Below are 55,692 nucleotides of genomic sequence, written 5' to 3' on the forward strand. Positions count from 1 at the left end.
TTCTGGGGGGGAGGTCCGGGGGGCAGTTGCTACTTCGGATCAGGTCGCACCCGAGGGATGCACTCTGCGCCTTCGGAGCCTTGTGGATCGGACTTAGAGCTCTGGCCGAGGGCGAGCGAACCGATAAGCCCTCACACCACAGGCGCTTAGATGACCGCCGATCTCTGCAAGAAACTTCGGTCACGAGAGGTTCTTCATCGTTCTTGGGCAGTAGTAAAGCAGAGCGGCCTAGCTTCGCTCAGCGAAGAAACTGTTAAGGCCATTAAGAGTTACGACGAAAACTGGGTCGGCAATCTCGAACGGATCAGCAAGCAACTTCGCGCCGAAACATTTCGCTTCGATGGCGAAAAGGGGATCACCATCCCTAAGGGTAAGGGCAAGCTCCCTCGTCCCTTGGTCATCGCTCCAATTGAGAACCGAATAGTGCGGCGAGGCATCCTTGAGGTGCTCCAAGGCTTCGGCACAGATAAATCGGCTCCGACCAAAAAATGGTTGGGGATCCCCGCCATCAAACACGTCATGGCTACGAGGACCAGTGTCGGAGGAATCAAGGAGCGAAGCGTAGCTCACGGCCTATCCCTGATCGACGAGGCGGTACAAGATGGCAAGACTTGGTTCATTCGGTCGGACATCAGGAACTTTTTCACTCGCATCCCCCTCGCGCAAGTGAACAGGTTCATCGCGGAAGCCATTGCGGACGAGCATTTTGTTGAGCTCGTTGGATCGGCCTTGAGATCAAGCCTGACTAATACAGCTGAGCTGCAAGCGCGCGGCAACTACAAGTTATTCCCTCAGGATGACATCGGCGTTGCGCAGGGTTCAGCGCTCTCCGCGCTTGCCGCGAACATCGCGCTTCAAGAGTTCGACATGCGCATGAATGATCGTGGAATCGTGTGCGTTCGTTACATCGACGACTTTATCATGCTGGGCCGGACACGCAGCAGTGTCTTGGCCGCCTATAGTTCAGGCCGCACGCTGCTGGCAGATATGGGCATGAGCGTCTACGACCAGACCGACAACGACGCTCGTCGTGCTGGCAAGTTCGACGAAGGCAACATCTACCACGACGGAACCGATGTGTTGGGGTACCGCGTCTCGGGGAGATCACGACAACCCTCCTCAGCAGCGCAGAGAGCATTCAAGGCGAAATGTGATCAACTGTTCTGCGATGCGAAGAAGCAAATGAGATTGGCCGCAACTGGTAAACCGTGGTCAGGACAAGGTTACCATCAACACCTTGTGCTGCTGAATAAAATCATCCGAGGTTGGTCGCAAGCTTTTCGGCACACCACAGCAACTCACGTATTCAGTTCCTTAGATGCACACATTGACCATCGTATTGAGGAGCTTCGCAGGTTCGCGTCCGACTTGATACGAAACGCTCCTGACGAAGTGCGGCGACGTGTCATGGGCATACAGCTTCTGAGCGACACACCTCCGCACCCCTTGCCAGAAGTACCTGGTGCGGGAGTTGCGACACAATCACATGCTGACAACTCAACAGCAAAACAACGCTTATTGCAGCCGATCAGACCTCAGCTTGGCACATAGCAGGACATCCGCTGCAAATCCGCAGGGCCGTATCACCCCCTCAACTCCCAAAAATCACCTTTCTGAATCTGGTCAGCGCCACGGCAAAATACACCTCGCCGATCGCCAGCATGGCGAGCAGCGGCTGCCAGACCAGCGTGATGTCGGCGCCGCGAAATAGCACCGCCTGCGAGAACGCCACGAAATGCGGCGTCGGGCTGATGGTCTGCACCAGATATTGCAGCCACACCGGCATGCTCTCCATCGGCGTGCTGGAGCCTGACAACAGTTACGTCTGCGTAGCACACCGCGCTCGCCGGCGGAGCTGTCATCAACCGTTGCGGTTCACCGAGCGTACCAGCGCCGGTGCGTTCGCCTGCAAATATGACAACGACCACCGCTCATAATCCGCCATTTGTTCGCTGAGCGCGACATTCCTGATCGTCATTGACGGAAATGAAACCCTAGCTCAGTCCGCCGGTGCTATCCCCAGGCCCGGTTTTAGGATTCGTTATATCAGTTCACGCCCTATGGCGTTATCAGGCCAAACCACAAGTTGTGTGAATGAGTTCGACCAGGAAGCGCCGAACGACGTGGTTCAACTCCACGCAGGATCAGCCGGCCACGCGCCGCGCTGACAGACGCGCTGGCGTCCCCTGTTGGATGGGGATGCGCTGATGCCTGGAGCGTTCTTAGAACTCGACTTCATGACCCTGCTGATCGTGCTGACGATGGCGCGCGTGCTGCAGTCGGCAGGCATGCTGTTTGTGTGGAGACTGCACCAGCACTATCAGCCGGCGCGCGACTGGGCGATCGGCTCGGCATTGCTCGCGCTTGGCACGCTCGGCGTCGCCACTCGCAGCCTGATGACGAACGAGGTCGCGACTGCGGTCACCTGGGCCTGCGCGATCGCCGCGCTGTTCGGCACACTGACCTTCAACTCCGGAATTCTGCGCGCCAGCGCCATTCAGCATCCGATCTGGTATGGCCGCCTCACGGCGACCGTGGTCTGCCTGCTGTTCGGCTGGTTCAGCTATGTCGATCCATCAACGGTGAACCGTATCGCCGTCTTGGTGACGACGTTGATGCTGTTCGACTGCTACACCGCGATCAGGCTGTTGCAGAACAAGCGCGGCGCCCTGACCGGGTTGCTGCGGCTGATCGCTGTGATCCTGACGATCGATGCGTTCAGCCTGCCGCTGCGGATCCTGGGTATCCACGTGGCCTCGCCGCTCGCACCGAACGTCACGCTCGGCACCCATGTCGATTCCGTGTTCGCCTTCATCGCGATCGCCGTGGTGTTGATGATCACCTTGGCGCTGAAAGCACTCACCAGCCAGGTCGATCTCACCGAACGCAAGCTGCTGCAAGCCAAGCTGCAACGGTCCGAGGGCTATGTCCGGGCGATCCTGAACTCCGCCAACGACGTTGCGATCATCGCCGCCGAAAAGGACATGCTGATCACGGTGTTCAACCCCGGCGCCGAGCGGATGCTCGGCTACAAGGCCGAGGAAGTGGTCGGCAAGCTCACGCCCACGGTATTCGCCGATCAGGAAGAAGCGATCGCGCGCGCCGCCGAGCTGTCGGCCGAACTCGGCCGGCGAATCAAAGGACGTGGTATCATCATCGATCCGGAACTGCTCGGGCAGAACCGGCGTTGGACCTGGGTTCGCAAAGACGGCAGCCGGCTGCCGGTATCGATGACCGTGTCGGCGATGCGCGGCGAGAAAAATGAGATCATCGGCTATCTCGGCGTCGCCCATGATATCAGCAAGCAGCTCGCTTATGAGACCGCGCTGCAAAACGAAATCGCCAAATCGGAAGCCGTCAGCCACACGCTGGAGACCGCGCTCAGCAACATGCGCCAGGGACTGGCGATGTTCAATCGGGAGCAGCGCGTCATCGTCCTGAACGACAACTTCATGGCGCCGTTCGGCCTCAGCAAGGCCGACGCCCCACCCGGAACGACCTTTCGCGAGATCGTGCAGATGCGGATCGCCAAGGGCGTGTTTTCGATCGACGGACCGGACGCCTATCTCAGGTCACGGATCGAAGTCGCAGAATCGATGCAGAGCGCAGATCGCGACGATGTGGTCGAGCTCAATAATGGCCGCTTCATCCGCTCGATCAGCCGGCTGTTCGGCAATGGCGATGTCGTCATCACCTCGGAAGACATCACCGAGATCAAGCGCAACCAGGCGAGAATCTCCTATCTCGCCCAGCATGACGCGCTGACCGGCCTGTCGAACCGCGCCCATTTCAATGAGCAGATCGAACAGGCCTCGGCGGCACTGACCGGCTCGCTGCGGCCATTCACCGTGCTGATGATCGACCTCGATCGCTTCAAGGCGATCAACGACACGTTGGGCCACGCCGCGGGCGACCAGTTGCTGAAAGAGGTCGCCGAACGGATCGAAGCCTCCACCCGTCCGGCCGATCTGGTGGCGCGGCTTGGCGGCGACGAGTTCGCCATCATCCAAACCGGCGAAGTTGGCGCTCCATCCGCCGACGAGCAGCGCCGGGCGGCGCGCGCTCTGGCGGAGCGGATCCTTGCCTTGGTCGCCGAGCCGATCGACCTGTTCGGCAAGACCGTGCAGGTCGGCGCCAGTATCGGCATCGCGCTCGCGCCGAACGATGGCGACGACCCGGACGAGCTGCTGCGCAAGGCCGATTATGCGCTCTATGCCGCCAAGCAGGCCGGGCGCTGCGGCTACCGGCTGTTCGGCCCGGAAATGATCGCCTCGATCTCCAAGCGCGACAGCCTGGAAGCGGCGCTGCGCGCAGCGCTGAGCCATGACGAGCTGATCTTGCATTATCAACCGATCGTCGACATTCGCAGCGGCGTCGTGGTCTGTGTCGAAGCGCTGGTGCGCTGGAAACATCCGACACAGGGGCTGCTGTTGCCCCATCAGTTCCTGCCGGTCGCCGAGGAAACCGGCTTGATCGTGCCGCTGGGCGGCTGGGTGATCCGTCGGGCGTGCCGCGATGCGTCGCGCTGGCCGGACGGGCTGCCGGTCGCCGTCAACCTGTCGGCTGCGCAACTGACCAGTCCGGAACTGATCAGCACCATCACCTCGGCGCTGGAAGCCTCGGGGCTGAGCGCCGACCGGCTGGAAATCGAAGTGACCGAGTCGGCTCTGCTTGCTGATCGTGACGCGGCGCTGGCGGCCTTGCACAATATCCGCGATCTCGGCGCCTCGGTGTCGCTCGACGATTTCGGCACCGGCTATTCGTCACTGACCCATCTCAAGGCGTTCAAATTCAGCCGGATCAAGATCGATCGCGCCTTCATCGAGGATCTGACGCGCGAAGCCGACAGCATGGCAATCGTCAGCGCGCTCGCCGGGCTGGCGCGCGGCCTCAACATGATCTCGATCGCCGAAGGGGTGGAGACCGACAGCCAGCTGGCCGTGCTGCGCGCCGCCGGCGTCGCCTTCGGCCAAGGCGATCTGTTCGGACGGCCCTGCCCTACGGCCGAGCTGCGCCTCACCCGCCAGATGGCCGCGGTCCGATCAGCCTAGCCGGTCGCTTGCTGGCCGATCCAGTTGAGATAGCGTTCGGCGCCGTCCTCGACCGGCAGGCTGATGATCTCGGGGGTATCATAGGAGTGGTGCCGCAGGATCAGATCGCGCAACGCGGCAAAGCGCGCCGGCACGGTCTTGAACAGCAGCAGCAGCTCTGAATCGCTGGTAATCTTGCCCTCCCACCAGTAAAAGCTGGCAATGGGCTGCAGTTGCACGCAGGCCGCCAGCCGCGCTTCCAGCGCCGCGCGGGCGAGGCGTTCCGCTTCCTCGCGGTTGGGCGCGGTGACCATCACCACACAAGCCTTCGGTTCGCTCATCGCTGCCGCCTTGTCCTGATTGATCCTCGACCAGCAAAGAGACTCTGCCATGCCGATCTACGGCTACACTTGCAACAGTTGCGGCCATGAATTCCAGACGCTGGTGCAGACCGGCGAGACCGCCGAATGCCCGCTGTGCGCCACCACCGACCTGACCCAGCAGCTGTCGCTGATTGCCAAGCCGGCCAAGGGCGGCGGCCCCGATCTGGCGCCGTGCGGCAACCCCGCCGGCTGCTGCAATAATTGTCCGGCGGGTTTTGACTAAGACGCCGCGGGAGCGGCAGCGCCGGTGCGTTGCTGCTCGGCTTGCGCCTGCGCGACCAGCGCCGTAGCGCGCGCCATGATCCGGTCGCGCTGCGCGAGCTGAAGCAGCCAGCGCTCCGGAATGCCGCTGAGCCCATACAGCGCCCCGGCGAGCTGCCCCGCGATCGCTGCGGTGCTGTCGGCATCGAGCCCGAGATTGGCGGCTTTCAGCACCGCGCTTTCAAAATCGGCGGTGCTGCCGACCGCCCATAGCGCTGCTTCCAGGGAATGCAGCACATAGCCGGTGCTGCCGATCTCAGCGCGCGGCTTGCCACGCCAGCGGCCGGCGGCGATCGCAGCGACCTCTTCTGATAGCCCCTCGATCACGCGCGGCCGCAGCACTTGGGAACGCGGCGCTCCGGCGATCGCCTCAGCGACGATCTCCGCAAACAGCACGCAGGCGTCGACCGCTTCGCGTGCGCCATGGGTGGTGCGGCTCTGCAGCGCCGCAATCTCGCGCAGCCGCCGCCGGTCATGACCAAAGCGGATCGGCACCGGCGCCAGCCGCATCAACGAGCCATTGCCGGCGCTGCGCGGATCGGTCGGGCCGGCGATCGGCGCGCCATCGCGCGCAAAGCGATCAAGCGCGGCGCGCACCGTGTTGCCGATATCGAAGCAGGCGCGGCCATTGACGACATTGTCGCCATGATCGCGCCAGCGCACAAAGCGCTGCATCAGGTCACCGGGATCGAGCGTGCCGTCGCTAGCGATCAGGCTGTCGGCCAGACACAGCGCCATGCTGGTGTCGTCGGTCCATTCGCCGGCCTCAAGGCCGTGCCGGCCGCCGCCGATCATGTCCTGCAGCGGCGGATAAGTGTCGCGCGCCAGAAATTCCAGCGGCATGCCGAGCGCATCACCGACCGCGAGCCCGAGCAAGGCGCCATAAGCGCGATCGCGCACCGCCTCGGCAGCGGGCCGCCGCTCAGGCACTGCGCCATGCGTCAGCACATATTTCTTCTGGTTCGGCGTTTCGATCGCGCCCGGCCGCGCTTTGCGCACCTGCTTCACCGCGCTGATCGGCTCAGCGCCAAGTTCAATGAGCAAGCGCGCGGCGATGGTGCCGGCGCGGCCAAGCCCACCGCGGCAATGCACCACCACGTCGAAACCGCTGCGCAGCACAGCGCGCAAGCTCTCGCCGGCGTTGTGCCAGGCGTCCTCAAACGCCTGATCCGGCGTCGAGACATCGACAATCGGCAGGTGGTACCACAGCATCTGCCGCTGCCTGACCGCGTCGCCGAGCCGCTCGACCCGCAGCATCGCCAGCTCGCGCGGCTCGACCAGCGTCACCACCGCGGCCGCGCCCCATGCGCTGATCGCGTCAAGATCAAGATCGAGGTCGCGGCGCCAGGCGCCGGAGGCTGCATGCGGATCGTATTTGCCGGGACAGAAAGTGATGCCGATCCGGCCATGGCCGGCGCCGATCATCAGTTCCGCGATCTGCAGCGGATGCGAGGCCGAGGTTCTCATCATAGCCTCATCATGAGTTCAGTTCGGCGGCGCGGCGGATAAGATCATCGCGGCGCGCAATCAAAATGGCGATCAAGGATTCCGCCTCCGTGCCCTCGCCTTCGATGCCAAGCACCGCAGCGCGGATCGCGGCATCGCTGATCGCGGCAACCAGTTGCACCGAGGCCAGCAATTGCGCCGCGCTCATGCTGCCAAAGATACGCGCGGCAACCGCATTACGCGCCGGATCGCGCAGGCTGCCAAACTCGAGCACGCTGTTGCCGAAACCGCTCTTGTCCGCGCCCTGCGCGCGGTAGCGCAGCGCGCCGCCGAGATCGATGCGGATCACGCCGCCGCGGCCATCGACCACGATGTTATCGAGATCGGCGCCGAGCACGTCGCGATTGGCAAGCCAGGCGTCGGCGGCAAAATGCTCACAGAGCGCGGCGCTATGGCGCGCGGCGCTGTCGCCGGACAAATCGGCGAGCGTCAGCCCTTTGATGATCCGGCTGGCAACCGCAAGCCGGTCGCCCTGCGCCACCAGCCTGACCTCGGGCACCGCCGCGCCGGCTAGTCGATAGAGATGATTGGCCAGCACTTCATTGCGGGCATGGCCGTCACGCGCCGGGATTTTCAGATACCAGCGAACGCCGTCGCGGTCCTGATAGAGGCCGCCGGCATTGGAGCCGGCCTGGCCGCCGACTTTCGTCCAGCCCAAACTGTCCGTCGCGCCGATCTCAGATTGCACCATGGCCACCGATCATCGCCGAGGAACGACCAACGCCCTGCCGCGCGCGGCAGAGCCATCGTCATCCCCTAAGCGACGCCGGGCGCGGGTGCAACAGCCGTGCGCTCAGGCCCGGCCATAGCAGTGGAAGCCGCCATAGATGCCGGAACGGTCGCGCTCAAAGCCGATCGCGCTGCGCTCGGCATCGCGGCGCCAAACTTCGCGCAGCGGCGACAGTTCCGGCCCTTCCAGCGGCGAGTCGGCGCCCGCGGTGCGGAAAATCACCCGGACATCGGCGCTGCCGGTGCGATCGATCGCGCTCCACAGCGCGCGGATTTCGTCGGCCGCCATCCAGTCCTGGGAATCGAGCAGCACCACCGCATCGATCTGGCCAGCCGGCAGGCTTTCCAGGAAGCGGCGCAGATTGGCATGGACCGGGATCACCAGCCCGGCGCCGTCGCGCATGCGCGGATAGAGGCTGCGTTGCAGATAGGGCGGCAGGCACTGATCGCCGGGGCCTGCATAGCTGCGGCGCAGCGCCTGCCAGGCGAAGTAATTGCTGTCGTTCGGATAGCCATTGATCAGCCGCAGCAGCCGCTGATGCAGCACTTCGTTGAGCGGCTGATCGCCGCCCAGCAATTCACGCTGCTGCGGCGGAATACCGAGGCTGAACAGCAGCGCCGGCGTGCGCGTCAGAACTTTGGCGAGCCGCGAATGAAACAGCCGATCGAGCCGCGCCAGCGCTTCCTGGCGCTGCGGCGAGTGCGCGGGCGCGGTCAGCAGCACGTTAAGGTCGACGCGCGCGGCCTTGGCCAAAAGATGCGCAAAGCCGATGAAACGGCCGAGCATGCCGTGGCGATAAAAACCGTCGGTGAAATAGCCAAAACGCGGCCGGCCGAGCAGATTGCGGCTGTCCCAGAATTGCCGCGCATCGGCATCGAGCAATGGCCGTAGCCGGTCGCGGTACAGCGCCGCGTTGGTCTCGCTGTCGCCCTCACCGAACATGCGCCAGAAATCGGCGTAGTCCGGCAGCACGCGCAGCGCGGTCAGTTTCAGCTTGAGCAGCGCCAGATGCGCGTCATTGAGATCGACCGCAAAAATCTGCGCCGGCTGTGCCTGCAGATAGGACAGCGCGTTGCAGCCACCGGATGAGATCGTGACGATGGTGGCGCCGACTGGCAATTGCAGCGCGGCCAGATCGGCCTCGGGGTCTTCCCAGATCTGCGTGTAAACGAGCCGCTGGAACCACAGAGCGAACAATTTGTCCCACGCGGTCGATTCAGTACGGCTTCGGCTGTTACGGACCGCGTCCGCAATTAGTTGCGTGCTCATGCTCGCCCTCGATTCGCAATCGGCAGACGATAGCAAGCTCGCAATGCAGTTTTGCGACAGTGCCGCGCACTAACGCTGTCACATCGTTGTCGCGCAAACATCGGAAATTAGCACGATCCTAGAGGGAGCGCTCCGATGTCGATCATACAGTCCGAAGTCAGCAGCACCGCTTCCTGGTCCGCCGACGCCACCCAGCGCATGAACCGCATGTATCGCTGGCAGCGCCACATCTACGATGTGACCCGGCGCTACTATCTGCTCGGCCGCGATCACATGATCGCCGGACTAAGCCCGGCACCGCGGGCGCGCATTTTGGAGATCGGCTGCGGCACCGGCCGCAATCTGATCCAGGCGGCCAAAAGCTATCCGGAAGCGCGGTTCTTCGGCCTCGACGTCTCCACCGAAATGCTGACCTCGGCGATCGAAGCGATCGAACGCGAGGGCTGGGGCGATCGCATCAAGGTGGCGCATGGCGATGCCACCGGCTTTGATCCCAAGCATTCCTTCGGCGTGCGCTCGTTCGATCATGTGATGATCTCGTATTGCCTGTCGATGATCCCTGATTGGCACCGGGTGCTGGAAGTCGCGGTCCATCAGCTCGCGCCGGGCGGCAGCCTGCATGTCGTCGATTTCGGTGGCCAGCAGCGGCTCCCCGCTCTGGCGCGGCGCTGGCTGCGGCGCTGGCTGGCGCTGTTTGGCGTGCAGCCGTGTGACGAGTTGGAGCGCTCGATGCGGCACTTTGCCGAGCTGAACGGCGCGCAGCTGCGCTTTGAGCGACCGTTCCGCGACTATGCGCAATATGCGGTGCTGACGCTGCCGCCGGGTCCGCGCCAGGGCTAGGACGCGAACCGGTATCCAATTCGCTCGAAACGCGATCAGCGCGATGATCAACGGATGATGCCGATCCGGCGCAGCACCACATAAGCGACGCAGGACGCGCTGGCGATCAGCAGCGCGGCCCACCAGAATCCGGCCTCGGAATCGGCAAAGGGCAGCGCGCGGGTGTTCATGCCGAACACGCCGGTCACCAGCGTCGGCGGCATCAACAGCGCGGTCAGCACCGACAGCACCCGCAGACTGTTATTGCCCTGTTCCTCCATTTTCAGCTGCAACTCCTCCTGCAGCAATCTTGCGCGTTCGCGCATTTCCACGATCACGCGGTCGAGCTCATCGAGCCGCTGCGCCAGTTTCGGCGCGGCGATCTGCAGTCCCGGAGTGAGGCCGCTGAGATCCTGCTGCTCAAGCCGGTGAAAGACGAGCTGCAACCCCGACAATTGCCGATGCAGCCGCACGCAGGTGCGCCGCAACTGCCCAAGCCCCTTGCGCAGATCGGCGTGGTCATCGGACAGCAGCTCTTCCTCGATCGCGTCGAGCTGATCCCCCATCCGTTCCGCCATCGCTTCCATGGTGCTGGCGACATGGTCGATGATGGTCTCGAACAGCACCGCGGCTGAGCTGATGCGCCGCCCGGCCTCGAGAGCACGGCGCGCGGCATCGACCCCGCACAGCGCGCCATAACGGCCACTGATCACCAGCCGCTCTTGCAGCACGAAGCGCAGATGGCCGGCATCCTCGGTCGCGCCATCGATGTCGCGCAGCAGATCGGCAATCACGCCATAGACGCAATCATCAGCGACGTGGAGCTGCTGATAGGTGTCCTTGGACAGCAGCAGCGTGCGCGCCGATGCTGGGATTGCCAGCTCAGCGGCCAGCCATTGCAGCGCCCTGGCATCGGCGAGATTGAGATGCAGCCAGATCAGCTCCGGCCCCGGAGGCGGCGCCGCTTCATTGACCGCGAGCGGATGCGGTAAGCCCTCGGCATCGATCCGAAACGCCCATAGCAGCCCCGGCACGGCCGCTGCCACCGGCCCACCGCCATCGTTCGGCACAACCAGCCGCGGCGCGGAATATGAGCTGTCGAGTGCCATCATCAGGCTCCTGGCTTGCAGCCTCTCACCACCACATGAGGCGGCAGCTTGCCCAATTGGATGACAGCTTGATTGCAGGGATATGTCAGGGCGCGCGGTTGGCGCTCTGCCCGCTTGCGACCTTGGTCGCGGTCAGCGCCCGCGCAGCAGCTCACGCAGCCGGCGCCACAGCGTCGGGCGCGGCGTTGGGGCGAGATCGGCACTGGCCGCATCGTCAAGCCCGGGCAGCTCGGCGGCGATACTCCCGCCCAGCACCGCTTGCAGCGCCTGCGGGCCGACCTCAGCCAAAAACGCCCGCTCATGCTCGCGCGACAGCCGCTCCAGCGCCGCGTCCAGCGACAGCCAGTCGACCGCGGTGACGTCTTTCATCAGCTTTCGGGTCGGCACCGCCTCGGCGATCATGCGCCAGAAATGCACCACCTTGATCGCCGAGCCGGAATGATAGGCCAGCGTGCCGAGAAATTCGTGCACCGCGACGGCATGGCCGGTTTCTTCCAGCACCTCGCGGATCGCGGCGTCGCGCGCGGTTTCGCCGGCGTCGAGCTTGCCTTTCGGCAGCACCCATTCGCTGCGCTTGCGCAGCCGCACCACCGCGATTTTCGGCGTTTCGCCCGGCTGCAGCACGATGCCGCCCGCGGCCAGCACAGACTTGCCCGTCCGTCGTCGGCCTGATGTCATCCGTCGATTGTCATGTGACCGCGGTCACCCCCGCTGATCCAGAGTGAGCTTGCAGACTCAGCTCAAAGCTAAGGAGTTATTGTAGCGGGCAGGCGGGCGGACGTCACGGTGCCGGCGGCGGTTTCGGAACCGCCGCGTCGCAAGGCCGGGATGGCGGAGATGGCGGCGCGCTAGTCGCGCAGCTTGCTCAGCCAGCGCCGCAGGGTCGGCACCAGCACCAGCCCGACCAGCAGGCCGAAGGTCACGAGGTTTACCGCGTCTTTCATCGATCGCTCCCGTCAAACGATCTGCGGCCGCAGTGGCGTGTTGAGTCTGGCCACGGCACCCGACCGGCGGCCAGCGCCAGTTGCTAGCAAGGCACGATGACGCCAGGGCGACAGCCCGGCGTAATCGGCCGTTAATGTCGGCGCCGTAGCTTCGGCACCAACGCTATGTGATTGAGAAAGTTGCAAAGCTGGCACCGCGCGCCAGCCCCCGACGATCGCGGCCGCTGCCAGCGGCTGTCCCCTCCCCCCCGCAAGTTGTTGTGCGGCTGCTTCCCTGGCGCCGCGTCGCCGCTAATATCACCATCGATCCGCTGCAGATGAAAGGCCTGAGATGACCGAGCCTCGACACATCCTGGTCACCGGCGGCGCCGGCTATATCGGTAGCCATATGACGCTGGCGCTGCTCGATGCCGGCGAGCGGCCGGTGGTGATCGATGACCTGTCCACCGGGTTTCGCAGCGCGGTGCCGGACGGCGTGCCGTTCTTTGAAGGCAATAGCGGCGATCCGGCGCTGCTCGGCGCGGTGTTCGATCGCTATCCGATCGAAGCGATCATTCATTTTGCGGCCAGCATCGTGGTGCCGGATTCGGTCAGCCAGCCGCTCGACTACTACGCCAACAACACCGTCAACGCCCGTGCGCTGATCGAATGCGCGGTGCGCCGCGGCGTGCCGCATGTCGTGTTTTCCTCAACCGCGGCGGTCTATGGCGAGCCGGCGACGGTGCCCGTTGATGAAGACCAGCCGACCGCGCCGATCAATCCCTATGGCCGCTCCAAGCTGATGGTCGAGTGGATGCTGCAGGATACCGCGCAGGCCTACCCGTTCAGCTATGCCGCGTTGCGTTATTTCAATGTCTGCGGCGCCGATCCGCACGGCCGCACCGGACAATCGACCCGCAACGCCACCCATCTGATCAAAGTCGCGGTGCAGGCTGCCACCTCGCAGCGCGACGGCATGGACGTGTTCGGCACCGACTACCCGACCCGCGACGGCACCTGCATCCGCGACTATGTCCATGTCAGCGATCTGGCGCAGGCCCATCTCGACGCGCTGCGCCACCTGCGCGCCGGCCGGCCGAGCATCATCTGCAATGTCGGCGATGCCCGCGGCCATTCGGTGCGCGAGGTGATCGACGTGGTGAAACGGGTGTCGGGCGTCGATTTCGAAGTGCGGCTGCGTGAGCGCCGCCCCGGCGATCCGGCCAGCCTGGTCGCCTCCAATGCGCGCGCCCGGCAAATGCTGGGCTGGACGCCGCGTTACGGCGATCTCGACACCATCGTGCGTCATGCGCTGGCCTGGGAACAGACGCTGCTGCAGCGGCGCCAAAACGGCTGATGCCGACAAATTTCGCTATTCTGTATCGCATCTGTTTACCATGCGCCGGGGTCGGCTTGGCTCGCTAAACCCTCGCTCACTATCTGTATGGCACATGCCGATGGAGACATTTGGCTGCTGTATCAGGCGAGAGAAACATGGCGGACATACCGCACGCGATTGATCCGACCGATGTCGGTGCCGAGGCTGGCGACCGGCGTTCGGGCGACCGGCGCAAGGCGCCGTATCAGCCCGGCGACACCAGCTTCGGTCCCGAACGGCGCATGCAGGGTGACCGCCGCCGCAATCAGATCCAGCAATGGCCGCGCGTGGTGCTGGGCGGCCTGCCGATCGCGGTGGTGGATCGCGAACAATCCGCCAAGGCAATGGTCGATGAAGCGCTGCGCCGCCGCGGCCTGTGGCGTTATCCCGCTTATCTGACCTCGGCCAATGGCGAAGTGACTTATCGCTGCGCCACCAATGAAGCCGAGCGCGAACTGTTCATGCAGGCCGACGCGATTCACGCCGACGGCATGCCGCATGTGTTCGCATCGCGGGTGCGCTGCGAGGAAGCGCTGCCCGAGCGGGTCGCCACCACCGATCTGTTCTATGACGTCGCGGCCGAGGCCGAAACACGCGGCGCCACCATGTATATGCTCGGCGCCACCGAACAGGCAAACGCCGCCGCGGCCGCCAAGGTAATGGAACGTTTTCCGAAGCTGCAGCTGGTCGGTCGCCGGCACGGCTTCTTCGATTCCCCCGACGACGAAATCGCGGCCTGCAACGAGATCGCGGCGCTGTCGCCCGACATCCTGTGGGTGTCGATGGGCGTGCCCTATGAGCAGCAATTCGTGATCCGCAACCGCCAGCGCCTGACGTCGGTCGGCGTGATCAAGACCTCGGGCGGACTATTCGACTGGCTGACCGAGACCAAGCCGCGCGCGCCGCAATGGATGCAGAATCTCGGCCTGGAATGGCTGTGGCGGATCTGGCTCGAACCGCGACGGCTCGGCTGGCGTTATCTCAAGACCAATCCCTACGCGCTGTTTCTGCTGCTGACCCGCTCGCGCTGAGCTGGCTTACATCAACGCTGTAGCAGCGCGTCGAGCACCGCAGGATCAAGGCGGCCGGCGCGATCGGTCAGGCCAAAGCCTTGATCGAACTCCCAATGGGTCCAGCCCCAGCAATGCGCCTGCGCGGCCGCGACCACGCCGCGCAGCCAGCGTGCCCGGCTGTCGGCTGGCGCGGCTTCCTTGAACACGCCGAACTCATTGATGATCAGCGGCACCCGATAACGCTGCTGCCACTGCACGGCGGGCTCAAGCTGCGCCGCGATCAGATCACCCGAGGCGCTTTGCGCCAATGCCACGTCGATTTCATGCAGCGACTCGTGCTGTCCGTTGGCGCCAAGCTGCGCGCGCAGGCTCTGTACCTTCGGATCGTCCGGTCGCACCGGAAACGGCAGGCCGCGGATCGCGGCGCGCGGATCGGCCGGGTCCCAATGGCCTTGATGGGTGAACGCCATCGGATCGTAAAAGTGGATCGCATAGACCACATTGCGGTCCGGCAGCGGCTTGAACGACGGCAGTGAATCGGCGCGCTGCCAATTGGTCGGGCCGACGATCAGCGTGGTGCGCGGCAGGAGGCCGCGTACGAATTGCGCGAGTTGCTCGGCTTCGCGCTGCCAGCGCACCGGATCGATGTCGGGTTCGTTGAGCAGTTCGGCAAACACCAGATCGGGCGTGAAATTGTCGATCACTGTCGCGAGGCTGCGCCAGGCCTGCTGCATCGCCTGCATCGCCGACTCGGGATCACTGCGATGCAATGCCGAAAACTCACTGCTCGGATGCAGATCGATCGATACCGAGAAGCCGAGCGCCACCAATTGCATTACGGCGCGATCGACCATGGCGAGTTGCTGCTCGATGGTCGCTTCGGATGCAAAGCGTCGCATCACGCGCTCGGCCGGGACCGGCAACCGAACATGAGTGATGCCAGCAGCGCGTAGCGTTTTCAGCGTCTCGAAATTGGGCGCCGGCGCATCGGGGCGGTCCATCCAGCCGGCGAGATTAATGCCGCGCGCCAGCGCTTCCAGACGAGCGGCCGGAACGGCGCTGTCGGTCGTGACGCAAGCAGCCTGCACTGGCACCACCGATACGGCCAATAGAGCAGCAGCGAGCCATTGTCGCATTTGGATACGCTCCCTCGTCCCGACGCCGACACTTGCAGCGCTCGGCCGGCGTCAGCGGCAGGGGCGAGAGCTTAGCACGCCAGCTTAGCCAGCGGCGTCGCCGCTGGCTGTGCCGGGCGCGGCTTGGCGTCATTGACCAAGACGCCGACCGGCACGGCGCTGAACTTGGCCAGCGCCGCCTTGGCACTCGCCAGCGTCAACGGATTGCAGCCCTCGCGCACCACCAGCAGCGTGTGGTCGGCGCGGGTGGCAATGGTGGCAGCATCGGCCTGTTCGAGCAGCGACGGCGCATCGATCACGATCAGATCGAACTCGGCGCGGACATCGTCCTGCGGGTCCGCTGCGTCGCTGCCGCTATCGCTCAGCAATTGATCGAGCGCGCGGCTGGTGGCGTGCAGCACGCGCCCGCCCTGCGCGTCCTGCTGCTCTGTGGTCAGCGGCGCAGCGCTCGCGGACGCCGGCACCACCTTGATCAGCACGCTGAGCAGGCCGCGCGTGATCGCCGCGGCATTGAGCGCGCGCGCCGCGACGCCCTTGCCGACATCGGCTTCCGCCGACGTCAGCAGCACCACTTCGCCGAGCTGTTGCGGCCGCGCCGCCACGGCCTCGACCACATCGCGCAGCTGCGCCTGCAGCCGTGGCCCGGCCGCCAGCCATTCGGCCGGCTCGCTCACCGGCGGCGCTGTGGGTTCTGATTGCGCCTGTTCGGTATCCGGCGTCGGCGTAGCGTCGCTCGCAAGTGCGGTTGCGCGCCGCGACTCGTTCGCCTGTACCGGTTGTTCGGTCGCAGTCACACTCGCTGAAGACTCATCGTCGGTCGCGGGCTGCGATCGCAGCGCGGTGAGCGCGTCCAGCAGCACCACGATCGCGGTCGCGGCCAGCACCGAGCCGATCATCAGCGCGGCGAGGATCAGCAGCAGCGACGGCCGGGTCGGCCGGATCGGCGGCGTCGCGGCCGACACCACCTTGGTCTGCGACACCTGCAACAGGCGCTGCTCATTGGTGGTCTTGTAGCGCGACAAAAACTGTTCGTAGATGTTGCGGTTGGCATCGGCGACGCGCTGCAATTCCTGCAGCTTCACCGCCGCTTCGCCATCGGCGAGCATGCGCGCTTCCAGCGCCTGCAGCTCCTGCTCCAAAGCCGCCTGCTGGGCTTGCAACGTCTGATAGTCCGAGCGCGCGCTATCGATGATGCGCTTGCGCTCGGTCTCGATCTGCCGATTGAGCTCGGCGAGCTGGCTGTTGGCGACCACCAGTTCGGGATGACGCTCGCCCAGCACCGCGCGCTTTTGCGCGATCTGATCGTTAAGCTGAGTGCGCTGGGTGCGCAAAATGGTCAGCAGTTCCGCGCGAGAGCCGGGCGCCGCATCGACATTGCTCTTGAGATCGCGCTGCGCCTGCTCATAGCGGGTCTTGGCTTCCTCGGTGCGCAGCCGCGCTGCCGATACCTGCTGGCTGAGTTCGGTGACGCGCAGTTGGCGCGTGGTGCTCTCACGGCCGGCATTGATGATGCGATGCTCGGACTTGAACGCCGCCACGGCATCTTCCGAGACGCGCAGCCGGTCGCTCAGCGACTTCAGCCGGTCGTTCAGCCAATCGGCGGCCTGATCGGCGGCGGCGGTGCGCACCGCGGTCTGGCTGGCGACGAACGCCTGCGCGACCGCATTGGCATAACGCGCGGCCTTCTGCGGATCGTTGGCCACGAAGGTCATCGAGATCACATAGGTCAGCCCACGCCGGGAAATATCGAGCCGGCTGCGGAACTTTTCCAGGATGCGCGCCGGATCGGTCTCGCGGCCGGCGATGTCCGGGTCGTCGGCGATCTTCAGCTCATCGACCAGCGGCCGCAGAAAGCCGTCGGATTTGGCGATCTCGATCACGCTTTGCAGCGCGGCGGCATCCTGGCCGATGCCGGGCAGCACGTCCTGTTCGGCGGTGACACGCTGTTCGCGCGGATCGACCAGCACCAACGCGGTCGCGGCGTAGCGCACCGGGATCATCGAAAAAATGGCGAGCCCCGCCATCAACAGGATCAGCGCCAGCGCCGCCACTTTGCGGGTGTTACGCCGCCAGAACGCGGCGACATTGTCGAGGGTCAACATGCCGCGCATCAAGGGCGGCCGATCGTTGCCGAAAGGCGCCAGGGCGCCACCTGGAGCCTCCCAGGAGGACTCAGCCTGCGTCGTACGGCCGGCTGCATCCGTGGCTGCCTGGCTCGTTGACATGTGCACGCTCCAACTGAACTGATCCGACGCTGCAAAGCTGAAACAACGTAAATATCTAGAGTTAATCTCACGTTACTGCACAACCTGCCGCTGTTAACGGCCGGTTAAGGATCGCGTCACGCACTGTTAGTTCGCTACCAGTGCTCGCTCAATTAACGTCATCTTCCAGAAGTCGATGTTATTCGCACGATGGTCGCGGATAATGTGATCAGTCGTTGGTCGCCGAGCCCCGACCATCGCCTGCCATTTCGGCGCGAATGAGTTTTGCAACGGAACTGCCAGAGAGAGCACGACACCGATGTCTGCCCCATCTCCCAGCGCTGTCCAATCATCGCGCAGCAACGGACTGCCGCTGCTGTCGCCGCAAGCGACTGCGAAGATCGACGCGCGCACGCGCCGGCCGCGGGTGCTGCTGATCCAGACCCAGGCGGAAAATGCCGGCGCGCAGGAAATCTCCCGCCTGGTCGCCGGCGGGCTGACCAGCCGCGGCTATGACGTGCACAATCTGTATTTCTTCCGGCAGTCGGCTTCGTTCGCACCGCCGCCCAACACCCATTACTGCGTTGCGCAGCGCCCTTCGAGCATTCTGGCGCTCGCCCGGTTCCTGTGGAAGCTGCGGCAACAGATCAAGGAATTGCAGCCGGACGCGATCCTCACCTTCCAGCACTATGGCAATGCGATCGGCGGCGTGATGGCGCGGCTGGCGTGCCGGGCGCCGGTGATCGCCAACCAGGTGTCGGCCCGCGCCGCGATGGCGCCATGGCTGCAGCTGGTCGATCGCATCATGGGCCAGATCGGGCTGTTCAGCTGCATCACCGTGAATTCGCACGACATGCTGCATGACTACGCGCGCTATGGCGGGCTGTATCAAAAGCGGCTGCGCCATGTCGCCCATGGTTTTGATCAAAAGGTCAGCGAATTGTCGCGCGCTGAGGCGCGCCGTGCGCTCGGCCTGCCCGAGACCGGCGTGGTGCTCGGCTCGGCCGCGCGGCTGCATCCGATGAAGCAGCTCGATGCCGCGATCCGCGTGCTGCCAGGCCGGCCGCAATGGCGTTTGGCGCTGGCCGGCCAGGGACCGGACGAACCGCGACTGCGGCAACTCGCCGCTGAGCTTGGCGTCGGCGACCGCGTGCATTTCGTCGGTGAGATTGCGCCAACGCAGGTCGGTGATTTCCTCGCGGCGCTCGACGTATTCGTGTTCCCATCGCTCGCGGAGACTTTTGGTCTCGCGGCAGTGGAAGCGGCCAATGCCGGCGTGCCGGTGGTCGCCAACGATTTGCCGGTGCTGCACGAGGTGCTGGCACTCAATGGCGAACCGGCGGCGGTGCTGGTGCAAGCGGCCGATACCGCGGCTTTGTCCGCCGCCATCGATCGCGTGCTCACCGATCATGACCTGCGGCAACGGCTGCAGCACAACGCCGCTGGCCTGCGGGCGCGTTACAGCGTCGACGCCATGGTCGATGACTACGTGAAGATCATAGAAGAGACGCTGTGACCCAATTTGCTGAAAGCCGGGCCGATGATCGTTGAGCTTCGCTTCGACGCCAAGCGGCCCAGGGATTGGATGCTGCGCGCGATCCGGCAGATTACCGCCGTCCATGACGACGTGAGCGTGCGCTGGGTCGATGACGGCACGCGCCCACCGACCGGGCTGGAGACGCTGCTCGACCTCGAACGACTGCTGCTGCGCGGCGGACGGCGCTGCGACGCCGACGTCGTCGATCGTGCTGCGATCCGCTCCGGACACGAGGGCGCCGCGCCCGATGTGGTGATCGATTTCACCGAAGCGCCGCGGCGCCCGGCTGATCGGCCGCGGCTCTATCTGCGTCCTCTCTATAATGGCCATCCCGGCGAAAACGCCGCGCTCGACGCGATCCTGCGCAGCGATCTACCGATGATCGAAATCCGCGACGAGATCAGCGGCGCGATCCTCGATGGCGGCAAGCCGTCGGCCGAGGCCGCCGATGGACTGGGCGGCGGCATCACCACCGTGATGTCGCGAAGCATCACGCTGCTGGGCGCGGTGATGACCCGCGGGCCGCGGCCAATGCTGGCCAGTCTGGATGCAGGCGCGACCAAGATGCGCTGCTGGCCGGCCGCCTATCTGATGTGCACGCTCACGCAGGCGATCGCGCTGCGCATCTATCGGCTGTGCTGCTACTCGCCGCATTGGCGGATCGGCTGGCGCCATGTCGATGACGACGGCGTGTGGGCGCGCGGCGACCTGTCCGGCCCGGCCTGGCGCGTGGTGCCGAGCCCGGCGACCAATTTTTACGCCGATCCGTTCCCGGTGACCTGGCAGGACCGAACTTTCGTGTTCTTCGAGGACCTCGATCACCGGGTCGGCAAGGGCATCATCTCCGCGATCGAATTCGGCGCCAACGGACCAATCGGTCCCGCCATCCCGGTGATCGAAGAACCCTGGCACCTGTCCTATCCGTTCCTGATGTCGTTCGACGGCGCGCTGTGGATGATCCCGGAGAGCACCGCCAATCACGACGTCGGTCTGTACAAATGCGTCGAGTTCCCGCATCGCTGGGAACGGCAGGCGACGCTGCTGTCGGGCCTGGAACTGGCCGACGCCACCATCGTGCAGCGCGACGGCTATTATTATCTGTTCGGCGCGACCCGCGACGGCGCCGGCGGCTATTCCGATACGCTGTCGATCTATTACGCCGATCATCCGCTCAGTCCCTGGCGCGCGCATCGCAGCAACCCGGTGTTGCTGGACCGCGTGGCCGCGCGCCCGGCCGGCAATTTCATCGAGCGGAATGGCCGCTTGCTGCGCCCGGCGCAGGATTGCAGCAACGGCTATGGCTGCGCGCTGACGCTGATCGAGATCGACGAGTTGACGCCCGAGACTTTTAAGCAGTCCGTTCGCCAGGTGATCGGCACCAGTGCCGAATGGCCGGGCCGCAAGCTGCACACGCTCAATCGCGCGGGTCGGCTTGAAGTGATCGACGGCACAGCAATCCAGCCGCGCATCAAGAGGTGGCTGCAATCGAAACCATCACGCGCTACACCGCTGGCAAGCGCCGACGCAGGCTACCGTGCCCGCTCTTTACCTTCTCGCAAACTATCAGCTGTCGCTGGTTCCGATCGGCCAAAATTGAGGTAAATTCGCTCAATATTTCGGCAGGTGCTTATTCGGTTCGCTCGACGGACAGCAGCGCAAGGTTTTCATCATCGTGAATTTCAGCCCTATGATCAGCATGCTTGGTGGGCTTCGCGACAATGTCGCTCTGCGAGGAATGGCGTTTTCATTCTCGCTGCGCATTGGCACGACCTTGCTCAGCTTTGTGCTGATCTGGCTGGCGGCACGCACGCTGGACGAGCACCACTTCGGCACCTATTCGATGCTGTTCAGCGCCGCCGGCCTGTGCAGCGTGGTCGCCACGCTCGGCCAGCAGATCTTCTTGATGCGCGCCTGGAGCGAATACACCTCGGCGGATCGACCGGATCTGCTGAAAGGCGCGATGCTGTTCAGCTTGCTGGCCTGCATCGGCGGCGGTGGTCTGGTCGGGCTGTCGTTCTACGCCTGGTTCGCGCAGTCGCATGAGACGTTTCTGACCAGCGCGGTGATGGCTTATTTCGTGGCGATGGCGGTGCTGCTCACCACCTCGCATCTGTCACGGACCGCGATCGGCAATGTGGTCGGTGACGGTCTCAGCGCGCTGCTGGTGATCCTGCCGCCGGTTGGCTATCTGTCGGTCTGCGTGTTGTTGCACCGGGTCGCCGATACCGGGCTGATCTTTCTGACCATGGCGATCGGCGCCACGGTGGCGCTGCTGGCGCAGCTGACGCTGACGATCAAGAAAACGCTGAGGCTGTTCCCCAACTTCCTAAGCATCAAGCCGACCTTCAACATCGCCGATTGGCGCGATCGCTCGCTGAAACTGTGGGTCTCAAACTCGCTGGAGGCCGCCAATCAATATGCCGACGTGGTGATCATCGGCTTTCTGATGTCACCGACCATCGCTGGCGCTTATTTCGTCACCACCCGCATCGCCAATGCCTTCGCGGTGGCGAGCACGGCGCTGTACCTGTTCTCCACCCGGCACATCTCCAACCTGTATTACGCCGGCCGCCGCCAGCAGCTCGACGCGCTGCTCGACACCGCGGCGTTCGTGACGCTCGGCATCATCGCCGCCGGGCTGTTGCTGATCCTTGGTGCCGGCCACTGGATCCTCGGCCTGTTCAGCCCGGAATATGAGCCCTATTACGGTGCGCTGGCACTGCTGACGCTCGGCACTGCCGCGGTCACCGCGGCCGGCTCGTCCGGCTCGATCCTGATGCTGACCGGCCATGAGGGCCGTTATCTGAAGATCATCGGCTGGGCGATTGCGATGCGCACCGCCGGCTTCTTCGTGCTGATTCCGCTGTTCAACATCACTGGCGCGGTGGTGGCGACTACCATTTCCTTCGTCTGGATGGCGCTGATGCTGCGCCGCTCCGCCAAGCATGTGGCCGGTCTCGACGGCTCGGTGTTGCGGCTGTTTGGCTGGCTGCAACGGCGCAACGTGCCGGTATCCGCCGAATAATGCTGCGTCCGCCGCGCGGCTCAGCGCAAAAACACTGGCGAGCCAGCAGGTTGAGATTGATTTGTCGCAAAGCGAGTCCCGTCCTGGTCTGACAAAAGTCGTAGACCTTTCGGCCGGTATCCAGTGGACATAGCGAATGTTTCGAGTGAGCAGGACGTCCGGTAGTCCCGCGATTCTTGCGATCGTGTACAATGACGGCGGAGTGGCGAGCCCATTCATCGCCGACCTCGGCTATCGCCTGCGCGATTCCGGCGCTGCCGTCGCTGGCATTGTTCCCTATCGTTCCGCGACCGCGCTTGAGGGCAAATGCTCGATTGAGGTCGAGGAACTGGCGTCGCGCTTCGTGCTGCAGCTCGCCGAGGAATCCGGAACCCATCCGTTCGGTTGCCGGATCGACCCCGAGGCGATCTCGGAGGCAGCGGCGCTGATTTCTGCCTCGCTGCACAAGACGCCGAGCGTGGTGATCTTCAACAAATACGGCAAGCTGGAAGTCGCGGGCGGCGGCCTGCGCGAAACCATCGCGGAAGCGATCGCGCTCGGCGTGCCGACCATTGTTGGCGTGCCGCGCCGTCATATCGCCAGCTGGCGTGAATTCACGCAAGGCGTGGCCGAGGAAGCCCAGGTCGGCTCGCCGCGGCTCTATCAGTGGCTGGCGGCGCACAAGATCATGATCGCGTGCGACGAAGAAGCTGACGACGATTACCGCAGCGCTGCGATCAGGGCCGCGGGCTGAGCGGCGCCTGCGCCGCCCAGCCTCTGCAGCGCTATTTCCCGATCATCACGTCCGACGACTTGATCACCGCCGAAACGGTGTCCCCGACCTTGAGGGCCAGGTCATCGACAGCTTCGTTGGTGATCGCCGACATGATGGTCAGCCCGGAAGCCAGTTCGACCTTCACATGGGCCGTGGTGGAGCCCTTGGTCACGGCGACGACCTTGCCGGGAAGCATATTGCGCGCACTCAGTTTCATTGTTTCTTCCTTGATTGAGAGTTGACCCGGCAGTGGTATTGCTAGCCGAACACAACCGCCTTGTCCAAAACTCACATTGCAACTCTGATGCGCTTGCATTGTCATTTGACAGATGGCGCGGATCGCTTATTTAGGTATTGACGCTCTTTCAAATTATTCGCATTTAAATTAGGGGGAGCGAACACTGCCATGATTGAAGCACAGGAATGAGCACATGCTTGGAATTGGAGACCGCCTGCCGTCGTTCGAAGTTGTTGGCGTCAAGCCCGGCTTTCATCTGCAGGAGGAAAAGGGACAGAGCGCATTCGAGACGCTGACCGAAGCGAGCTTCCCCGGGAAATGGAAAGTCATCTTCTTCTATCCGAAGGACTTCACCTTCGTCTGCCCGACCGAAATCGCCGAATTCGCCAAGCTTTCCAAGGACTTCGCCGATCGTGACGCGGTGGTGCTGGGCGGCTCGACCGACAACGAGTTCTGCAAGCTCGCTTGGCGCCGTGAGCACAAGGACCTGCATCACCTGGCGATCTGGCAGTTTGCCGACACCAACGGCTCGCTGGTCGATGGCCTTGGCGTGCGCTCATCGGAAGGCGTTGCCTATCGCTATACTTTCATTGTCGACCCGGACAACGTGATCCAACACGTCTATGCCAACAACCTCAATGTCGGCCGCGCGCCCAAGGATACGCTGCGCGTGCTCGATGCTCTGCAGACCGACGAGCTCTGCCCATGCAATCGCGAAGTCGGCGGCGCGACGTTGAAGGTGGCGTAACGTCATGACCATCGACACGCTGAAGGACCGGATTCCGGACTTCGCCAAGGATGTCAGGCTAAACCTGACATCAATGGCGTCCGACGAGACGCTCGGCGAGCAGACCAAATATGGTCTGCTGGTCGCCACCGCGATCGCCACCCGCAATCCCGACGTGGTTGCCGCCATGGAGGCAGAAGCCGCGGGCAAATTGTCGCCGGCAGCACTGACGGCGGCGAAATCGGCTGCGGCCATCATGGCGATGAACAACGTCTACTACCGCTTCGTGCATCTGGCATCGAACAAGGACTACGCGACGATGCCGGCGCGGCTGCGCATGAACGTCATCGCCAATCCGGGTGTCGACAAGACCGATTTCGAGCTGTGGTCGCTCGCGGTCTCGGCGATCAACGGCTGCGGCATGTGCATCGACAGCCACGAAAAGGTGCTGCTGCAAGCGGGCGTTTCGTCCGCGACCATTCAGACTGCGGTGCGGTTTGCCGCGATCATGCAGTCGGTGGCGGTGGCGCTTGAAGTCGGCTCGCCGGCTCTGGCGCAGGCGGCGGAGTAACAACGCCCGCAACTAACACGTCATGCCCGCGCTGGTCGCGGGCATCGACGTTTTAAGCACCGCGCAACACCACAAACAAAACAGCTCCCGACCGATGGCCGGGAGCCTTGTGCAGATGAGCTGATAATTGGCAAGGCGCGATCGCGCCGTGCAGCTCAGCCGAATTTGAACAGCACGCCGTAGCCGCCGCGTGGATAGTTCCACTCGATATCGCCGGTGCCCTCGGCGATCACCCGGCAGGTGCCGCATTCCATGCAGCCGTCCGGCGCGACTTCGACCTGGCCATTGCTGTTGATCTCGTAGCAATGCGCTGGGCAGGCCTTGATCAGCGACAGCAGCGCCGGCGACGGCTTGCTATGCGGCTTGACCTTGATATGCGCCTGACCGGCATCGACCAGATAGCGGTTCTGATACAGCTTGTCTTCGACCCGCACGCCCGTTTCCGTAGACATCTCTCAACCTCCGAATGACGAGTTCATTGAACGGCGTGGCTCAGCGCCACGCCCGAGCGAAGCGGAAGGCATCGCCGAACAGTCCGGTCCACGACCGTGCCGCGACCCATTGCTTGAGGGTGGTCTTTTCCTTCTCCTTCTTCGGCGTGCCATCGACACGGACGAAGTTTTGCAGCGCCTTGGAGACCAGCTGCGGATAGGTCAGGAAGAAGTTTTGCGACTGGGTATGCAGCAGTGCCGGCATATCCTTGTACTTCTTCAGATCCTTGATCACGAACGAGTCGTCCAGCATCTTCTTGTAGAGTTCCAGGTTCTCCTTGGTCATCGGATCGCGGCGCGACTTCACCTGGAAGATCGCCTCGGCCGCCAGCCGGCCCGAGGTCATCGCCAGATTCGAGCCTTCGCGATGCATGGCGTTGTTAAGCTGCGCCGCATCGCCGACCACCACCCAGCCGTCGCCATACAGATTCGGGATGGCGTTGTAGCCGCCTTCCGGAATGAGATGCGCGGCATATTCCTTGACTTCGGAGCCTTCGAGCAGCGGCGCGACCGAGGGGTGGTTCTTGAAGCGCTCGAGCAGATCGTAGGGCGTTTCGCCGGTCTTCTGGAAATCCGACACCAGGCAGCCGATGCCAAGCGACACCGATTCCTTGTTGGCATAGACGAAGCCCATGCCGGTCATGCCCGCCGAAATGGTGCCGGCGGCCTCGATCACCACGCCTTCATCGCCCTTGATGTTGAAGCGCGCTTCGATGGTCTCGCGCGGCAGAAAGTGCATTTCCTTCACGGCGAGAGCGACATTGTCGGGCTTGGGGCGCTCGCGCAGATCGGCGCGGGTACCAAGCAGGCCGTTGACGCCTTCCGCCAGCACCACGACGTCGGCATGAACCTCGCCGTCCTGGCGATCGGTGATCACGCCGATCACCTTGCCATAGGCGTCCTTCACCAGTTCCGTGACGGTGGTCTCGCACAGCACGATCGCGCCGGCTTCACGCACCTTGGAGGAGAACCAGCGGTCGAACTGCGAGCGGATGATGGTGTAGCGGTTCGGCCGCTCCTCGTTGAAATCCTCGGAGCGATAATGCAGCCCGGTGTGCGACTTGTTGTCCATGATCCAGAACCGCTGCTCGACGAGGTGCCGCTCCAGCGGCGCGTCTTCGCGGAAGTTGGGGACCAGCTTTTCCAGCATGTCGGCGTACAGGATCGCGCCCTGCACGTTCTTCGAGCCGGCATATTCGCCACGCTCGATCTGCAGCACCTTGAGACCGCGCTTGGCCAGCGTCAGCGCCGCCGCGTTGCCGGACATGCCGGCCCCGACCACGATGGCGTCAAAACGTTCTTCAATCATGGCGACCTCCTTTAGCTGGCGATCCGGTCGCGGGTGTGCGGCGACAGACGCTTGCGGAATGCCTCGGTGAGCGCCGGCAACAGCCGGACCGCATCAGTGACGATGGCGAGATGGGCGAAGTCAAAGATCGGCGCGTTCTTGTCGGTGTTGATCGCGACGATCAGGTCGGAGCCGTCGACGCCGACGCGGTGTTGAATGGCGCCGGAAATGCCAGCCGCAATGTAGAGTTTGGGCCGAATGGTCTTGCCGGTCTGGCCGATCTGCCGATCAGCCGACACCCAACCCTTCTGCACCAGCGGCCGCGAGCAGCCATATTCGGCGCCGAGCACCCCAGCGAGATGCTTGACGAGCTGATAGTTTTCCAGCGAGCCGAGCCCAAGGCCGCCGGCCACCACCACGTCGGCGAAGGCGAGGTTCGAGGTCGCCTTGTCGCGGTCCGGCACGAATGCCAGAATTTTGGTGATGATGTCGGACTCGCTCATATCGAGCTTGTGCTCGATCACCCGGCCGATCGGCTTCTCCACCCGCTCCGGCATCGGCATCACGCGCGGCCGCACTGTGGCCATCTGCGGCCGGAAGTTCAGCGTGTAGATGGTGCACAGCAGTGAGCCGCCGAAGGTCGGCCGGGTCGCCGCCAGCGAGCCGTCGCTATCCACTTCGAGCTCGGTGCAGTCGGCGGTCAGGCCGGTGAGCAGCGTGGTCGCCACCGCGCCGGCGAGATCGCGGCCGAGCGTTGAGGCGCCGAGCAGCAGGATTTCCGGCTTGTAGGTGTTGACCATGTCGGTCAGCGCCCGGCTGTAGGGCTCGTTGCGATAATCGGTCAGCACCGGGTCGGCGCAGACATAAGCGAGGTCGGCGCCATAGCAGAACGATTCCGCGACCGCGGCATTGAGCGCTTCACCCGGACCGCCGATCAGCACCGCCGCGAGATCGACGCCGAGCTTGTCGGCGAGCTTGCGGCCGGAGCCCATCAGCTCCCAGGACACCGGATGCACGTGGCCGCGTTCCATCTCGATGAACACCCAGACGTGCTTATAAGCCTTGAAGTGTTCGGGAAGCTCCTTCTTCGCAGCGGCGCGGCTGGCGGGAGCGGGCGTTGGGGTTTTGGTCGGCTCGGCCATCGGAACAGCTTTCTCTCAAAAAAGGTGTCAGTAACCACGCGCGAGTTCGAACATGTCGGCTTCGAGCTTCGGCCTGAGTTTGAAGATTTCCTCGATCAGCGCCTCGGCCGGCGGGCGCCCGGCCGGATCGACCAGCGCTGCCTTTTCAGCGCGCGGCGTCGGCGCAAACACCCGCTTCACCACGGTCGGCGAACCGCGCAGGCCGCATTTGGCGATGTCTTCGACGCCGGCATCCTGCGCGCTCCATTTGACGATGGTGGCGCGCGCCGCGTTGAGCGCGTTCTCCATCGAGCCACGCCGCACCTCGTTGGTGCCTTCCAGCATGGTGATCAGGCAGGGCAGCGCGCTGCGCAGCACCTGAACGCCGCCTTCCGAGCGGCGCTCGACTTCGATGGTGCGCCCCTCGAGATCGATCGAGACGATCTTCGACACATAAGTCAGCTGCAGAAAGTTCAGCCGCTTGCAGACGCCGGGACCAACCTGGGCGGTATCGCCGTCGATGGTCTGCTTGCCGGTGAACACCACATCAACCGGCGCGTAGGTGGTGCTGATCTTGCGCACCGCCGCCGCCAGCGCATAGCTGGTGGCCAGCGTGTCGGCGCCGGCGAAGAACCGATCGGTGAGCAGCACCGCCCGGTCGGCACCGAAAGTCAGCGCCTTGCGCAGCGAGTCTTCGGCCGAGGGCGGCCCCATGGTCAGCACCGTGACCTCGCCGCCAACCTTGTCGCGCAACCTCATCGCCTCTTCCAAGGCGAACAGGTCATAGGGGTTGATGATAGTCGGCACCCCCTGGCGCATGATCGTGTTGGTGACCGGATGGACGCGGATCTGCGCCGAGTCCGGGACTTGTTTGATACACACGACGATATGCATTGTCGGCTCCGCAGCTTCTCTTCTGGAATATCAAGAGCAAGCCTCGTACCAACTCCCGCGCCCGGCGAAATCATCTGCAATAGTAATGATTTGGGCTAAAGGCCGCCAAGCGGCGGCGCCGCCGCGGGTCGACAGAACCGACACTTGTCGGGAAGGTGACAGCGCCGCGCGGGAACAGAACAAAGCGGCGCGGCAGCGCAGCGCGCGCGCCGGCCCCCGTAGGATCACCAGGCCACAACGACACAAGCCGCGCTTGCGCGCGGCTTGGGAAATGTACGTCACTGTTCAGACGCTGGCGCCAGATGGACCAATCGGTCCGTTTCGGGCGGTTACTTCAGTGCGTCGAGCGGCACGAATGCGCCGCGCTGCGGCGACACCGCGTCCTTGAGCACCTTGAACACCCGCTGTTCCAGCGGCGAGGAGCCGACGAAGTCCTGATAGGCCCGCTCCAGCACCGCCTGGCAGCGCGCCGTCACCGCCTCATTGGACAAGCCCTCGAGATCCTCGCTGGCGAGATATTGCCCCATGCGCTTCAAAATATGCAGCCGCGCCACATTGAGCAGTTTGGGATCATAGGGAACGCCAAGGATGCAGAAGAACTCCTCCGCGGAGGTGGCGCGCTCCAGCCGCTCGATCACGCTGGTGGCCGCATTGCCGGTGTTATGGGTGGTGCACATCTGTTTCTCCTTCACAGCTCAGTGGCGTCGCGCTGTCAGTTCGGCAGGCCGGGATTGCAGACTTCACGCCAGATCATCGCCAGCGTGTCGTTGCCAACCGGCCCCTTATGGGTCACGGCATAGGCGCGCACCCGCGCCAAAATGCCTTTCAATTCCTGGGCGTCGGCGCGCAGATTCATCGCTGCCAGCGACGAGGTGATCGCCGACAGCCCGGAATGCTTACCGATCACGATCTCGTTGCAGCGGCCGAGCAGCCGCGGGTCGAGCGACTGATACGTGCGCTGATCCTTGAGCAGGCCATCGACATGGATGCCGGATTCGTGGGTGAACACATGTTCGCCGACGATTGCCTTGTTGGGCGGAATGGTGCGCGACGCCGCATGCGCCACCATGGCGGCCACGCTGCGCAGCTCGGACAGCACCACGCCGGTGTCGCAGCCATAAAGCTGCTTGAGGGCGACGGCGACTTCTTCCAGCGGCGCATTGCCGGCGCGTTCGCCAAGCCCGATCACCGTCACCGAGGCATGGCTGGCGCCGGCCTTGATCGCCGCCAGCGTATTGGCGGTGGCGAGGCCGAGATCATCATGGCCGTGGAATTCCAGCTCAAGATCAGTCGAGCGGCGCAGCGCCGCCATCAGCTGATAGCTGGCGTCGGGGTCGAGCACGCTGAGCGTATCGGCAATGCGGAACCGCCGGGCGCCGGCCTGCTTGGCGACCTCAATGATCTCTGTCAGAAACCCGACATCGGCGCGCGAGGAATCCTCGCCGCCAACCGCGACTTCCAGCCCCATGTCGCGTGCATAGCCGACCACGCGGCGCAGCACTTCGATGGCGCGCGCCCGTTCGCCGCCGAGCTTGGCCGCGATCTGCACATCGGACACCGGCACCGACAGATTGACCATGCTGACGCCGGCCGCGAGCGCAGCATCGACATCCTCGGTACGCATCCGGCACCAGCCGATCACGGTGAGCGGCAGGCCCTGCTCGACCACGGCGCGGATCGCGGCGATTTCCTCGCGGCCCATCGCCGGGGTGCCGGCTTCGATCTCGGGCACGCCAGCGCGGGCCAGCGCGCGCGCGATCGCCACTTTCTCCGCGGTGGTGAACGCGACGCCAGGGGCCTGTTCACCATCACGCAGCGTGGTGTCGTTGAGCACGATCGTCGGACGCGCTTGGGGGTGAGCGGATTCACAAACCATGAGCTTAACCGAGCGCCACAGGCGCCCCCTCCTCTGCACCAAACGGGGAAATCGCGCGCAGCTTGGCGACGATGCCCGGCACCGCCGCGAGGGCGCGGTCGATGTCAGCGTCGCTGTTGTGCCGCGACAGCGAGAAGCGCACCGCGCCGCGCAGCGCGGCCTCGGGCACTTTCATCGCCACCAGAACATGCGAGGGCTCGAACGAGCCCGCCGAACAGGCCGATCCCATCGACACCGCAATGCCGGCGCGATCGAGCAGCATCACCGCGGCTTCCGCCTCGATGAATGAGAACGCGATGGTCGAGGTGTTGGGCAGCCGCTCGGCGGCGGCGCCGAGCGCCACGGCATGGCCGACCTGATCGAGAATGCCGCGCTCCAGCCGATCGCGCAGCGTTCGCACCCTGGTTTGCTCATCATCAAAATGCGCAGCCGCAAGCTCGGCCGCGGCGCCAAGGCCGACAATGCCCGGCACGTTCTCGGTGCCGGCGCGGCGGCCGCGCTCCTGATGACCGCCGCGGATCTGCGGCTTGAAGCGCACGCTGTCGCGCACATAGAGCGCGCCGACGCCCTTTGGCCCGTGGAATTTGTGCGCCGACAGCGACAGCATGTCGATCTCGGTCGCTTTCAGATCGATCGGCAACTTGCCCGCGGCCTGCACCGCATCGCTATGAAACAGCGCGCCGACTTCCTTGGCGAGTTCGGCGAGCTCCGGCACCGGAAAGATCACCCCGGTTTCGTTGTTGGCCCACATGATCGACACCACCGCGACGCGGTCCGACAGCGCGCGGCGATAAGCATCAATGTCGAGCCAGCCATGACGATCGACCGGGATCACATGGATGCGGATGCCCTTGTGCTTCTCAAGGTAAGCGCACAGCGCCAGCACCGCGGGGTGCTCAACGGCGCTGATGATGATTTCGCGGCGGCGCGGCGCGGCTTCCAGCGCCGCCAGGATCGCGGCATTGGCGCCTTCGGTGCCGCCGGAATTGAACACGATCTCGGTCGGCTTGTCGGCACCGAGCAGTTTTTGCACCTGCGCGCGGGCGCGGCGCACCGCGTTCGCGGCCGCTTCGCCGCCCCCGTGCTTGGACGAGGGATTGCCGAACTGCTGCGTGAAATAAGGCAGCATCGCTTCCAGCACGCGCGGATCAAGCGCGGTGGTGGCGTTGGCATCGAGATAGACGTGTGAGTTCGCGGACATGGTCATGACACCGGCACCACCCGCATTGGACGCTGCAATTTGTCGACCAGCTGCGCCTGAATACCGGACAGCGTCACCGAGGCGAGCTGACAATCGACGCAATTGCCGCTGAGTTTGAGGTAAATCGCCGTGCCATCGACATCGACGAGCTCGCAATCGCCGCCGTCGCGCTGCAAGGTCGGGCGCACGCTCTGCACGGCCTGTTCGATCTGCGCGTATTGCTCCGGCGTACCGCGATCGCGGCTTTCCGCGGGCGGCAGCTTGATGCGCGGCATCGCCGCTGCCACCGGGGCCGGACGCGGCGCCATGGTGATGTGACTGGGCACGGCACCGCGCGCGCCCAGCGGCGGCGGGCTGTCGCCGCGCGGCTTGCGTTCAGTGGCGCTCGGCGGCACTGAACCAGGCCGATAGGCCTGCACTGCGCGAAGTGCGCCGGCGCTCACCATGGCCGCGTTGACGCGCGCCAGCACGGTTTCGATGTCTTTGTAGCAGCCGCAGCAGCCGCCACCGGCCTTGGTATGCTGCGTGACTTGATGGGGATCGGTGAGCTGATGGCTGCGGATCGCACGCTCCGCGACCGCCTCGCTGACGCCAAAGCACTTGCACAGCGTCGGCTCAGTCGCGGCTTCGCGCTCGCCGCGATAGGCCGCCAGCGCCCGCTGAATCGCCTCGTAGCTCAGCACCGCGCAATACATCCGCTCGGCCGGCAGCCCTCCAAGAAATTCGGCAATGTCAGCCGAACTGATGTCCTCAACCGCGGCGACGCTCTGGCCGATGATCATGTCGGTGACCGCGGCGGCAGCGGCGATCAGCGCGCTGCAGCCATAGCTCTGGAAGCGCGCCGCTTCGATGCGCTCGCTGGCCGGATCGATGCGCAGCATCAGCTTGATGGCATCGCCATAGCCGAGCGCGCCAACGGCGCCGATGGCGTTGGCCTCGGCCAGCACGCCGACATGCTTCGGGTTGACGAAGTAGTCCCCGAACCTGTCCGCTGTAGGCTGCAAGGTCGCCATCGGCCTGCCCTTCCGCGATCAGCAGAACGACTTGCCGCAGCCGCAACGCGCGCCGGCATTGGGATTGTCGAAAGTGAAGCCCGAGCCTTCCAGGCTTTCGACAAAGCCGATGGTCATGCCGGTCAGCAGCGGCTGCGATTCCGGATCGAGAAACACGCGCACGCCGCCGGCTTCGACCACCGCGTCGTCCTCACGCGGCTCGCTGTCGAGTCCGATCAGGTACTTGAAGCCCGCGCAGCCGCCGGTTTCGACCATCACCCGCAAACCGCCGGCGGTCTTTCCGGAACGCTCCATCGCGGCGCGGACGGCAGCTCCAGCTTGTTCGGTGAGATTGATCATGGCACACGCTCCTGGTTGATCAGCGATGATCACCACGTAGCAACGGGCGTGCCATTTCCGCCGCGGCAGCTAACGCCGTAGCCCTCCACCCATGATCCGTCATGCCCGCGCTTGTCGCGGGCATCCACGTCTTGAAAGCGCTGCAAGATCAAAGACGTAGATGGCCGGGACAAGCCCGGCCATGACGCGCGGAGTGGTTGGCAGCAATGCGACTGGTCGAGAGCTGAGGAAACAAAGCTCTTTGACAGATGTCGGGATCGCGACAGCGTCGTAAATCCCACCTGTCGGGTGTGGGCCTTGGGCCGCCCGGTCAGGACGGCGCGCCGGCCTGCAACACCGCCCGGCGCCGCGCCGCCATCCGGCTTTCGCCGCTCTCATCGCCAAAGCAATTGGCAAAGTCCTGGCAGCAGGTGCAGACCGGCGCCGTGCACATCACGATGCCGTCGTCTTCGCACAGCTTGCGATAGAAGAACCGCTTCCACTTCATGTTGCGGGTATTGGCGAGCGCCAGCGGCTCGAAATGGCGCAGCAGCAGCCGGGTCAGCTCCGGCCGCTCGCGCAGGCCGAGGTCTTCCCACAAATGGTTCGGCTCCAGCGCGCGGCGCGCCACCATCGCGGCGAGCCAGCGGCCAAGATCGCCGCTGGAAGAACGGTGCGCGAGCAGCAGATCGCGCACCATCGCCGCTTCTTCATCCTCGGCGGCATCGCCCGCCGGCGGCGCCAGCTCGGCCAACACCGGGAACCAGTGCCGCGCGATGCTGGCAAGATCGGCCGCGGCAAGACCGCAGCGCTCCGGCAAGTGCCCCGCTTCGCTGAGCGCCACCGCAAGCAGCGACGCCAGCACGTGACGATCGAAGGCGCCATCGTCGGTGATCTCGGCCAGCGCCGGATCCTGTCCGGTCAAGGCGCGGTAGAACGCCGCCGCCGTGCCGCCCGCGGCGGTAACGGCCGGCAAGCCCACCGGCGCAAGACTGGCAACCTCAACGCCCGCGACGATCACTTGCGCCTCCTTACAGTCCGAGCTCGCTGGCCTTGACGTGAGTCTGGCAGGCTTTGGGGCACACCCGCACGCAGGCCGAGCAGCCGATGCAATTGCCGGCCTGATCGAGCACCATCACCTTGCGCACGAATTCCTCATCATCATCGTCGTCATCGACCGCACAGGCGACCAGTTCGCCTTCTTCGTTGACGCCCATCAGATGCATCACGTCGCGCGAGCAGACCTTGTGACAGCGGCCGCAGCCGATGCACTTCTTGTCGTCGATCGCGGTGAGATAAGTGGGCTCCCACGGCTGGCCGTCGCGGGTGGAAAAGATCGCCATTGCTTCACTCCTGCGTCACGGCACGCGCCGCGTCTTTGGCTTGCGGTCGCCGCGGCCTAAACCTTGGCTTCCAGCTCCTTCAATTTGCTGCGCGCCGTTTCCAGCGCCTGGTAAGCGTCGTAGGCCTGCTGCGCGACGTCCGGGATATTTTGCCAACTCACCGGCAGTTCCTCCGACAGATCGTGCAGATTCATCTTCATGGTGGTGGCGCGCGCCGAGAGTTTCTTGATCTCGGCTTTCAGCGTGTCGATGTCGGACATGACGAAAACTCCGATAGTGAAGGCTACAGCGCGGCGACTTCGGGATATTTGCGGATCATCTCGACGCCGGCGGCGACGAATTTCTCGCCTTCCTCGGCGAGCTTGGCGAGGCTGTCGAAGCCGAAGCGATGCACGTCGCGCAGCTGCTTGTTGACGACGATCAGCCGGCCGGCGGCCAGAATCATCCGGCCAAAACCCTCGTGATGCATCTTCATCATCGGCGTGACCATGTGGCCGGTCTCGCGCTCGATCGACAACGACACCGCGTTGTAGAACAGCTCGAGCCGCCACAGCGTCTCCGGATCAGGATCGCCGATGATCGGAATTTCGCGGCGCGCCTCCTTGTCGATGATATACGGCGCGATCAGCGTGAGGTCCGACTTGCCCTCCCAGGCGCCATGGGTGTCCTGCGCCCGCCACTGCTTGATCAGCTCCTGAACAAACATCGAGTCCACGCCGGCCTCGCTGAGCTGTGCTTCGGACATGTCAGCTCTCCTCGGCGAAATCGAGCTTGCGTTCCTCGCCCTTGAGCATCGCCTTGCGCAACCAGGGCGGCGGCGTGCCCTTCAGCACCGTGCACAGCTTGTCGAGCAGATCGGCGATCGGCTCCGGCTGCGCCACCTTCATCGGATGAACGTTCTGCGCGACGACGCGCGCGGCGCCCAAGCCGCCGATCGCGGCGACATACAGGATCGCGCAATCCTTGATCGCGTCGATGCGCGCGGTCAGCTTGTCCTCATTGCCGTCTTCGGCAACGGTGTCGGTGAACTGCACCGCCTCGACAAAGCGCGCGCCCTCCGGCGACAAGTCATAGATCGCGATGTTCTTGGTCCAGCCGAAATGCGCATCGACGTGAACGAGATCCTGGGTAGCGAACGCGACTTTCATGCTGGCACTCCATGGCTTGGCATCGGCCTTCTCCTTCGCTCGGCGCCCTTCAATGAGCCGCAGACGTCGCACCGACGTGCTCCGGCGACATGGCCGGCTGCCGCCAGCTGGCGATAGTCGGCTCGTGAAGGTCGGCGATGAACAGATTGCCGACAGTGAAGATCAGATCGCGGGTGCCGCGATAACCGACCGACAATTGATGGGCGGCGCCGAGCCGATCGAAGATCGGCAGGCCGATGCGATGGAACGGCACCGCGAGCCGTTCGGCGGCCTGACGGCCATGCGAATGCGTCACCAAGAGATCGCAGCCAGCGGCCTTGGCTTCGAGATCTTCGAGATCACCGATCAGCACTTCATCGCACGGCACCTGATCGAGCACCGGCGAGGCGGTGCTGGTGACGGCCGCGCTGATCTTGCAGCCCATTTCCGCCAGCCAGCTGCCGATATTGAGCAGCATGTCGGGCTCGGCGCCGAGCGCCACCGACTTGCCGCCGAAATAGAAGTGGCCGTCGAGCATGGCGTCGATCAGCTGGCTGCGCTGGCGCCGATATTTCTGCGGCACAGGACGGCCGCTGAGCTTGGCAAGGCAGGCCAGAAATTCGTCATTCGGCGCGAGCCCAGTGAGCCGGCGGAACAGCGTGTAGGGCACGCCGGTCTTGGTCTGCATCGCCTCGGCGGCGCCGCGCATCTGTTCGCCGATCGCGATGGTGTGCAGCGCCTGCCCCATGGTGGCGATTTCGGCGACCGCGACCCCGCCATGGGTGGTCGGGGTGAAGTCATCGGGCACGTGGCCATCGAGCGAGCCGGAAATATCCGGCAAAAAGGTCGGCTGCAGGCCGAACGCCTCGATGATGTCGCGCAGTTCGTCGAGATCGCCGGGCGTGAGATGGCTGCCGGGCAGCACATTGATCCGGCCGGCGCGGCGCGACGTGCCGGCAGCCGGCTTCACCACCAGCGCCTCGACCAGCCGCGTGGTCGCCCGCCCCCAGCCATCTTCAAACGCGCCCTTGAAATCCGGCGTCGAGACATTGACCAGCGCGACATGCGCCAATTCCGGATGGGTCTTGCGGATCACCCGGATGTAGCCGTCGACGTCGTCGCCCTTGATCTCGGTGACGCCGGTCGAGCAGATGCCGATGATGTCCGGCTTGGTACGACCGACGATGTTGATGATCGCCTGTTCGACATTCTCGAAACCGCCGAGCACGGTGGCGACTTCGTTCATCGCGGTGGTTTGTAGCGGAATCGACTCGCGGAAATGTCGGACAAACAACACCAGCCCAAAAGACGTGCAACCCTGCGATCCATGAAGCAGCGGCATGCAGTTGCGCACGCCCATGAAGGCTAGCGCCGCGCCAAGCGGCTGGCTCATCTTCAGCGCATTGACCGTGCAAGCCTTGGTTGACGTGGTGATCGTGGTCATCTCGGTAACCTCATGCCACCTGTGCTGGAGGCGGCGCCGTCGCCGCCTCGCGGGCCAGCAGGGCCGCGATCTTGTCCTTGCAAGAACCGCACCCACCGCCAGCCTGGGTCAGCAACGTCACCTGCGCGATCACGGAAAGATCGCGCGCCCGGATCGCATCCTCGACGGTGCCGACATCAATGCCCTTGCACGGACAGAGCACGACGGCGCGGCGCGCCGCCTCGGCTTCGGCGGCGTCGAGCGGCAACGCAGCGGCGTCCTGCCCGGCGGCATCCGCGGCATCGGCGGCGTTGGCAGCATCGGCGCGCGTTTCCCAGGAGGTTTCGTCCCACGGCGGCGGGGTGCGCACCTGCGCCCACACCGGATTGGACAGCGCCTTGTCGATCTGGCGCACCAATTCCACGATGCCGTGATAGCCGGCATAGGCGTAGTGCCGCTCCTGGTTGATATCGAGCCAGGGCATCTTGGCCTTCAGCGCCACGAACTGCGAGCGGCCGCCCGACAGCATGATGTCGGCCTGCGCTTCCTTCAGCATCTTGTACATTTCGCGCGGCCGCAGATCGTCGATCTGGTGCACGTCCGGGCTCATTTCCTTGAGCCGCTCTTTGTCTTCCTCGGTCGATTTCTTGACACTGGAGCCGACAATGGTCAGCCCGGCCTCCTGCAGCGCCGACACCACCGACCATGATTTCACGCCGCCGGTGATCAGCAGCACCTTCTTGCCGGCTAGGCGTTCGCTATAGGTCTTGATCGCGGCGAAGGCGCGCGCTTCCTCGCGCGCAATCACTTCTTCGACGCGGTCCATCAGTTCCGGATCAGCGCCTCGCGCAATCAACAGCCCGGCGATCTGACGCAGCGCGTCCGAGGTGTCGGTGATGCCGTAGAACGAGCCTTCGAAATACGGGATGCCGTAGCGCTCCTCCATCTTGCGCGCGACGTTGATCATCGCGGTCGAGCACACCATCATGGTGGCGCGGGCGCGGTGTGCCTGCGCGATTTCGTGATAGCGCGCGTCGCCCGACAAACAGCACAGCACCCGGATGCCGAGCTCATCGAGCAGCGGCTTCACCTGCCACAGCTCGCCGGCGACATTATATTCGCCGATGATATTGATGTCGTAGGGCGTGGTGAATTCCGGCTCCTGCGTGCCGATCACGTAATCCAGCATCGCCTCGCCGGCGAGCTTGTTGCCGAGATTCTTCGGCCCCACAAAGCCTGGCGCCATGATCGGAATGCACGGCTTGCCAAAGCGCTCGCTGGCGACCTTGCACACCGCGACGATATCGTCGCCCATCATCGCCGGCACGCAGGTCTGATAGACGAACACCGCCGGCGGGTCGTATTTCTCGATGATTTCGCGGATCGACTTGAACAGCCGCTTTTCGCCGCCGAACACCACGTCGTTCTCGCTCATGTCGGTGGTGAAGCTGGTGCGATACAGCTTCGATCCCGACGACTTCACGCCGCGATTGTCCCAGGACGAACCTTCGCAGGCGATCGGGCCGTGCACCAGATGCGCGACATCCGTCACCGGCTGCAGCGCGATCTTGGCGCCGTCGAAGGCGCAGCCACCGGCTGCGCCCCCCGGCTGCAGCGGCTTGCTGCAGCCCTTCTTGCGTTCCTTGACCGACTTGCCGGCATTGGTCGCGCAGGCTGGCTCGTTGAAGACGTCTTGGATCTTGTCGGCCAGCCTGCTCATGATTCCCGTCCGTTGGTCGGTTAGGTTGTGGTCCTCAGCGGATGAGGTCGAAGCTGATGTCGTTGACGCCAGCGACGACGTTCTTGTCCAACTCGTCGAAGATCTTATCGAGGATCTTGACCAGGAGGTTCAGGCCGCCCTGATAGCCCCAGATCGGCGCACGGTGGTGGTGGTGCCGGTCGAAGATCGGGAAGCCGACGCGGATCAGCGGCGTGCCGGTGTCGCGCTCGAGATACTTGCCGTAGGTGTTGCCGATCAGGAAATCGACCGGCCGCGTGAACAGCAGCGAGCGCAGGTGCCAAAGGTCCTTGCCGGCGTACACCTTGCAGTCCTTGCCAAACGGCGAGGAGTCGAGCAGCGCCTGCACCTTGGCTTCCCAGGCCTTGTTGCCGTTGGTCGCCAGGATGGTGGTCGGCTCAGCTCCGAGTTCGAGCAGGAACTCGGCAACGCCGTAGCAGAGATCCGGATCGCCGAAGATCGCGAACTTCTTGCCGTGGATGTGGGCGTTGGAGTCGGCGATGGCATCGACCAGCCGGCCACGCTCCTTGGTGATCGCCTCCGGGATCGCCTTGCCGGTCAGCCGCGACACTGCCATCAGGAAGCGGTCGGTGCCGGTGACGCCCACCGGATGGTTGAGCGCGACCACTTCCTGGCCATGCTCGGCAATCGTCGCCAGGGTCTTTTCGGTGCAGAATTCCTGCATCGAAATGGTGGCCTTGGCGTGCACGGCATTGGTCACCTGCTCAAGCGTGGTGCCGCCGTCATACATCCGGAATTCGCCATCGGTCGGGGTATCCCAGACGTCGCTGGTGTCGCCGAGGATGGTGTAGCTGACGCCCATGGTGTCGAACAGCCGCTTCACTTCGCGCAGATTGCCGACGGTGTAACCGTCGAAACCGCCAATGAAGTTGATCGACTCGTTGGGCTTGCGCTCGAGCTTGTCCACGGTGCCGGACTTGCCGTCCCAGAAGTGCTCGACGATGCCCTTGATGGCGTTGTCGTAGCCGGTGACATGGCTGCCGACGAAGGCCGGGGTGTGCGCGTAAGGCACGTCGAACTCGTTCGGAACCGAGCCCTTTTCCTTGGCATTCTTGATGAAGGCGTTGAGGTCGTCACCGATGACTTCCGCCATGCAGGTGGTCGACACCGCGATCATCTTCGGCTGATACAGCGCATAGGCGTTAGCCAGGCCGTCGATCATGTTGTTCAGGCCGCCGAACACCGCGGCGTCTTCGGTCATCGACGAGGACACCGCCGAGGTCGGCTCCTTGAAGTGACGCGACAGATGGCTGCGATAATAGGCGACGCAGCCCTGCGAACCATGCACGAACGGCAGGGTCTTTTCGAAGCCGACCGCGGCGAACACCGCGCCGAGCGGCTGACAGGCCTTGGCCGGGTTGATGCACAGCGCCTCGCGGGCGAAGTTCTTTTCCTGATATTCCGGAGTCTTGGTCCACTCACGGATTCGGTCGACTTCGGAATCGGACGGCGCCTTTTCGAAGTTCTTCCGCTTGGCCTTCAACATGTCCTGATATTCGGTCTCGCGAAACAGGACGGCGTGATCGATGACGTTGTCCGCACTCTGGGTCATGACGTGTTCTTTCCGAGAAGATCGTTGGCTTGGCTCCCGGCTGGCGCCGGGAGCAGCGGGTCTGCGCCTCAGCTCCAGGGCGCCTTGGTCAGTTTCCAGATCGGCGAGTTGATCGCGATGTCCATGTCGCGGGCGAAGATCGCGAACCCGTCATAGCCGTGATACGGGCCCGAATAGTCCCACGAATGCATCTGGCGGAACGGCACACCCATCTTCTGGAAGATGTACTTTTCCTTGATGCCCGAGCCGACGAGATCCGGACGCACCTTCTCGACAAACTTCTCGAACTCGTAGCCGGTGACGTCGTCATAGATCAGCGTCGAGTCCTTGATGTAATGCGTGGTGCGCTGGTAGTCGTCGTTGTGCGCGAATTCGTAGCCGGTGCCGACCACTTCCATGCCGAGGTCTTCATAGGCGCCGATCACATGGCGCGGCCGCAGACCGCCGACATAGAGCATCACCTTCTTGCCTTCGAGGCGCGGACGGTACTTGGCGAGCACCGCATCGACCATCGGGCGGTACTTGGCGATCACGCGCTCGGCACCTTCCTTGATCTTGTCGTCGAAGTAGCTGGCGATTTCGCGCAAGCTCGCTTCGATCTTGCTCGGCCCGAAGAAGTTGTATTCGACCCACGGTATACCGAACTTTTCTTCCATGTGGCGAGTGATGTAGTTCATCGAGCGGTAGCAGTGCAGCACGTTGAGCTTGGCCTTCGGCGTCGCTTCCAGCTCGGCCAGGGTGCCGTCGCCGGACCACTGCGCAATCACGCGCAGACCCATCTCCTCGAGCAGGATGCGGGACGACCAGGCGTCGCCGCCGATGTTGTAGTCGCCGATGATCGCGACGTCGTACGGGGTCGATTCGAACGCGGCGAGCTTGTCGCCACTCTTTTCGAACACCCAGTCACGGATCGCGTCGTTGGCGATGTGGTGGCCGAGCGACTGCGACACACCGCGGAACCCTTCGCAGCGCACCGGCACGATGGTCTTGTTGTGCTCCTTACCCTTGGCCTTCGACACCGCTTCGATGTCGTCGCCGATCAGACCGATCGGGCATTCCGACTGCACGCTGATGCCGCCATTGAGCGGGAACAGCTCCTGAATCTCGTCAATCATCTTGCCGAGCTTCTTGTCGCCGCCGAACACGATGTCCTTCTCCTGGAAGTCGGAGGTGAACTGCATCGTGCCAAAGGTGTCGACGCCGGTGGTGCCGTAATAATAGTTGCGGCGCGAACCCCAGGAGTACTGGCCGCAGCCGACCGGGCCGTGGCTGATGTGGATCATGTCCTTGATCGGACCCCAGACCACACCCTTCGAGCCGGCATAGGCACAGCCGCGGATGGTCATGACACCGGGGATCGACTTGATGTTCGACTTGACCCCGCAATCGGGCTTGCCGGATTCATAAGTGTTGAGGTGCTTGGCGCGGCGCTTCGCTGCCTTGTCCGGATAGGCCTTGAGGACCTCCCCGATCAGTTCCTTGTTGCGCGCCGTGATTTCGTCGGTGGTGGCTGCGATCGCAGAGCTCATGGTCATACCTCGTTTCGCGGGATCGTCGCTCGCGGCGCCGGCTGCCCGTAAGCAGCCGGGCCGGTCAGACGCGTGTTGATCAGGCGGAAGCAGCGGCCGCCTTGGCGGCTTCCTTGGCGGCGAGCTCGGCGAGCTGCTGCTCGTCGGACTTCATGATGCCGAAGTCGAGCAGCATCTGCTCCAGCTCTTCCATCGTGATCGGGGTCGGGATGGTGCCCTTGCCGGAGTTGGCGTGGATCTTGGTGGCCAGCGCGCGATATTCCTTGGCCTGCTGGCTGTCGGGCGCGTACTGGATCACGGTCTCGCGGCGCAGCTCGGCGTGCTGCACGATGTTGTCGCGCGGCACGAAGTGGATCAGCTTGGAGCCGAGACGGGCAGCGAGAGCCTCGGCGAGATCGAGCTCGCGGTCGGTCTGGCGCTCGTTGCAGATCAGGCCGCCGAGGCGGACGCCGCCCGAGGAGGCGTACTTCAGAATGCCCTTGGCGATGTTGTTGGCGGCGTACAGCGCCATCATCTCGCCGGACATCACGATGTAGATTTCCTGGGCCTTGTTCTCGCGGATCGGCATCGCGAAGCCGCCGCACACCACGTCGCCGAGCACGTCGTAGGAGACGTAGTCGACGTCCTCATAGGCGCCGTTCTCTTCCAGGAAGTTGATCGCGGTGATAACGCCGCGGCCGGCGCAGCCGACGCCCGGCTCCGGACCACCGGCTTCGGTGCACTTGATGCCCTTGTAGCCGATCTTCATCACGTCTTCGAGTTCGAGGTCTTCGACCGAACCGGCTTCGGCGGCGAGCGCCAGCACGGTGTCCTGCAGCTTGGTGTTGAGGATCAGACGGGTGGAGTCCGCCTTGGGGTCGCAGCCGACGATCAGGATCTTCTGACCCATCTCGACCAGCGCCGCGAGCGTGTTCTGCGAGGTCGTCGACTTGCCGATGCCGCCCTTGCCGTAAAATGCGATTTGCCGAAGTGCTGCCATGTTCTCTCTCCGTTGGCCCGTGAACCGTTTGAGTGATGCGCGTTGCGCAGTGAGTTCCGTTAAAAGCGCCGCACGGCTCAGATGCGGACGTTGCTCCTTGCTTTCGCGGCTCGGACAACAACGCATCGCCTTGCTGAACCAGAGATTTGCAACGCCCGTGCCAACTCCTGGAGCGAGTTAAAAATCGTTCTAATTGAGGTGGTTAGCTGGGAAGCACGGCAGGATCAGGCTGTTGTTTCAAATCCGACATCGGCCCCTGGCACGCGACATCGCCGCATCGCTCTGTCCGAAAGGAAACAACATGATGCCACCGCTGACGATGGCAGCAGTTCTGTGCTGTCCGACATGCCACAGGGCGGAAACTACGCATCATCACGTGCCGAAAACGACAATGGCCGGGACAAGCCCGGCCATTGCTCAACTTAAACCATCAGGTCGTATCAATGATCGTCATACCCGCGCTTGTCGCGGGTATCCACGTCTTAAAATCGTCGCAAGATCAAAGACGTGGATGGCCGGGACGAGCCCGGCCATGACGTGCGGAGGGGGTGGTAGCAATCGTCGTTGGTATTCGTCGAAGAAGCGACGATTACACTGTCGCGCGATCGACACTCTGAGCGCTGGTCAGCGCGGCGACGAACTCAGACAGGCTGGCGTCGATGCGCGTGATGCCCTGCTCCTCAAGAAAGCGCGCTTCATTGCGGGTCGGTGGTTCCGTCAGCAGCGCCCAATGGCGATCGGACGAGCGCTTCATGATCTGCCGGGCGAAGCTGCGCTCGAGCTGTTCAGCAAAGCGACAACCAAGGAACAGGAAGTGACGGCCGGTGCGCAGCTCCTGCACCGGCAGCGGGATCGGCGTTTGAATGTCGATCTCTGTCAGCACTTCGACATAGTCGCTGTCGGAGATCAGGAAATTGCCGGCCGGCCGCACCGAGCCGAGCGGCTGATAGAGCAGCGTGAACCATCCCGCGACTTCGGCGGGCGGCCGCGCAAAAATGGTGGTGTCGTCGGTGACCAGCGCCGGCGGCGGTTCCGGCACCGCGCTGCCATCGGCGCGAAAATAGTTGAACCAGCGGCCGAAATGCGCGGTCTGGCTGACACCCTGCACCAGGCCCCAATTGCGGCGCGCCGCCAGCGCGCGCTGCGGCAGGTCGTCATACCAGGCGTGCACCACCAACGGCAGCAGCGGCAGCGCCGCCAGCGCGCGGTGCAGTTCCGTCGGCGCCATGTCCGGCGCGAACGCCTCGGTCATCATCTTGTTGAGCGTGACGCGATGCTTGAAGTTCTCGATATATTGCGCGGCGCTGGTGAGGTTGCCGCGCAGCTTGTGCGGCACCTTCACTTTGGTGGTGAGTTGCGCCACCAATTGCTCGGCCGAATCCGGCACGGCACAGGCGTCGCCCGCGAGCCGCAGCACGCCCGGCCCGAGATAGGGCACGACACGGCCAATACGCAGTTGATCGAGGATGTCGGCAAAGGCTGCGGTCATGTTACGCGCTCAGAGCTTGCGGGCTTCGACGGTGATCGGCAGCCGGGTATCAGCGGCCAGATCTGGCAATTCGAGCTGCCAGCCATTGGCGAGCGTGATCTGCCCGCCCCACATCTCCGGCTTTTCCATCGCCACGATCGGTTCTTCCAGATCCTTCTTCGGCACATAGGCCGATAGCTGCCCCTGCGCGCCCTTCCGAATCATCACTTTCATAACTTGTCATTCCTTGTTGGCCGCCCCTGCGGCTAGAGCGCAATGATCTCATCTTCAAGACAACCGACCAGCCGGCTGGCGCCGAACTCGACCAAATAGACCGGGGTGTTGCTCTCCACGTGAAAGCCGATATTGACGATCTCGCCGGTGTCGCCGGTCGGCACCAGCAGCGCGCCATCCGGCTGATCCGGAAACGAGCCGTCATTGCACAGATCGATCGACGCCTTGACCCGCTGTCCCCACTGATAACGCGGCTCGCCCATCACACGCCCTCCCGTACGGCCGGCTCGACCGACACCAGCTCACGCCCCTTCATGCCGACGCGGCGCCCCGCGGTGACGAAATCGACGCCGTAGATATAGTAACGCTGCAAGAACGTGCCGATCGAGACCACGTAGCCCTCATCGCCTTTCTTCACCAACAGGTCACCGATCTCCTTGCCGGGGAAGGTGCCGTCATTGCGGATGTTGAGGCGCGAGCGCACCTTTTGTCCGTATTCGAACGCCGGCGGACCGTCGAGTTCGACTTCATCGCTGTCACGGATGATGTTGCTCATCGCACTCCCTCGCTTCGATTGCCGCGGCCGCAAGGCGGCCGGCGGTAGGTGCCGTCACTGATCATCGCCATATTCCCGCCGCTCCCAGACACCGAGCAGCAGCTTGGCATTGATCTTGTCGGATGGATCGAGTTCGAGCAGCTTGCCGATTGCGGCATGGGCCTCGTCGAGATCGCCAAGCCGCATCTGCAAGTAAGCGTAGGCCTTTAGGCTGAACAGATAGAATCGCGGCAGCGCCGCGCCGAAATCGGAGAACGCTGCGTCAGTCGCATGGACGCAGTGCCAGTCGAGCGGCAGGTTGTTATCGCGCGCTGCCTTGATCAAGCATTGGCACGCCAGTTCCAGCGCTTCGTGCAGCCGGCCTTTATAGAAGAAGAACCGATAGAGCCCGATCAGCACCGCGGCGTGATCCGGCGCCAGCGCCAGCGCCTCGCACAAATGCTGTTCGGCCAGCTCGGCACGGTGATAGAGCGCCGCCGCCTGATCGAGATGCTGCTGGGCCGCCGCCGGCAGGCCGGCCCCCAATAGCGCGCTGGCGAGCGCCGCATCGCGGCCGAACATCGCCTGATCGTCGCCCGCCGCTGAATTCATGATCAGATCTCCCGCAGCTGGTGCGGCGTGTGGGTCGGCTTGACGACGTCGTCGCCACAGCTGCAGCCGGTCTTTTTTGGATCATGAAACATGAAGCCGCTGGTGGTCGGCGTTTCCAGAAAATCGACCACCACGCCGTCGAGCAGCGCCAGGCTGTCTTTCGGGATGAACAGCCGCAGATCGCCGATCATCACCACCTCGTCGTCGGCGCGCGGGCCGGTCTCGACATCGAACTGCGCGGCTAATCCCGAACAGCCGCCTGCCTTCACCGCGAGCCGGAAGCCGCTTGCCCCTGAACTGAACCGCAACATCCGGCGGATGAACTTGTCGGCAGACGGCGTGAGCGTGAAGGCCATGGTCCCCTCGTTAGGCTGGCGCTTGATAACGCGGCACTGCGCTGTCGATGCTACAGGTATGGTCAACCGGACAGACTGCGACGCATTGCGGCACGTCGTAATGACCGATGCATTCGGTGCATTTGCTGGCGTCGATCGCGAAACTGCCACCCTTTTCAAAGATCGCAGCATTCGGGCATTCGATCGCACAAGCCGAACATGACGTGCATTGCGAGGCGACGATCCGGTAAGCCATGCCCGCTCCTATGCCTCGGTGAACGCGCCCTGCCGGATCGCGGCATCACCGCGCACGACATGGCGAATTTCCGACTGGCCGACCCGGCGCAGATAATCTTTGAAATAGGCGATCACCGAGGTCTCGATGAATTCGAAGGCGTAGCTCTCGACCGCCTCGATACCCGCGCCCGTCAGCGAATCCTTCGGACAGATGCCGATCTTCGCCACCAGCACCGCGGTGCAGTCGTTGAGTGCCTTCAGGATCGGCTCGATGCCGGTCACGCTGGCATAGCCGCCCTCGCAATACAGATCGACGCGGCGATGGCCGATGAATTTCGCGCCCGCGGTCGAAACCTCGTAGATCTGAAATTCGTGGGCGTGGCCAAAATGTTCGTTGATGCGCCCGCCGCCCTTGGTCGCCACCGCGACCTGAATGGCAATGCCGCTGGCTTCATCATCGAGGGTCTTCAGCTCGGCCTTCTTGGCTTCGGCGATGGCGTCGCGCTCGGCCTCCACTTTGGCAAGATAGGCCTGGCGCGCGGCGAGGTTGTACGAGACCTCCATCTCTTCCACCTTGGCGTTGGTGAACTCATCGCTGCGGTCTTCGCCGAGCAGGCCGACCGCGTCGGCGCGGCACTGCCGGCAATGGCGCATCATGTTCATCTCGCCTTCGCAGGCATCCTGCAGCACTTTCAGTTCCTGCGCGGTCGGGCCGCGCTGGCCGGCGAGACCAAACGCAGTGCCGTGCTCCGGCGCCGAGATCAGCGGCATGATGTTGTGCAGGAACGCGCCGCGCGCCTTCACCGCCTTGTTGACTTCAACCAGGTGCTGATCGTTGACACCCGGGATCATCACCGAATTGACCTTCACCAGAATGCCGCGCGCGGTCAGCATCTCCAGGCCGAGTAATTGCCGCTCGCTGAGAATTTTGGCGGCTTCGACGCCGTGGTAACGGCGGTGATTGTAGAAGATCCACGGATAGATTTTGGCGCCGATCTCCGGATCGATCATGTTGATGGTGATGGTGACGTGATCGACCTTGAGCGCCGCGATCCGGTCGATGTGATCAGGCAACGTCAGACCGTTGGTCGACAGGCACAGCTTGATATCCGGCGCGGCCGCCGACACCAGCTCGAAGGTCTTGAAAGTCTTGTCCGGATTGGCGAGCGGATCGCCGGGGCCAGCGATGCCGAGCACCGTCATCTGCGGCACCCGCGAGGCGACCGCGATCACTTTCTTGGCGGCCTGTTCCGGTGTCAGCTTTTCGCTGACCACGCCCGGACGGGATTCGTTGGCGCAATCATATTTGCGATTGCAGTAGTTGCACTGAATGTTGCACGCCGGCGCCACCGCGACATGCATGCGCGCGAAGTGATGATGGGCCTGCTCGCTGTAGCAGGGATGGTTCTTGACCTTCGCCCAGATCTCCGGCGGCAGATCGCCCTGCCCCGCGGCCGAGCCGCAGCCACTCTTGCCGGCGCCGCCCTGGCTGCTACATCCGCCGCTTCCGAGCTGCTTGCGTAGCTCGCTGAGCGGAGCCGGTCCTGATGCGCCAAACTCGAGCAGTTGTGCCAGCTTCTGCATGTCCGTCCTCGTTGTCTGCCGCGCCGGGCGCGTTCATTCCCTGGTTGGTCAGCACTGACTACGCAAGTCGTATGCCAGCCCGCCAAACGAGAGCAGCCCGTTGATAATGCGAGGTTTTCGAGAAGTGGCCTGTCGCGATGCCGACAGCCCTTGTGCATGCGACAGGCGCAGCTGTTGCAAAGGTGACATCTGCGTACGCTGGCGGCGCATGGTTGTTCAGAGCGACGTCATGGCCGCAGCGCTTGAACGAAACAGCATCGATGGCCGCGCCATCTCATCGCCGGACTGATCGCCGGGCATCATGGCTATGGACGCGAGAGCCGATGCGACCGGAGGCGGCAACGCAGCTCCCATACCAACGGAAATTGATACCACCCCATCCGCATGTCATGGCCGGGCTCCGTCCCGGCCATCCACGTCTTTGATCTTGCAGCGCCTTCAAGACGTGGATGCCCGCGACAAGCGCGGGCATGACGAGTCAATGGTAGGAGCCGTTGGTATCACACGATATCGCCATTAACGAAATCGCCACTGACGAGATTGCGGCGAACGAAATCGCCTCTCAAAAGACATCGCCCCGCATCAGAGCCGATGCAGGGCGATCGAGGAGATCAGATCAGCTTGCCGCGTATGCGCGGCCAGCGTTGCGACCAGCGTTACGCTGGCACGCAGGTGCCTTCCACCGGGCACACCGCGGCGCATTGTGGCTTGTCGAACTGGCCAGCGCATTCGGTGCACTTGCTGGCATCGATCACATACATCTCGCGCTTCAGCGAGATCGCCGCGTTGGGACATTCGAACTCACAGGCGCCACAGACGCTGCACTGCGAGGCGACGATTTTGTAAGCCATGGACAAACTCCCTTGGATGGCATGAGCTGATCCATCTCCTTCAAGCCGCGTGCCAACTCGCCATTTGTCGATCTCAAGCAGCCAAACCTGGCTTTTCGCCGCTGAAACCGCCGTCAGCGAACGCTGGCGCTGTCGGATGTACGACAACAGCCATGTCGGTTGAGCGATATGAGACGATCAACTGGGACGCAATCGCAGGAAGCTACGCCTCCCGCGATTGTCAGAAGTGCTTGACCTCGATGTCGTGCTTCTTGAGCGCGTAGCCGACTTGGCGCGGCGTCAGGCCGAGCAGCCGCGCTGCCTTGGCCTGCACCCAGCCGGAGCGCTCCATGGCATCGATCAGGCGATCGCGTTCCGACAACAGCGCGCTGTCGCTGATCTCGCCGCTGCTGGCTGGCGCGGCCGGCGGCACCACCATCGGCCGGCTCGGCGCCAGCGGACGCGGCTCAGCCGGACCGAGCGAAGCAACCTCAAGCGGCACTTCCGGCGGCGGCCGCGGCGTCGAGCGCTGTTCGGTGTGGCTCTTCCAGAGGATCGACGACAAACACTCGTCGTGATGGCAGGCGAAGTCGTCGGCATGGATCGAGGGCCCCGGCGCCAGCGTCGCGGTGCGGCGCACGCAGTTTTCCAGCTCGCGGACATTGCCGGGGAACGAACAGCCTTTCAGCAGCTCGATCGCCTCGCCGTCGAATGCCAGCTCGCGCTCGTTCTCCTTGTTGAAGTTTTCCAGAAACGCGCTGGCCAGCAGCGGGATGTCGGTCGGCCGATCGCGCAGCGGCGGCAGGATCATCGGCACCACATTGATGCGGTAGTACAGGTCGGCGCGGAATTCGTTGCGCGCCACCGCTTCTTCCAGATTGCGGTTAGTGGCCGCGACCACGCGGACATTGACCTTGATGGTGTGATTGCCGCCGACCCGCTCGAACTCCTGCTCCTGCAGCACGCGCAGCAGCTTCGCCTGGAACGCCGGTGAGATCTCGCCGATCTCGTCCAGGAACAGCGTGCCCTTGTCGGCCAGCTCAAACCGGCCCTTGCGGGCATTGATGGCGCCGGTAAACGCGCCCTTCTCATGGCCGAACAATTCGGACTCCAGCACCGATTCCGGCAGCGCCGCGCAATTGACCTTGATGAACGGGCCGTTGGCGCGCGCCGACAATTCATGGATCGCCTTGGCGATCAGCTCCTTGCCGGTGCCGGACTCGCCGCGCAGCAGCACCGGCGAATGCGACTTGGCGATCACGCTGACCTTGGCCAGCAGCCGGCGGATCGCCGGGCTTTCGCCGATGATGCCATCGACGCGCACCTTCTTGCGCTCGCGGGTCGGCCTCAGTTCGAGCAGCTCTTTCTGCAAGCGATGGCTCTCCGCCATCAGCCGTTCGCGATCGCGGGTCACCACCCGATGCAGCTTGACGGTCTGGCCGATCAGATTGGCGACCATCGTCAGGAACCGGACGTCGGCATCCATCCGGAAGATCGAGCTGCCGTCGCGAATCCGGTCGATGGTCAGCGTGCCGACCACCCGGGAATCGATGCGGATCGGCACGCCGATGAACGACACCCTTGTCTCGTTGGTGGCGCCGAGCGCGGCGGCGTCAGCAGCGCTGAACACCGGATGGGCCGAGACATTTTCCACCACCAGCGGCACCGAGGTGGCGATGATCTGGTCGATGGCCTTGCCGGGCAGCCGCGCGCGATACCGGCCGTCGGTGCCCTCGTTCCAGCCGGCGCCCACGGTGATATCAGGCACGCCGTCATCGGCGAGCAGCGACACCGTGCCGTGCCGCATCTGCATGAACGACTGCAGCAGGTTGACGACGTTGGCGAGGGTGATTTCCAGCCGCGCCGGCGCGGTCAGGATCTTCGATATTTCGAAGATGCCGGTGAGAGCGATCTCACTCAGCGGTATCGGCGCAGCTGAATGCGCCTGCGGTTGCGATGCGACACGTGCGTCGGGGTAGGCCATGGTCTCTCTCCAGGCTCGACCCGCCTCTGACTGCTAAGTTCGAGCCTTGAACAATAGTGCCTGAGCTTGCAACAGATGTCGTGCACAACTTGAACGCAGTGGTGAGCAAATGACAGGCTGCGCCACCCCCGCGCAGTCACCGACCAACACTCTGAAACAACACGGCAAACCCGCAGCGCGGGAACCGTGTCACACGTCGTTCAAAGGCGCTGCGGCCACTGCCGCCCAAATAAGCGGCGGCGGCCGCCTAACTACCGCAGTACTACACCGCAGCGCGGAATAACTGTCACCCCAGGCGCTCAACGAGGTAGTTCGTTCACACGTGCTGCCCACCATTGATGTGAATCTCCTCCCCGGTGACGTAGCTCGCTGCCTCCGAGCACAGGAAGAACATCACTTTGGCCACTTCGTCAGGCGTGCCGATTCGTCGCATCGGGATGGTCGGCGCCAGCCGCGCCTCGGTCTCGGGCGACAGGATGTCGGTCTTGATCTCGCCGGGCGCGATCGCGTTCACCCGGATGCCATAGGGCGCGTAGTCATGCGCCATCTCGCGGGTCAGGCAGGCCAGCGCCGCCTTGGAGGTGGCATAGGCCGAGCCGGCGAACGGATGGACCCGCGAGCCGACGATCGATGTCACATTGATAATCGAACCGCTGCCGGCGCGTAGCTCATCGAACAACCCCTGCGCCAGCATGATCGGCGCCAGCAGGTTGACATGGAACACGCTCATCCAGGTTCCGATCGGGGTGTTCAGCGAACTCAGCCGTTCGCCGTCCAGCCCCTTCGGCGAGATCGCCGCATTGTTGATCAAGGCATGGAGCGGCGCACCGCCGAGTCGCTCCTTGAGTGCGGCGATGGCGCGCGGCAGCCCGCCGTGATCGCCGAGTTCCACCTCGACATGATCCTCGATGCCGTTGCTCCACGGACAACGGTCGTCACGGAACGGTTGCCGCGAGCAGGTGATGATCCGCCAACCAGCATCCGAAAACAGCTTTCCAGTGGCATGGCCGATGCCACGCGAGGCACCGGTCAACACCAGGGTCTTCTGACGCCCGGCGCGGCTGTCATGCTGATCGCGATGGAACGGACAGGCGCCGCCAGGCGGCCCCGCAACCGGGATCGCTTGCTCCGCATAGTGCCCCGGATTGACGCTTCCCACTGACGTTGCTCCCCTCGCTGGCGGCGATCCGCCATCACAACACCGCCCATTGCACGAATTGCGCCAATGCTGATCAGGGCGGGTGTGGACTGATTTGTCTCGGAGCCGACATCAACGTGCCGCCAAGCTGTTCGTTAGCCGACAACGCCGTCGTACTTGTGACGATCACCGCGACAAGTCAGCATCGCCTTACCGAAATGACGCGGCGCACCATGGTCCGCGTCTTGCTAGTTGTATGCTGATTGACGGTTAGCATCGGCCAACAGCACGATGACCAACAGCCGGGGTGAGTGGAATGCAGCGATCAGGCCACGCCGCAAGGAGACGAACCGCCGTCATCCTTGGCACCAATGAAACCGCCTCGGCGATTGCCGTGGTCCTGCACCGCGCCGCCTACAATGTGGTGATGTCGCAGGACGATGACTATCCGGTTCTGCGCCGCAAAATGTCGTTCTACGACGCGCTGTTCAACGAGAGCGCCAAGCTCGAACAGATTCGTGCCGAGCGGGCCGACAATGGCGTGCAGATCGCCAATGCGCTGCGCCATTCGGACCTCGTGCAGGTCACCTGGCTCGGCCTGCCCGACCTGATGCCGGCCGGGCCGATCGATCTGTTGATCGACGCAAGGCTGCAGCCGTGGCGGGTGCGGCCCGACCTGCGGCGGCTGGCGCGGTTCAGCGTCGGCCTCGGCGCCGGCTTTGTCGCGGCCGCCAATTGTGATGCCGCGGTCGAGGTGCCAGACCTCGGCATGCTCGATGCTCATTGCTGCGCGGCCGCGGCGCGCGGCGGGCGCTGGCACTGCGCGCTGCAAATCGGGGAACCGATCCGCTGCGGCATGGTGGTCGGCTATCTGGACGACAACGCGCTGCGCGCGCCCTGCGCCGGCGTGCTGCGCGGCGTGGTGCGCGATGGCCAGGCGGTCGCCGCCGGAACGACGCTGCTGGAGGTCGATCCGCGCGGCCGCCATGCGCAATGGAGCGGCATCGACGACGGCAATCGCGCGGTGGCGCGCGCGCTGATGCGAACCCTGGAAACGCCGCTGATCCGCGACGTCGCAGCGCCGGTTCACGCCGTACCGGAGCCCCGGTTTCCGGCCTGACTGATCGCTTTGCAGCGAGGTTTTCGCAGCGCAGCACATGCGCGCAGCATTGCATAGCAGCTAACTGAACGCCTTGCGACATAACGCCCGCGGCGCATCACGCTTGCGGTAGCAGCTACTTGACACAAGTCAGTCCTTCAACAGCTCTGTCACGCTGCCGGTTAACAGCCGGAACGCGCTGAAAAATACATAAAAGACAGATGGAGGAATGACATGCAGGGCTTGATGATGGACGTGCCGTTGCTGCTCAGCGGCGTGATCGATTATGCCGCCAGATATCACGGCGACGCCGAAATCGTCGCCCGCGAAATCGAAGGCGATGTGCACCGCTACACCTATGCGGATGCGCATCCGCGCATCAAGCGGATGGCGCTGGCGCTGCAGCGCCTGGGCATCAAGCCGGGCGACCGGGTCGGCACGCTGGCCTGGAATACCCATCGCCATTTTGAGATGTTTTACGCCGCGCCCGGTGTCGGCATCGTGCTGCACACCATCAACCCGCGGCTATTCCCTGATCAGCTCGTTTACATCATCAATCATGCCGAGGATCGGCTGCTGTTTGTCGATCGACTGACGCTGCCGATCGTGGAAGCGATCTTGCCACAACTGACCACGGTGGAGGGCATCGTGGTGATGGCTGCCCGCGATCGCATGCCGGAGACCAAGCTCAGCAACGTGCTGTGCTACGAAGACCTGATCGACGCCGAGGATGACACCGGATTCAGCTGGCCGAGCTTTGACGAAAAATCGGCGTCGACGATCTGCTACACGTCCGGCACCACCGGCAATCCCAAGGGCGTGGTCTATTCGCATCGCGCGGCGATCCTGCAGACCATGACCTGCTCGCAATTCGACTTCATCCCCGGGCATCAGGAAGGGGTGCGGGAAGTGATGATGCCGATGGCGCCGCTGTTTCACGGCAATGGCTGGAACATGCCGTTCACCGCGCCCTATACCGGCTCAAAGCTGGTGCTGCCGGGCCGCAACTACGAGCCTGACAAGCTGTTCGAGCTGATCGAGAGCGAAGGCGTCACCATCACCGCCGGCGTGCCGAGCTTCTGGCTGATCCTGCTCGACTGGCTCGGCCGCACCGGCAACAAATTCTCGACGCTGCGCGCCACGCTGTCCTCGGGATCGGCGCCGTCGATGGCGATGGTCAGCAAGCTCGATCGCGACTATGGCCTGCCCTACACCCAGGCCTGGGGCATGACCGAGGCGCTCGGCTGCACCATGCCGAGCCTGCGCCCCGGCTCGGCCGGACTATCCCCGGATGAGCGGATCGCGCGCCGCATGAAATCCGGCCGCGCCTGCTTTGGTACCGCGCTGCGCATTGTCGATGAGCAGGAGCGCGAACTGCCGCATGACGGCCAATCGGTCGGTCATCTGCGCGTGAAAGGCCCGTGGGTGGCGTCGGGCTATTTCAAATCAACCGAAGGGCTCGACCAGGACGGCTGGTTGATCACCGGCGATATGGCGGTGATTGACCCGCAGGGCCACGTCACCCTGACCGATCGTTCCAAGGACGTGATCAAATCGGGCGGCGAGTGGATTTCCTCGATCCAGCTCGAGGATATCGCGATGTCGCATCCCGACGTGCTGCAGGCCGCGGTGATCGCGATCCCGCATGAGAAATGGCAGGAGCGGCCTTTGCTGCTGGTGGTGCGCCGCCAGGGATCGACGCTCGATCAGGCGACGCTGCTCGACCATATGCGACCCAAGCTCGCCAGCTGGTGGCTGCCGGACGCGATCGAGTTCTTGAACGAGATGCCGATGTCCGGCACCGGCAAGGTGCAGAAGATGGTGCTACGCGAGCGCTTCAAGGATTACGCGCCGCCGGCGGCAGAACAGGCGCTGGCCGCAGGCTGAGGGCATTCGCTCGGCCGCACGCGGGCCGAGGGCTGCAGCGGTAATTGTTCAGCGTCAATTATTTCGCTGGGCATCTCGGATTTGATCGAGTCCTTACGACCAAATTCGACACCTTCCCAGACCCCGGTGCGTGCAGCGCGCCGGGGTTTTTCGTCGCCGGTGCTAACCGCGACGATGGGGCCAGCGCGAACTCGATGACCAGATCACTGCCCCCAAACGCAAAGAACCGGACCCCATGGGGCCCGGTCCCTGCAATACGGCTCCAGAGAGCGGTATTAGCCGGCGTTCACCTGCGAGGTGACCGCAGCGGCCTTACCGTTCCAGTACTTCGGGAACCAGGTGGTGTTCGACAGCAGAGCGGCGTGAACGAGGATCGCGATCACGGCAACGCTGCCCAAGAACAGCGGCAGACCAACGGTCGGCTTCACAACGGTCCAAATACGACCTTGATTCATTTTCTCTACTCCTCAATCCGACTGATTAGTGCAGCCAGGGGGTGTAAACGTAGGCGAGGAAGTGAGCGAAGATCGCCACCGCGCCGAAAACGCGGGTACCGTCGATCACATGCTTGTGGAGTTCTTCGGACTCCGCGATCGTCAGGCCGGTCGGCCAGACCTTGTTCGGATCGTCTGCCATTGTAAACCTCGTCAGAGAATTTGTGTTTGATCCGAGAACCACGTTGTCGCGGCCCTCAATCGCTGCTGACCTTACCCAGTCCGATCACGAGAACATTGAGCTAGAACAAATTTTCGTGAGCCAAAGTGGAAATCTACGGTAACTTAGAACCGTTCTCGGGTCCAATATGGATCATCCGGACAAAAACGGCCCGCCAACTCCCCAGGGAGCGGCGGGCCGCGGTATTTCGATGCCATGCTCGGCCGGTCGAGGGCTGCCGCTCTGAGTGGTCAGAGCCGCAGCCGCTCGCAGCGTCTTAGGCCGCGCGCACCGTATCGAGGAAGCGCGCCACTTCCACCTTGAGCCGGTTGCTGTCCTGCGCCAGCGCCTGGGCCGCCGTCAGCACCTGGCTGGAAGCCGAGCCGGCTTCGCTGGCGCCGCGCTGCACGTCGGAAATATGCGACGACACCTGCTGAGTACCGCGCGCCGCTTCCTGCACGTTGCGGGCGATCTCCTGGGTGGCGGCGCCTTGCTCTTCGACCGCCGAGGCGATGGTCGAGGCAATTTCCGACATCCGGCTAATAGTCTGGCCGATTTCCTTGATGGC

55 protein-coding genes and 2 pseudogenes are annotated in these 55,692 nt (G+C 63.9%); 14 read left to right on the top strand and 43 right to left on the bottom strand.

What is annotated here, in order from left to right:
- Positions 1-150: 150 nt before the first annotated feature.
- The gene (locus BJ122_RS05415; RefSeq protein WP_110780105.1) at positions 151-1,551 is read left to right on the top strand and encodes a reverse transcriptase domain-containing protein; all 1,401 of its coding nucleotides are present in this window, start codon (positions 151-153) and stop codon (positions 1,549-1,551) included.
- A 40-nt stretch (positions 1,552-1,591) separates the two neighbouring features.
- Here the strand turns inward: BJ122_RS05415 and BJ122_RS05420 are convergent.
- Positions 1,592-1,819, bottom strand: a pseudogene (locus BJ122_RS05420) (hypothetical protein); the annotation flags it as partial.
- A 388-nt stretch (positions 1,820-2,207) separates the two neighbouring features.
- Here BJ122_RS05420 and BJ122_RS05425 point away from each other — a divergent pair.
- Positions 2,208-5,051: an EAL domain-containing protein gene (locus BJ122_RS05425; protein WP_110780106.1), complete on the top strand. Its 2,844-nt coding sequence runs from the start codon at positions 2,208-2,210 to the stop codon at positions 5,049-5,051.
- Here BJ122_RS05425 and cutA read toward each other — a convergent pair.
- A complete protein-coding gene (cutA, locus tag BJ122_RS05430; RefSeq protein ID WP_110780107.1) occupies positions 5,048-5,371 on the bottom strand; it encodes a divalent-cation tolerance protein CutA in 324 nt (107 codons plus the stop codon). The genes BJ122_RS05425 and cutA overlap by 4 nt on opposite strands.
- A gap of 49 nt (positions 5,372-5,420) precedes the next feature.
- Between cutA and BJ122_RS05435 the strand changes: the two genes are divergently transcribed.
- Positions 5,421-5,636: an FmdB family zinc ribbon protein gene (locus tag BJ122_RS05435; protein WP_027278273.1), complete on the top strand. Its 216-nt coding sequence runs from the start codon at positions 5,421-5,423 to the stop codon at positions 5,634-5,636.
- Here the strand turns inward: BJ122_RS05435 and BJ122_RS05440 are convergent.
- The 3 genes from BJ122_RS05440 to BJ122_RS05450 form a co-directional block, all read right to left on the bottom strand.
- Complete coding sequence (locus BJ122_RS05440; protein ID WP_110780166.1) at positions 5,633-7,141, bottom strand: ADP-ribosylglycohydrolase family protein; 1,509 nt, start codon at positions 7,139-7,141, stop codon at positions 5,633-5,635. The two genes, BJ122_RS05435 and BJ122_RS05440, sit on opposite strands and share 4 nt — an antisense overlap.
- Positions 7,142-7,151: 10 nt before the next feature.
- Positions 7,152-7,871, bottom strand: coding sequence for a type III effector HopAG1 (locus BJ122_RS05445; RefSeq protein WP_110780108.1), 720 nt, complete (start codon positions 7,869-7,871; stop codon positions 7,152-7,154).
- Positions 7,872-7,973: 102 nt separating this feature from the next.
- Positions 7,974-9,179, bottom strand: coding sequence for a BtaA family protein (locus tag BJ122_RS05450; protein ID WP_110780109.1), 1,206 nt, complete (start codon positions 9,177-9,179; stop codon positions 7,974-7,976).
- Positions 9,180-9,314: 135 nt separating this feature from the next.
- On the opposite strand from BJ122_RS05450, the gene BJ122_RS05455 reads away from it, so the two are divergent.
- The gene (locus BJ122_RS05455; RefSeq protein ID WP_110780110.1) at positions 9,315-10,019 is read left to right on the top strand and encodes a class I SAM-dependent methyltransferase; all 705 of its coding nucleotides are present in this window, start codon (positions 9,315-9,317) and stop codon (positions 10,017-10,019) included.
- Positions 10,020-10,066: 47 nt separating this feature from the next.
- On the opposite strand, the gene BJ122_RS05460 is transcribed toward BJ122_RS05455, so the two are convergent.
- Positions 10,067-11,107, bottom strand: a complete 1,041-nt coding sequence (locus tag BJ122_RS05460) for a transporter (protein WP_110780167.1) — start codon at positions 11,105-11,107, stop codon at positions 10,067-10,069.
- Between the two features lie 132 nt (positions 11,108-11,239).
- Positions 11,240-11,785: an NUDIX hydrolase gene (locus BJ122_RS05465; RefSeq protein ID WP_110780111.1), complete on the bottom strand. Its 546-nt coding sequence runs from the start codon at positions 11,783-11,785 to the stop codon at positions 11,240-11,242.
- Positions 11,786-12,382: 597 nt separating this feature from the next.
- On the opposite strand from BJ122_RS05465, the gene galE reads away from it, so the two are divergent.
- Together galE and BJ122_RS05475 are read left to right on the top strand one after the other, a co-directional pair.
- The gene (gene galE, locus BJ122_RS05470) at positions 12,383-13,387 is read left to right on the top strand and encodes a UDP-glucose 4-epimerase GalE (RefSeq protein ID WP_110780112.1); all 1,005 of its coding nucleotides are present in this window, start codon (positions 12,383-12,385) and stop codon (positions 13,385-13,387) included.
- Positions 13,388-13,524: 137 nt separating this feature from the next.
- Entirely contained in the window at positions 13,525-14,439 is a 915-nt protein-coding gene (locus tag BJ122_RS05475) for a WecB/TagA/CpsF family glycosyltransferase (protein ID WP_110780113.1), read from the top strand.
- 11 nt (positions 14,440-14,450) lie between these two features.
- Here BJ122_RS05475 and BJ122_RS05480 read toward each other — a convergent pair whose 3' ends face one another.
- Entirely contained in the window at positions 14,451-15,557 is a 1,107-nt protein-coding gene (locus BJ122_RS05480; protein WP_110780114.1) for a glycoside hydrolase family 5 protein, read from the bottom strand.
- 71 nt (positions 15,558-15,628) lie between these two features.
- On the bottom strand, positions 15,629-17,782 hold the full coding sequence (locus BJ122_RS05485; protein ID WP_110780115.1) for a GumC family protein: 2,154 nt from the start codon (positions 17,780-17,782) through the stop codon (positions 15,629-15,631).
- A gap of 298 nt (positions 17,783-18,080) precedes the next feature.
- On the opposite strand from BJ122_RS05485, the gene BJ122_RS05490 reads away from it, so the two are divergent.
- The 4 genes from BJ122_RS05490 (at position 18,081) to BJ122_RS05505 (ending at position 23,056) form a co-directional block, all read left to right on the top strand.
- Positions 18,081-19,277 carry a glycosyltransferase family 4 protein gene (locus tag BJ122_RS05490; protein ID WP_110780116.1) on the top strand — a complete coding sequence of 399 codons (1,197 nt, stop codon included), beginning with the start codon at positions 18,081-18,083 and terminating at the stop codon, positions 19,275-19,277.
- A 24-nt stretch (positions 19,278-19,301) separates the two neighbouring features.
- Complete coding sequence (locus BJ122_RS05495) at positions 19,302-20,900, top strand: glucosamine inositolphosphorylceramide transferase family protein (protein WP_245407625.1); 1,599 nt, start codon at positions 19,302-19,304, stop codon at positions 20,898-20,900.
- Between the two features lie 133 nt (positions 20,901-21,033).
- Complete coding sequence (locus tag BJ122_RS05500) at positions 21,034-22,323, top strand: lipopolysaccharide biosynthesis protein (protein ID WP_245407626.1); 1,290 nt, start codon at positions 21,034-21,036, stop codon at positions 22,321-22,323.
- Between the two features lie 136 nt (positions 22,324-22,459).
- Positions 22,460-23,056: a DUF2478 domain-containing protein gene (locus tag BJ122_RS05505; RefSeq protein ID WP_110780118.1), complete on the top strand. Its 597-nt coding sequence runs from the start codon at positions 22,460-22,462 to the stop codon at positions 23,054-23,056.
- 31 nt (positions 23,057-23,087) lie between these two features.
- Here BJ122_RS05505 and BJ122_RS05510 read toward each other — a convergent pair whose 3' ends face one another.
- Entirely contained in the window at positions 23,088-23,294 is a 207-nt protein-coding gene (locus BJ122_RS05510) for a TOBE domain-containing protein (RefSeq protein WP_110780119.1), read from the bottom strand.
- Positions 23,295-23,508: 214 nt separating this feature from the next.
- On the opposite strand from BJ122_RS05510, the gene BJ122_RS05515 reads away from it, so the two are divergent.
- A complete protein-coding gene (locus tag BJ122_RS05515; protein WP_110780120.1) occupies positions 23,509-24,063 on the top strand; it encodes a peroxiredoxin in 555 nt (184 codons plus the stop codon).
- A gap of 4 nt (positions 24,064-24,067) precedes the next feature.
- Positions 24,068-24,613 (top strand): alkylhydroperoxidase, AhpD family, encoded by a 546-nt coding sequence (ahpD, locus tag BJ122_RS05520; protein ID WP_110780121.1) that lies wholly within the window; start codon positions 24,068-24,070, stop codon positions 24,611-24,613.
- A 155-nt stretch (positions 24,614-24,768) separates the two neighbouring features.
- Here the strand turns inward: ahpD and BJ122_RS05525 are convergent, their stop codons facing one another.
- The 30 genes from BJ122_RS05525 to BJ122_RS05680 form a co-directional block, all read right to left on the bottom strand.
- Positions 24,769-25,065, bottom strand: coding sequence for a ferredoxin family protein (locus BJ122_RS05525; RefSeq protein ID WP_027278288.1), 297 nt, complete (start codon positions 25,063-25,065; stop codon positions 24,769-24,771).
- A gap of 40 nt (positions 25,066-25,105) precedes the next feature.
- Positions 25,106-26,413: an FAD-dependent oxidoreductase gene (locus tag BJ122_RS05530; RefSeq protein WP_027278289.1), complete on the bottom strand. Its 1,308-nt coding sequence runs from the start codon at positions 26,411-26,413 to the stop codon at positions 25,106-25,108.
- 11 nt (positions 26,414-26,424) lie between these two features.
- The gene (locus BJ122_RS05535; RefSeq protein ID WP_110780122.1) at positions 26,425-27,534 is read right to left on the bottom strand and encodes an electron transfer flavoprotein subunit alpha/FixB family protein; all 1,110 of its coding nucleotides are present in this window, start codon (positions 27,532-27,534) and stop codon (positions 26,425-26,427) included.
- A 27-nt stretch (positions 27,535-27,561) separates the two neighbouring features.
- The gene (locus BJ122_RS05540; protein ID WP_110780123.1) at positions 27,562-28,407 is read right to left on the bottom strand and encodes an electron transfer flavoprotein subunit beta/FixA family protein; all 846 of its coding nucleotides are present in this window, start codon (positions 28,405-28,407) and stop codon (positions 27,562-27,564) included.
- Between the two features lie 329 nt (positions 28,408-28,736).
- Positions 28,737-29,084 carry a nitrogenase stabilizing/protective protein NifW gene (nifW, locus tag BJ122_RS05545; RefSeq protein ID WP_110780124.1) on the bottom strand — a complete coding sequence of 116 codons (348 nt, stop codon included), beginning with the start codon at positions 29,082-29,084 and terminating at the stop codon, positions 28,737-28,739.
- Between the two features lie 35 nt (positions 29,085-29,119).
- Positions 29,120-30,283 (bottom strand): homocitrate synthase, encoded by a 1,164-nt coding sequence (nifV, locus tag BJ122_RS05550; protein ID WP_110780125.1) that lies wholly within the window; start codon positions 30,281-30,283, stop codon positions 29,120-29,122.
- A 4-nt stretch (positions 30,284-30,287) separates the two neighbouring features.
- A complete protein-coding gene (gene nifS, locus BJ122_RS05555; protein ID WP_430694759.1) occupies positions 30,288-31,490 on the bottom strand; it encodes a cysteine desulfurase NifS in 1,203 nt (400 codons plus the stop codon).
- Positions 31,487-32,497: an iron-sulfur cluster assembly scaffold protein gene (locus tag BJ122_RS05560; RefSeq protein WP_110780126.1), complete on the bottom strand. Its 1,011-nt coding sequence runs from the start codon at positions 32,495-32,497 to the stop codon at positions 31,487-31,489. Before BJ122_RS05560 ends, nifS begins: the two co-directional genes overlap by 4 nt.
- A gap of 18 nt (positions 32,498-32,515) precedes the next feature.
- Entirely contained in the window at positions 32,516-32,836 is a 321-nt protein-coding gene (locus BJ122_RS05570) for a HesB/IscA family protein (protein WP_027278296.1), read from the bottom strand.
- A 310-nt stretch (positions 32,837-33,146) separates the two neighbouring features.
- A complete protein-coding gene (locus BJ122_RS05580) occupies positions 33,147-33,836 on the bottom strand; it encodes a nitrogen fixation protein NifQ (RefSeq protein WP_110780128.1) in 690 nt (229 codons plus the stop codon).
- Between the two features lie 10 nt (positions 33,837-33,846).
- Entirely contained in the window at positions 33,847-34,158 is a 312-nt protein-coding gene (gene fdxB, locus BJ122_RS05585) for a ferredoxin III, nif-specific (protein ID WP_027278297.1), read from the bottom strand.
- 56 nt (positions 34,159-34,214) lie between these two features.
- Complete coding sequence (locus BJ122_RS05590; protein WP_110780129.1) at positions 34,215-34,418, bottom strand: CCE_0567 family metalloprotein; 204 nt, start codon at positions 34,416-34,418, stop codon at positions 34,215-34,217.
- Between the two features lie 23 nt (positions 34,419-34,441).
- Positions 34,442-34,903, bottom strand: coding sequence for a NifX-associated nitrogen fixation protein (locus BJ122_RS05595; RefSeq protein WP_110780130.1), 462 nt, complete (start codon positions 34,901-34,903; stop codon positions 34,442-34,444).
- Between the two features lies 1 nt (position 34,904).
- Positions 34,905-35,306, bottom strand: a complete 402-nt coding sequence (gene nifX / locus BJ122_RS05600) for a nitrogen fixation protein NifX (RefSeq protein WP_110780131.1) — start codon at positions 35,304-35,306, stop codon at positions 34,905-34,907.
- Positions 35,307-35,355: 49 nt separating this feature from the next.
- Positions 35,356-36,729: a nitrogenase iron-molybdenum cofactor biosynthesis protein NifN gene (gene nifN, locus BJ122_RS05605; RefSeq protein WP_110780132.1), complete on the bottom strand. Its 1,374-nt coding sequence runs from the start codon at positions 36,727-36,729 to the stop codon at positions 35,356-35,358.
- 10 nt (positions 36,730-36,739) lie between these two features.
- Positions 36,740-38,428 (bottom strand): nitrogenase iron-molybdenum cofactor biosynthesis protein NifE, encoded by a 1,689-nt coding sequence (gene nifE / locus BJ122_RS05610; protein WP_110780133.1) that lies wholly within the window; start codon positions 38,426-38,428, stop codon positions 36,740-36,742.
- Positions 38,429-38,462: 34 nt separating this feature from the next.
- Positions 38,463-40,019 (bottom strand): nitrogenase molybdenum-iron protein subunit beta, encoded by a 1,557-nt coding sequence (gene nifK, locus BJ122_RS05615; protein ID WP_110780134.1) that lies wholly within the window; start codon positions 40,017-40,019, stop codon positions 38,463-38,465.
- A gap of 68 nt (positions 40,020-40,087) precedes the next feature.
- Positions 40,088-41,548: a nitrogenase molybdenum-iron protein alpha chain gene (gene nifD, locus BJ122_RS05620; RefSeq protein ID WP_027278304.1), complete on the bottom strand. Its 1,461-nt coding sequence runs from the start codon at positions 41,546-41,548 to the stop codon at positions 40,088-40,090.
- A gap of 79 nt (positions 41,549-41,627) precedes the next feature.
- On the bottom strand, positions 41,628-42,527 hold the full coding sequence (gene nifH, locus BJ122_RS05625; RefSeq protein ID WP_110780135.1) for a nitrogenase iron protein: 900 nt from the start codon (positions 42,525-42,527) through the stop codon (positions 41,628-41,630).
- 589 nt (positions 42,528-43,116) lie between these two features.
- Complete coding sequence (locus tag BJ122_RS05630; protein WP_110780136.1) at positions 43,117-44,016, bottom strand: SIR2 family NAD-dependent protein deacylase; 900 nt, start codon at positions 44,014-44,016, stop codon at positions 43,117-43,119.
- 9 nt (positions 44,017-44,025) lie between these two features.
- Positions 44,026-44,229 carry a putative nitrogen fixation protein NifT gene (gene nifT, locus BJ122_RS05635; protein WP_103012361.1) on the bottom strand — a complete coding sequence of 68 codons (204 nt, stop codon included), beginning with the start codon at positions 44,227-44,229 and terminating at the stop codon, positions 44,026-44,028.
- A 32-nt stretch (positions 44,230-44,261) separates the two neighbouring features.
- On the bottom strand, positions 44,262-44,492 hold the full coding sequence (locus tag BJ122_RS05640) for a nitrogen fixation protein NifZ (RefSeq protein ID WP_181418881.1): 231 nt from the start codon (positions 44,490-44,492) through the stop codon (positions 44,262-44,264).
- Complete coding sequence (locus tag BJ122_RS05645) at positions 44,492-44,785, bottom strand: nitrogen fixation protein NifZ (RefSeq protein ID WP_027278309.1); 294 nt, start codon at positions 44,783-44,785, stop codon at positions 44,492-44,494. The genes BJ122_RS05640 and BJ122_RS05645 overlap by 1 nt, the downstream gene beginning before the upstream one ends.
- A gap of 54 nt (positions 44,786-44,839) precedes the next feature.
- Positions 44,840-45,376 (bottom strand): tetratricopeptide repeat protein, encoded by a 537-nt coding sequence (locus BJ122_RS05650; RefSeq protein WP_110780137.1) that lies wholly within the window; start codon positions 45,374-45,376, stop codon positions 44,840-44,842.
- A 2-nt stretch (positions 45,377-45,378) separates the two neighbouring features.
- The gene (locus tag BJ122_RS05655; RefSeq protein WP_110780138.1) at positions 45,379-45,732 is read right to left on the bottom strand and encodes a HesB/IscA family protein; all 354 of its coding nucleotides are present in this window, start codon (positions 45,730-45,732) and stop codon (positions 45,379-45,381) included.
- Positions 45,733-45,742: 10 nt separating this feature from the next.
- Positions 45,743-45,967, bottom strand: coding sequence for a 4Fe-4S binding protein (locus tag BJ122_RS05660; RefSeq protein ID WP_110780139.1), 225 nt, complete (start codon positions 45,965-45,967; stop codon positions 45,743-45,745).
- 8 nt (positions 45,968-45,975) lie between these two features.
- Entirely contained in the window at positions 45,976-47,532 is a 1,557-nt protein-coding gene (gene nifB, locus BJ122_RS05665) for a nitrogenase cofactor biosynthesis protein NifB (RefSeq protein WP_110780140.1), read from the bottom strand.
- 656 nt (positions 47,533-48,188) lie between these two features.
- Positions 48,189-48,383, bottom strand: a complete 195-nt coding sequence (locus BJ122_RS05670; protein WP_027278313.1) for a 4Fe-4S binding protein — start codon at positions 48,381-48,383, stop codon at positions 48,189-48,191.
- Positions 48,384-48,603: 220 nt separating this feature from the next.
- Entirely contained in the window at positions 48,604-50,346 is a 1,743-nt protein-coding gene (gene nifA / locus BJ122_RS05675) for a nif-specific transcriptional activator NifA (RefSeq protein WP_110780141.1), read from the bottom strand.
- 316 nt (positions 50,347-50,662) lie between these two features.
- Positions 50,663-51,466 (bottom strand): SDR family NAD(P)-dependent oxidoreductase, encoded by an 804-nt coding sequence (locus BJ122_RS05680; RefSeq protein WP_110780169.1) that lies wholly within the window; start codon positions 51,464-51,466, stop codon positions 50,663-50,665.
- Between the two features lie 334 nt (positions 51,467-51,800).
- Between BJ122_RS05680 and BJ122_RS05685 the strand changes: the two genes are divergently transcribed.
- Both BJ122_RS05685 and BJ122_RS05690 read left to right on the top strand, forming a co-directional pair.
- The gene (locus BJ122_RS05685; RefSeq protein ID WP_110780142.1) at positions 51,801-52,604 is read left to right on the top strand and encodes a biotin/lipoyl attachment domain-containing protein; all 804 of its coding nucleotides are present in this window, start codon (positions 51,801-51,803) and stop codon (positions 52,602-52,604) included.
- Between the two features lie 213 nt (positions 52,605-52,817).
- Entirely contained in the window at positions 52,818-54,470 is a 1,653-nt protein-coding gene (locus BJ122_RS05690; protein ID WP_110780143.1) for a long-chain fatty acid--CoA ligase, read from the top strand.
- Positions 54,471-54,745: 275 nt separating this feature from the next.
- Here BJ122_RS05690 and BJ122_RS05695 read toward each other — a convergent pair whose 3' ends face one another.
- The 3 genes and pseudogenes from BJ122_RS05695 to BJ122_RS05705 form a co-directional block, all read right to left on the bottom strand.
- Complete coding sequence (locus BJ122_RS05695) at positions 54,746-54,925, bottom strand: light-harvesting protein (protein WP_110780144.1); 180 nt, start codon at positions 54,923-54,925, stop codon at positions 54,746-54,748.
- A gap of 25 nt (positions 54,926-54,950) precedes the next feature.
- Complete coding sequence (gene pufB, locus BJ122_RS05700) at positions 54,951-55,106, bottom strand: light-harvesting antenna LH1, beta subunit (RefSeq protein WP_027278317.1); 156 nt, start codon at positions 55,104-55,106, stop codon at positions 54,951-54,953.
- A gap of 295 nt (positions 55,107-55,401) precedes the next feature.
- Positions 55,402-55,692, bottom strand: a pseudogene (locus BJ122_RS05705) (methyl-accepting chemotaxis protein); the annotation flags it as partial.

Source organism: Rhodopseudomonas faecalis (genome assembly GCF_003217325.1).
GTDB classification, from domain to species: Bacteria; Pseudomonadota; Alphaproteobacteria; order Rhizobiales; family Xanthobacteraceae; genus Rhodopseudomonas; species Rhodopseudomonas faecalis.

Coding starts and splice junctions, on each gene's coding strand:
- BJ122_RS05455 (WP_110780110.1), top strand. CDS start 9,315: ATGTCGATCATACAGTCCGAAGTCAGCAGCACCGCTTCCTGGTCCGCC.
- nifX (WP_110780131.1), bottom strand. CDS start 35,306: ATGAAAGTCGCGTTCGCTACCCAGGATCTCGTTCACGTCGATGCGCAT.
- BJ122_RS05595 (WP_110780130.1), bottom strand. CDS start 34,903: ATGTCCGAAGCACAGCTCAGCGAGGCCGGCGTGGACTCGATGTTTGTT.
- ahpD (WP_110780121.1), top strand. CDS start 24,068: ATGACCATCGACACGCTGAAGGACCGGATTCCGGACTTCGCCAAGGAT.
- BJ122_RS05690 (WP_110780143.1), top strand. CDS start 52,818: ATGCAGGGCTTGATGATGGACGTGCCGTTGCTGCTCAGCGGCGTGATC.
- BJ122_RS05460 (WP_110780167.1), bottom strand. CDS start 11,107: ATGGCACTCGACAGCTCATATTCCGCGCCGCGGCTGGTTGTGCCGAAC.
- BJ122_RS05670 (WP_027278313.1), bottom strand. CDS start 48,383: ATGGCTTACAAAATCGTCGCCTCGCAGTGCAGCGTCTGTGGCGCCTGT.
- BJ122_RS05660 (WP_110780139.1), bottom strand. CDS start 45,967: ATGGCTTACCGGATCGTCGCCTCGCAATGCACGTCATGTTCGGCTTGT.
- nifN (WP_110780132.1), bottom strand. CDS start 36,729: ATGACCACGATCACCACGTCAACCAAGGCTTGCACGGTCAATGCGCTG.
- BJ122_RS05685 (WP_110780142.1), top strand. CDS start 51,801: ATGCAGCGATCAGGCCACGCCGCAAGGAGACGAACCGCCGTCATCCTT.
- BJ122_RS05515 (WP_110780120.1), top strand. CDS start 23,509: ATGCTTGGAATTGGAGACCGCCTGCCGTCGTTCGAAGTTGTTGGCGTC.
- BJ122_RS05445 (WP_110780108.1), bottom strand. CDS start 7,871: ATGGTGCAATCTGAGATCGGCGCGACGGACAGTTTGGGCTGGACGAAA.
- BJ122_RS05530 (WP_027278289.1), bottom strand. CDS start 26,413: ATGATTGAAGAACGTTTTGACGCCATCGTGGTCGGGGCCGGCATGTCC.
- BJ122_RS05440 (WP_110780166.1), bottom strand. CDS start 7,141: ATGAGAACCTCGGCCTCGCATCCGCTGCAGATCGCGGAACTGATGATC.
- pufB (WP_027278317.1), bottom strand. CDS start 55,106: ATGGCAGACGATCCGAACAAGGTCTGGCCGACCGGCCTGACGATCGCG.
- nifE (WP_110780133.1), bottom strand. CDS start 38,428: ATGAGCAGGCTGGCCGACAAGATCCAAGACGTCTTCAACGAGCCAGCC.
- BJ122_RS05570 (WP_027278296.1), bottom strand. CDS start 32,836: ATGATCAATCTCACCGAACAAGCTGGAGCTGCCGTCCGCGCCGCGATG.
- BJ122_RS05425 (WP_110780106.1), top strand. CDS start 2,208: ATGCCTGGAGCGTTCTTAGAACTCGACTTCATGACCCTGCTGATCGTG.
- BJ122_RS05510 (WP_110780119.1), bottom strand. CDS start 23,294: ATGAAACTGAGTGCGCGCAATATGCTTCCCGGCAAGGTCGTCGCCGTG.
- nifB (WP_110780140.1), bottom strand. CDS start 47,532: ATGCAGAAGCTGGCACAACTGCTCGAGTTTGGCGCATCAGGACCGGCT.
- BJ122_RS05540 (WP_110780123.1), bottom strand. CDS start 28,407: ATGCATATCGTCGTGTGTATCAAACAAGTCCCGGACTCGGCGCAGATC.
- nifV (WP_110780125.1), bottom strand. CDS start 30,283: ATGGTTTGTGAATCCGCTCACCCCCAAGCGCGTCCGACGATCGTGCTC.
- BJ122_RS05640 (WP_181418881.1), bottom strand. CDS start 44,492: ATGGGCGAGCCGCGTTATCAGTGGGGACAGCGGGTCAAGGCGTCGATC.
- nifH (WP_110780135.1), bottom strand. CDS start 42,527: ATGGCAGCACTTCGGCAAATCGCATTTTACGGCAAGGGCGGCATCGGC.
- BJ122_RS05525 (WP_027278288.1), bottom strand. CDS start 25,065: ATGTCTACGGAAACGGGCGTGCGGGTCGAAGACAAGCTGTATCAGAAC.
- nifS (WP_430694759.1), bottom strand. CDS start 31,490: ATGACCATGTCCGCGAACTCACACGTCTATCTCGATGCCAACGCCACC.
- BJ122_RS05650 (WP_110780137.1), bottom strand. CDS start 45,376: ATGAATTCAGCGGCGGGCGACGATCAGGCGATGTTCGGCCGCGATGCG.
- BJ122_RS05490 (WP_110780116.1), top strand. CDS start 18,081: ATGTCTGCCCCATCTCCCAGCGCTGTCCAATCATCGCGCAGCAACGGA.
- BJ122_RS05560 (WP_110780126.1), bottom strand. CDS start 32,497: ATGGCGACCTTGCAGCCTACAGCGGACAGGTTCGGGGACTACTTCGTC.
- cutA (WP_110780107.1), bottom strand. CDS start 5,371: ATGAGCGAACCGAAGGCTTGTGTGGTGATGGTCACCGCGCCCAACCGC.
- BJ122_RS05645 (WP_027278309.1), bottom strand. CDS start 44,785: ATGAGCAACATCATCCGTGACAGCGATGAAGTCGAACTCGACGGTCCG.
- BJ122_RS05500 (WP_245407626.1), top strand. CDS start 21,034: ATGGCGTTTTCATTCTCGCTGCGCATTGGCACGACCTTGCTCAGCTTT.
- BJ122_RS05630 (WP_110780136.1), bottom strand. CDS start 44,016: ATGACCGCAGCCTTTGCCGACATCCTCGATCAACTGCGTATTGGCCGT.
- nifT (WP_103012361.1), bottom strand. CDS start 44,229: ATGAAAGTGATGATTCGGAAGGGCGCGCAGGGGCAGCTATCGGCCTAT.
- BJ122_RS05465 (WP_110780111.1), bottom strand. CDS start 11,785: ATGACATCAGGCCGACGACGGACGGGCAAGTCTGTGCTGGCCGCGGGC.
- BJ122_RS05480 (WP_110780114.1), bottom strand. CDS start 15,557: ATGCGACAATGGCTCGCTGCTGCTCTATTGGCCGTATCGGTGGTGCCA.
- BJ122_RS05415 (WP_110780105.1), top strand. CDS start 151: ATGACCGCCGATCTCTGCAAGAAACTTCGGTCACGAGAGGTTCTTCAT.
- BJ122_RS05655 (WP_110780138.1), bottom strand. CDS start 45,732: ATGGCCTTCACGCTCACGCCGTCTGCCGACAAGTTCATCCGCCGGATG.
- BJ122_RS05475 (WP_110780113.1), top strand. CDS start 13,525: ATGGCGGACATACCGCACGCGATTGATCCGACCGATGTCGGTGCCGAG.
- BJ122_RS05485 (WP_110780115.1), bottom strand. CDS start 17,782: ATGTCAACGAGCCAGGCAGCCACGGATGCAGCCGGCCGTACGACGCAG.
- BJ122_RS05450 (WP_110780109.1), bottom strand. CDS start 9,179: ATGAGCACGCAACTAATTGCGGACGCGGTCCGTAACAGCCGAAGCCGT.
- BJ122_RS05590 (WP_110780129.1), bottom strand. CDS start 34,418: ATGTCCGACATCGACACGCTGAAAGCCGAGATCAAGAAACTCTCGGCG.
- BJ122_RS05435 (WP_027278273.1), top strand. CDS start 5,421: ATGCCGATCTACGGCTACACTTGCAACAGTTGCGGCCATGAATTCCAG.
- nifD (WP_027278304.1), bottom strand. CDS start 41,548: ATGAGCTCTGCGATCGCAGCCACCACCGACGAAATCACGGCGCGCAAC.
- BJ122_RS05695 (WP_110780144.1), bottom strand. CDS start 54,925: ATGAATCAAGGTCGTATTTGGACCGTTGTGAAGCCGACCGTTGGTCTG.
- nifK (WP_110780134.1), bottom strand. CDS start 40,019: ATGACCCAGAGTGCGGACAACGTCATCGATCACGCCGTCCTGTTTCGC.
- BJ122_RS05495 (WP_245407625.1), top strand. CDS start 19,302: ATGATCGTTGAGCTTCGCTTCGACGCCAAGCGGCCCAGGGATTGGATG.
- galE (WP_110780112.1), top strand. CDS start 12,383: ATGACCGAGCCTCGACACATCCTGGTCACCGGCGGCGCCGGCTATATC.
- BJ122_RS05535 (WP_110780122.1), bottom strand. CDS start 27,534: ATGGCCGAGCCGACCAAAACCCCAACGCCCGCTCCCGCCAGCCGCGCC.
- BJ122_RS05505 (WP_110780118.1), top strand. CDS start 22,460: ATGTTTCGAGTGAGCAGGACGTCCGGTAGTCCCGCGATTCTTGCGATC.
- nifW (WP_110780124.1), bottom strand. CDS start 29,084: ATGTGCACCACCCATAACACCGGCAATGCGGCCACCAGCGTGATCGAG.
- fdxB (WP_027278297.1), bottom strand. CDS start 34,158: ATGGCGATCTTTTCCACCCGCGACGGCCAGCCGTGGGAGCCCACTTAT.
- nifA (WP_110780141.1), bottom strand. CDS start 50,346: ATGGCCTACCCCGACGCACGTGTCGCATCGCAACCGCAGGCGCATTCA.